The sequence below is a fragment of the Rickettsia typhi str. Wilmington genome (genome assembly GCF_000008045.1).
GTDB classification, from domain to species: Bacteria; Pseudomonadota; Alphaproteobacteria; order Rickettsiales; family Rickettsiaceae; genus Rickettsia; species Rickettsia typhi.
In genome coordinates this window covers 922,744-980,414 of sequence record NC_006142.1, presented here as the reverse complement: position 1 = coordinate 980,414, position 57,671 = coordinate 922,744, and the positions used below count along the sequence as shown (strand labels likewise).

Here is a 57,671-nt window from a genome sequence, read left to right as displayed (position 1 = left end):
GCAATGCCAAAAGCGATAATTAAATGAATAACTAAATGTAGATATTCACTAATTCTTGCTTCTAAAATTATCGGTACTATCATATCACGTTTTTCAAAACTAAGAAAAAAATTCCAAGCTTTCGGCATTACAAAATAAAAAACAAAAATACTACCGCACCAAAATAAAATAGGCGACATAAAAAGAATGCAAGCAACAATTTTTTTTTCATGACTGTATAACCCTGGACTGATAAATAAATAACACTCTAAAGCAATCATAGGTATAATAATAGTAAAAGCAGTAAAAGCTGCAAGTTTTATATAAGTAAAAAATGCTTCTGTAAGTCCTGTATAAATTATATTTCGCACCGTATCACCGCTTAGTTTAGTAAGTGGTTGTAATAAAAAGCTATAAATATAATCGCTAAAATAATAGCAAATAGCAAATATAATTATAAAAGCAGTCAATATTCTAAGAAGTCTTATTTTAAATTCTAATAAATGTTCTTGAAAACTATATAACTTCATAATAAGTAAATAATGAAAAGTAAATAGATGAAGTTTAATTTGGAAAATAGTGATCAGTCTATAAGATGAGGAGTAGAGTGTGTATTAATATGTTAGCAGTACTTATAGGACTTTATATCAATTTTGCAGATTAAACAAGTATATCTCAATATTATAAACCTTTTTTAATAATTGTCATATCTTTTTAGAATAATTTATAAAGTGTAGTTTTTTTCTATATATATAAAAGATAGGTATAAATAACATGCTAAATAGAGTATTACATAAAAAGAATACAGGCCAAGTAAGATGTTTTGCGCAAATACCGCCAAGGCTAGCTAAAATAATACGACTCAGAGAACTAAAAGAGGAACTAATAGAATATTGTGTAGCAACAAATTCACTATTACAAAGACTAGCAAAATAAATCGAGATAATAGTGCCTGCAAAGCCTGAACAAAAATTTTGTATTGTAATGGTTATTATAAATGTCTTGATATCATAACCGATGGTCGCAAGAATCATAAACATAATAGGTGACAATAATTGAATCACTCCTCCAATTAAGACACTATGAAATATCCCTATTTTTGCAGCTAAAATACCGCCTAAGGTCCCTCCGACTATCATGATTAGTAATCCATAAGCTTTGTAAATAACGGCAATTTCATGAGTAGTAAAACTTAAATCTAGAAATAACGGTATACTCATAGCCATTGGTATGGAATCTGCCGCTTTATATAAAAAGACAAACAATATAATTAGTAATAAATATTTTTGTTCATTTTTAAATGATATAATACTTTTTTTAATAACTTCAAAATATTGTTGTAAATCTATTAAATTATTAGTTGTATTACGTTTTGTTTTAAGTTCAGGTTCTTTGATACATAATATTACTATAGGTCCAACCATAGTAATGAATAAAGCAAATTTATATACTGTATTCCAGCCGAAAATAATTGATGAATATAAAGCACCAACGCTTCCAAGTAACATACCTAAACGAAACCCTATGCTACTAAAAGTAAAAGCTATTGAAAGTTCTTTTTTAGATGTTGTCCGCTCAATCCTATATGCATCCAGTACAATATCTTGTGTAGAACTGCAAAATGCAATAATAAATAAGATAATTGCAGTAATACATAAGTTATTACAAGGACTTCTTTTTAAGAACCACATCATCGTGAGTATTAAAAATATTTGTGATACCAAGGCCCAGCCACGCCTGTGACCGAATTTAACACCTAAAAAAGGTATAGAGTATTTATCTATAAAAGGCGACCATATAACTTTTAAGCAATATGGGAAAGCGGCTAGAGATATTGAGCCCACTATATCAGTTGTGTATTTCGCTTCGGATAATTGATATGGGACAGTAAAAAAAATTAAATTGAACGTAAGACCAGAAATTAAGCCTAAAAGTAAAATACCAATTAAATATAATTTTTTGTACACGTAATATAGCTATTTATAGTGCATTCTTAATGAGTAAAGTGCTACTTTAGAAAATATTTTACCGACTACTGGTATTTTAGTTACAATAGTGCTAATTAGGAAAAAGGAAGGAATAACATTGCCTGTAACCGTAATTAATTGCTGCTTGGTATCAATATTACCTTTCATAGTAAAATCAAAGAATGGTCCATGCGCTTCTGTATCGAAAATTGTAATTATATTCTCTCTATAATTAAATTTACCAGTCATGTCTTCAAATAAAATATTTTTATTATTAGTTATTGAACTAAGAAAACCAGGCAATGAAACAAAGGACACAAGACGTGTTAAAAAAGGAGTATCGACTACCTTAAAATGTTTTATAGAAAATTTACCGTATAATATCGGTACTATTTCACCTTTTTTTACTTCATATCTTTTTGTATTTAACTTGATGTTAATCTTGCCGTTTTGCATAGTGGTATACATTCCAAGTCCATTAAGCAATGCTCCTGCATTATCTGATTCAATTAGCCATTGTTCAAAAGTGTCCTTAGCAGTAAGAGACATATTAACTTTTTTATTCTCAAGATTAGCATTGAGAAAACCATAAAAACACCGTACTTTATCACATTTAATTTCTAAATCAAGATTAGTTAGCATTATATTATTTTTCAAAATTATTTTTGATATATTAGTTTTAAAATTAATATTATGTGTCGAATCTCCCTCTTTTTCTAGAAACTGCATCATATTAGCATTTGATAAATCTAATACGCTTCCATAAAGTTCTGTATTAAGATTATGGTTATCTATAATTATTTTTCCTTTTAAGTCTGTATAATTATGTTTCACAGCGGCTAGATTAATATTATAAATATTTTCTTTAATTAATGCATTACCGTGAATTTTTAAATTATCCTGTCCTGAAAGGTTAAATTCAATATCTCTATCAGCATTTTTATCATTTAATTTAGTATTTAAATATAAATTCGCTCTTTTATATAATTTTTTATGAATAGATACTTTATCTATATAAAATTCTAAATTATCAAGATTAGAATGCACTGTAATAAAACTCTCATTATTATGTTGTTTTTTATACTCAAAATTTAAAATGGTGGCGCCTGAAATTAATTTTAACACCCCAAATCTTTGATTCTTTGCTGTAATATTACTTTTTATTTTAAATAAGCACTCATTATGTTTATCTGATATATCATGATCATAAATAAAACTACTTTCATAATTATTAATGTTACCTTTGCCGCTAATATTTAGTTTATTATCTTTTAAACTACCTTTTGCTTCACCGTGTTGTAATAGGATATTATTGTCTAAGGTGTTAAAAGAGATATTTGTTAATGTTGATACAACATTATAGCTATTAGGGACATCTGAGCTAATAGGAATTATTAGCTCTATTATTGAATTTGCTGTTCCTTTGATTTTGCTAAGATCAATATTTTGAGCTTTAATCTTTTTATATGTATCACTTGGAATAAAAGCAATTAAGTCGTTAATTTCACCTTTAGCAGTAGCATTAAAAATAAATTGTGATTTATCCGGTCCTTCCCATTTGAAAGTCATAATACCATCTGCAATGAGACTTTTACCACTATATGCTTCATTAATTAGAAATTTTATTTCTGGCCCTGAAATTATTATATTAGTATCAATTTTAGTCAAAGGCGGTAAATCTTTATGATATTTATACTCAAAATTCGAGATATGTAAATTTGCTTTTAAATTATCTTCAACTAAAATATTTTTTTTAAATAATTTTTTATCTAATTTAATATTTAATTCTCCATTTTGTATAAAACCTTGTTTTATATGTTCTCGTAAATATGCGATTATAGGATTATCCGGAATAATTTTTTCAACGGTTTGATAAATTATTAAAGGCATATTTGCAGCCGCTGCACTTGTGTTGATAGTTTTATTAGTTATTATACCATTTAGTAATAAATAAGCTTTATCCCCAAAGGTGAGCTTGCAATTAACTGTTTTTGTATGTCCTTTAGAATAGGCTATTTTATATGAGCATAAAGCATTGCCTAGAGGTAAGTTTGCTCCTTGCTCATCAGTTAAAATATCACTTTTGATTGAAGTTACTTGTATGTCAGTTAGAGAAGCTTTTTTCATTATATTTAATGAATAATGACCAGTAGTTGAAGTATTGATAATCTCTTCATTGTTATTGGAGATTACAGAAATGTTATCAATATTAAAATTAGCCTCTATTAACGCATGAGAAAAGAAATTTTTGAAATTCAAAAAAAGATTAAAATCTTTAATTTCGCCTCTAGCGTTATCTATAAGACTTAAGGAAATGTACCCGATTGATAATCGGTTTTCTTTAAATTCTAAATTATGTAGTATAGCTTTTATATCATTTTTACTTAAATAAAATTCAATTATTTTTTTCAAAGGTGCATTTAAATGTCCTTTATTTACACTATACACAGTTAGAGTTATAGCAAAAGATAATGAAATCAGTATTATCAAAATACTAAAAAAGGTTTTTTTAATAAAATTCATTTGAGCTTGTAAATCTATTGAAATATGATAAAAGCTTTCTATACTCAGATAGAACTCCAAAAATTTGCTAAGTCATCCTAAAAGTACTGCAGTACTAAACCTGAATTAACAGCTTCAGCTCTTTGTAATATGGATTCTTGGTTCTTTCTGAAGTCGATTCTTATACTACTCTTCATTTATTTGAGGTATACACTTGGAATATAACGTATAATTTAAAAATTTAATATAAAAATCACAAAAAATTATGAATATTACATTTATCGGTAGTGGATATGTTGGATTAGTCTCAGGTATTATTATGGGTTATTTAGGTCATAATGTGACTTGTTTTGATAATGATGATGTTAAGATATCAAAATTAAATAAGAAAATATTACCGATTTATGAAGCTAAACTTGATGAATATCTTAAGCAAGCTTTGGAATCTGATAGGTTAAAATTTACAAATATTTATAGCAATGACTTTAGAAATGTTGATGCCGTATTTATTACGGTAGGTACACCTTCAAAAGAGTTGGGAGAAGCAGATTTAAAGTATGTTTATGATGCTGTTGATAAAGTATCAAAACATATAAATAAGGATTGTTTAATTGTCATAAAATCTACTGTCCCGCCAGGTAGTTGCAATAATATTATAGCTTATTTAAAAGCAAAAGGCTTTTCGTTTAATGTTGCTTCTAATCCTGAGTTTTTAAGAGAAGGGAGTGCGGTAGAAGATTTTTTATATCCTGATCGTATAGTTGTCGGTGTGAATAATCAAGAATCAGAGGCGCTATTGAGGACAATTTATGCTCCTTTAATAGAACAAGGTGTAAAGTTTTTAGTAACAAATTTAGTCACGAGTGAGCTTATTAAATATGCTTCAAATAGTTTTTTAGCAACCAAAATTGCTTTTATTAATGAAATGGCTGATTTATGTGAAAAAATAGGTGCTAATATTAAAGATTTGTCTCAAGGTGTAGGGCTTGATCAAAGAATCGGTCGAAATTTTTTAAATGCAGGACCTGGTTTTGGTGGCTCGTGTTTCCCAAAAGATATTCTAGCATTAAATAATCTTGTTGAAAATTATAAGATCGATTGTAAGATTCTTAAGTCAGTGATAAAGAGTAATAAGCTACGGCCAGGTAATATGGTAGCTAAAATAGCTACTTTGTTAGATGGAGATTTAAAAGGTAGAAATATAGCAATTTTAGGATTAACGTATAAAGCCGGAACAGATGATGTTAGAGCCAGTCCTGCAATCGAAATTATAACTATCTTATTAAATAAAGATGTGTATGTTAAAGCATTTGATCCTATTGGTCTTGAAAATGCTAAAAAGAATTTGGAACATAAAAATTTATTATATTTTGCTTCAGCCGTTGAAGCATGTGAATCAGTGGATATTATAGTTATTGCGACTGAGTGGTCAGAATTTAAAGAACTTAATTGGCAAGAAATTTATGATTTAGTAAAATCACCGATGATTATTGACCTTAGGAATATACTAGATAATGAAGTAATGAAAAAAATCGGTTTTAGATATTATGCAGTTGGAAGTAAAATTTAACTAAATAAGCAAAGTCATAATGAGATGTGTAGGATTGATTTAGTAATCTCAGGTTTTATACTGTTTAATTAGATTTTGAGGTGCTCTACGTTTTTACACTTTGCACAATAATACTTTATTATAATTAATTTAAAATGCAATCTGAATTTATACATTTAAGAACACAAAGCTCCTATTCTTTCTTAGAAAGTGCCTTAACGATAGAAAAAGTTGTAGAACTTGCTTTATTGCATAAAATGCCTGCTCTTTGTTTGTCAGACAGAGGTAACTTATTTGGCTCACTAGAGTTTGCATTATACGCTGTAAAAAAAAAGCTGCAGCCAATTCACGGTGTTATTCTTAATATACAATATGATATAAACGTTTTTGCACAAATTTTGTTGATCGCTAAAGATGAAACTGGTTATAAAAATTTACTCAAACTGTCAAGCCTGACTTTTACTAAGAATGATCGTAAGATATGTGATCACATTAATTTTGAAGATTTAATCAAATATCAGGAGGGATTAATAGCGTTATGTTGTTATACTGATGGTATTGTTGGCAAATGCTTGCTAGCCCGCAAGCAGGAACACGCGATTATGTTTGCTCGTAGATTACAGGCAATTTTAGGAGATCGTTTTTACTTTGAGATTATGAGACATGATTTACCAGAAGAACAGTTTATTGAGAATAGTTATATTCAGATAGCTTCTGAATTATCTATTCCGATTGTTGCTACTAATAAAGTGTTATTTAGTGAAAAAAGCATGCATTATGCACATGATGTATTGTTATGTATATCAGAAGGTGTTACTAAAGAATATCCTGATCGTAAAACAGTTAGTGAAAATTGTTATTTTAAATCTCCTGCTGAAATGAAAAAGTTGTTTTCTGATCTACCTAATGCAATCCAAAATACTGTTAATTTAAGAGAGCGTTGTTATTTCGCGGCACATCCAAATCCACCAATGCTGCCTAATTTTTCAACCCAAGACATTAGTGAAACATATTTAATTAGAAAATATGCAAAAGAGGGGTTGCTTGCACGGCTGGTTACAAAGTTTAAAGCTGAAAATATTTCTCGAGAGCATCAAGAAAAATTAAAAACTGAATATTTTACTCGTCTTAATTATGAGCTAGATATTATCTGTAATATGAATTTTGCTGGTTATTTTTTGATTGTATCAGATTTTATTAAATGGAGCAAAAAACATGGTATTTTAGTGGGACCTGGTAGAGGCTCTGGAGCTGGATCAGTTGTTGCTTGGAGCTTGCTTATTACTGACCTCGATCCGATTAAATTTGGTTTATTATTTGAAAGATTTTTAAATCCTGAACGTATTTCAATGCCTGATTTTGATATTGATTTTTGTCAAGAAAGGAGAGAGGAAGTAATTAATTATGTATGTTCTAAATATGGTAATAATAGAGTAGGACAAATTATAACTTTTGGTAAGATGCAGGCAAAAGCCGTAATTAAGGATGTCGCTCGTGTGCTTAGCCTACCTTATAAATGTGCTGATTATCTCACTGAGCTTGTTCCTTTTAGTGCAGTTAATCCAGTAAGCCTAGAACAGGCAATACGTGAAGTCCCAGAGCTTGCAAATGCTGCTAAAGGTAAGGGATTGTACAATTTAGAGGGTGACGCAGAGTTAATTAAGTTAGTGCTTGATACTTCGTTAATTCTTGAGGGATTACATAGACATTCATCAACCCATGCCGCAGGAATCGTAATAGCAGGGACTGATTTAGTTGATATAGTACCTGTATATAAAGATGCTAACTCCGATATGTTGATCGTCGGTTATTCTATGAAATATTCCGAGATTGCTGGTTTAATCAAATTTGATTTTTTAGGACTCCAAACTTTAACAGTTATTACTAATTGTAAAAAATTACTTAAAGAGCAAGGTATAGAAATAGATTTTGACGATATGACGTTTGATGATAATAAGACTTATCAAATGTTGTGTAAAGGTAAAGGAGTCGGGGTTTTCCAATTTGAAAGTATTGGTATGAAAGATGCGCTTAGACGTCTTAAACCTGATTCTATACATGATTTGATAGCCCTTGGTGCATTATATCGTCCAGGTCCTATGGAAAATATTCCTACATATATAGCTTGTAAACATAAATTACAGCAACCTGATTATTTACATAAATTATTAAAGCCGATATTGGAAGAAACATATGGAGTAGTAATATATCAAGAGCAAGTACAAAGAATAGCACAAGTGCTCGCAGGGTATACACTTGGTGCTGCTGATTTGCTTCGTAGGGCAATGGGTAAGAAGATCAAAAAAGAAATGGAAGAGCAGGAAGAGATTTTTGTAAAAGGAGCAATTGCTAATAATATTTCACAGTCGCAAGCTAAATCTATTTTTGCGACTGTTGCTAAATTTGCTGGATATGGTTTTAATAAGGCTCATGCTGCAGCTTATGGTGTTATTTCATACCAAACTGCTTATCTAAAAGCTAATTATCCTGCTGAATTTTTAGTAGCATGTTTAAACCTTGAATTAAATAATCATGATAAAATTAATTTATTCCTGCAAGAAGCAAAAGATAATGGTATCAAAATTATTGCACCTAATATTAATATTTCTGAAGGGTATTTTAGTGTAAAGTCTTCGGACACTGTTATTACGCATAACACAAAACCTTTAATACCTCGATTGAACAATGAGATTGATATAAAAGATACTGCGGTTAAGTCGTTGTATTATAAAGATGAAAGTACAATAATTTTTGCTTTAGGTGCTATTAAGGGCGTGACACCAAATTTTGGTAAGTTAGTAACAGATGAACGAAAAGCAAGGGGAGCATTTAAATCAATTACTGATTTTATTGAAAGATTACCCCCAAAATCTATTAACAGTAAATTGTTGGAAAATTTAATCAAGGCAGGTTGTTTTGATGAGTTGCATGATAATAGATTGCAGTTATTTTTAAGTGTTCCAAAATTAATTGCTTATTCAACTTCATATCATCAAGAGCAGGAATCTAATCAATTTAGCTTAATTAAAGTTTCTAGTTTAAGTCCAACTATTTTAGTATCAAGCAATTATGCAGATAAAAATACTTTAGCTTTTTATGAATTTGAGTCTATGGGTTTATTTATCTCTAATCATCCTCTTACGGAATATCAAGAAATATTTAGTCGTTTAAATATCCTAAATACTAGGGATTTATATAATAAATTACCTAACGGTACTAACCAAGTAACGCTTGCTGGTGTAATACAAAAAAAGGATTCTCGCATGTCGGCAAGAGGTAGATTCGTAACTCTTGTTCTTTCTGATCCTGAAAATATCTTTGAACTTACTATTTTTAGTGAGGAAGTGTTAAAAGATTATGTACATTTACTTGATGTTAAAAGTTTAGTAGTCGTTAATTGTGATATAGTTAAAGATGAAGGTGGAATAAAACTCACGGCCAAAAGCTTTTTATCCATTGAAGATGCAATTAATAATAGACAATTTGAACTACAACTTTATCCACAAAATTATGCAGAATTAGAGCAGATAATAACATTGCTTGTATCTCGTACTGGTCACGGATATCAAAGTAATGCTAAAGCTACAATCTATTTACAAAGCAAAGATGTAAAGCATTTTGTTGCAAAAATTACATTATCTGAAACGTTTTTTCTTCAAGTGCAAGATTTTGAGATATTAAGTCAATATATTCGATGAATTTTATATATTCCAATTTTATTTCCATTATTGATTAATATTTATTTTAAAACTATTTTTTTTCTAAACTCAATATATTAGTCGATGTTTCTTTTTATAAATTGATATTTTGCACAAGATTTGGATCTTGAATTAATGCTTTACAATCATTAATTATGGATTGTAATACAATTTGTTCTTTAATTACTTTTATACTTATAAAATGTATTTTTGATATTTTGTTTGTTAAGTTCTCAGTGGTTATTGAAAATATTATTGATGTTTTCCTATACTATAATATTTAGTAGATTTTTATTAATTTCAATTATTTAATAAATTTTATTTTGCTACTTTAATTAGTGTCCTGCGGAAAGTTGGATACAAGCGAATTTTGAGTATATTGTATCCAAGTTATTGTTGTAGTGTTTTTTGTTTTTCAATGTTTAGGAGTTTTATATTAATATGCTCGGTTTGCTCGGTGTGAAAGTTTGTATATTAATCTATTCTCTTGTTAATTTATTATTAACAACTTCATTGATTTCTTCTGATGCTTTTGTTTCATATCTTTTATACAAGCATTCAATTTCTTATTTACTTCGGAGATAGCTTGAGCTCTTTATTATTCAGTATTGTTTTGTGTTATTTTCTGATTTAATTAATACTAAAACTTTTTTTGTTTGAGTTTTTCTGTAATCTTTAAAATAAGTTGACGTTTATTATTATGTTTTAGATCGCTGATATATAGTTAAATCATTGCCATTATATGGAAACACGCATAGCAATTTTGTAATATATTTTAAATGAGATTTTTAGCAACGTTATTATATCTTGAGTCCATATCTGATCAATCTGAATTTTGCTTTACTGTGTGTGTCCTATTGTTGCATTTATTTTTTAGATAATTCATCTTTTTGTTGATTTTCTTTTTGCATACCAATAGCATTTTATAAAATATTTTTACTTTTTCTTGAGCAATTTATAACATAGTAGTAGTATGAGTGGAATATGATAAAGTATCATTATCAAGTTTTTTGAAGTTCATTATATTCCTGCCTGTAGTTTTACAATTTTTAAAACTATTCTCTTGTGCTAATACAGTTAAGCAAGTTAAATTAAAAAACGATTGCTTATAAAGCTAATTTTAAGCAATTAACCAATCCCGATTCAAAGCGTTATAAGTTTCAAGTAATGCTTTATAACAGCTAGCCCTATAGATAGTATGCGTCTAAAATTGTGTAACCTGTTGTAGAGGTGTCATAGTCACTATGTATTGTCAAGTATTGTGTATACTGAGTTGCTTTCATTGCATACTAACATTTACGTATGCTTCTAAGGCTTAACTTTGTGTGCTTAGTTTTTCAATAATATAATGTATTACAAAAAAATAATGCATAAATTATGAACTGAGAAATTGACTTTATAGTATTTGTAAGAGCTATGATCAACATCTACTTTTATACACTCTACTCCTTAGCTTATGAGCTTATAAACTCCTTGTTTTTTTAAAAGTTGATCTGTGTATACTACTCTGTATTGCACTCCGAGTTATATTGACTTAAATATATCGACTTTATCTAATTGTTCCCATGTGAAATTTTCGTCTTCGCGACCAAAATGACCGTAAGAAGCTGTTTTTTGATAACATTGAGTATGAAGCTTAAGATTTTTAATGATTTTGCCGGGACGCATATCAAAATGCTCTGTTATGAGCTTAGTAGTTTGTTCATTACTTAATTTGCTAGTACCGAAAGTTTCAGCATAAACAGATACAGGAGAAGCCACACCTATCGCATATGATATTTGTATTTCACAGCGATCTGCTAGTCCTGAGCCTACTATATTTTTAGCGATATAACGTGCCATGTAAGCAGCAGACCTATCTATTTTTGTTGGATCTTTTCCAGAAAAGCAACCACCACCGTGTTTTGCCATTCCTCCATAGCTGTCCACAATAATTTTTCTACCAGTTAAACCACAATCGGCAACAGGACCTCCTATAACAAACCTACCTGTTGGGTTAATTAGGTATTTAGTGTCTTTATGAAGTAAATGCGTTGGTAAGGTAGGCTTAATGATTTCTTCTATTACTGCTTCAATTAGATCTTTTTGCTGTATTTCTGGATGATGCTGAGTTGATAAAACTACTGAATCAATAACAATAGGTTTGTTATTTTCGTATCGTAGCGTGACTTGTGACTTTGCATCAGGTCTGAGCCAAGAAAGTATATTTTGTTTACGTAAATATGCTTGTCTTTTCATTAATAGATGAGCATAGTAAATAGGTGCAGGCATTAAACTTTTCGTTTCATTGCATGCATAACCGAAAACCATTTCTTGATCACCTGCTCCTATTTCCTCTTCATTTGCATTATCAATACCCATAGCAATATCAGGTGATTGTTTGACGATAGACGAAATTACAGCACAACAACTACCATCAAATCCATAACTTGGATTATTATAGCCTATTTCGTGTATTTTATTTCGTACTACTTGTTCAATATCGACATAGGTATTAGTCGTAATTTCGCCGCCTACTAAAACTAAACCGGTTGTAACAAAGGTTTCACAAGCAACACGTCCATTAGGATCATGCTTTAAAATTTCGTCCAGTACTGCATCTGAAATTTGATCAGCAATTTTGTCTGGATGTCCTTCGGAAACCGATTCAGAAGTGAATACAAAATTTTCCATATATTATGCTCCTTTTTAAAATTCTTCAAATAGTAAAATAGTATATAATAATTTTTATTTGATGCTTTATTGTGTGTTGCACACGTTGATACTAAAACTGCTATTTTGAGGAGTTTAACTACAACGCAATCATTTAAAAATCTATAAATTAAATTGTGCACTTAATAGAATTCATGTGTAATGCTCAATGTAATGAGTGAACAACTAAACTACATATTGTAATGTATTACGTAAATGAAATAGTATACAACCTAGCAACTATGTTTTTATAGAGATTATTATACATTTAGTGTATTTCTTTCCAGTTATTACCTGCTCTAATTTCGGTTATAATCGGTACATCAATATTAGTAGAATATTCCATGATTTTTTTAATAATAGGAATTACGAGTTCTAATTCAATCTCAGGAACTTCAAATAATAATTCATCATGAATTTGTAGTATTAGTCTTGTTTTGAGTTTACGTTTTTCTATCTCTTGGGCTAGCTTGATCATAGCAATTTTAATTATATCGGCACTAGTTCCTTGAATTGGAGCATTAATAGCTGCACGCTCTGCAAATTGTTTTAGCTTTTTATCATGAATTAGAGGTATAAAACATTTCCTGCCAAAGAAATTCGTGACATAGCCATTTCTATTTGCGTAAGCTTTCGTTTGTACCATATATTCTTGCATTCCTTTATATTCAGCAAAATATTGTTTGATATATTCGGCAGCTGTTCCGTTACTAACGTTTAATTGCTTAGCAAGGCCAAAAGCACTGATACCATAAATAATACCAAAATTTATCGCCTTTGCTTTACGTCTATGTTCGCTAGTCAATTCATGTTTTTGTAAATTAAAAATCTGACAAGCAGTTTGAGTATGAATATCCTCTTTATTAATAAATGCTTGTTTTAGTACATCTACATTTGCGATATGGCTTAATATTCTAAGCTCAATTTGAGAATAATCGGCAGATATTAATTTATAACCATCTTCTGCAATAAATGCTTGTCTGATTTTATTGCCATCACTAGACCGAGTAGGTATGTTTTGCAGATTAGGTTCTTGTGAGCTAAGTCTTCCTGTCGTGGTAGAAGTTTGTAAAAATGTTGTATGTATTCTCTTAGTTATATTATTTATTTGTTTCGGTAAACTATCAGTATAAGTATTTTTTAATTTTGTAAGTTGCCTCCATCTTAGTAATAAAGTTGCAATATGATATCCGTCTTCACTAAGTTTTTTGAGTATTCCAGCTTTTGTTGAGTAAGAGCTTGTTTTAGCTAAAGTATTACCGGAAGGTAATTGCATTTTTTTAAATAAAATCTCACTTAGTTGTTTTTGTGAAGCGATATTAAATTTAGTGCCGCTAAGAGCAAAAATTTCTTCTTCAATTTTTAGAATTTCTGTTCCAAATTCATCAGATAACTGATGTAAGTAATTAGCATCTACTTTAATCCCTATTTTCTCCATTTTGTCTAAAATAAAACATGTTGGTAAGTCAATTTCACGATATAGTCTAAAAGCTTTGTTCTTTTGCAGTGCCAATAAAGTTTGTTTATAAAGTGAGATAAAGTTTATTACTATTTTTGCTGATTCATTGATTATATTGTCCTTTGTTAAAGTTTCTGCAAATAGATTTTTCTGTACTAAACCTGCTGATAAAGTATATTGCATTAGTTCTAAATCTTCTATAGCTGTAATTTTATGAGATTGGTTTGCATAAAACTTCAGTAAATGTTTCAGAGAGTAAGTAATTTTTTTAATGGATTTATTGGTGAGTAAATTTAAAATTATATACGAAAACCAGTCGTTATTATTTTTGATATTATCATTATATGGAAAAAGATTGTTGTTTGTAATTTTAATAATATAGCTTTGGTTTTGCAGTGATAGAATCAATGCACAATTATTTCCTTTCTGTTGTAGTAAATATATTCCAAATATCCCTATTTTCTCAGCTTCTTTAGCGAAATTTTCTAATTCACTAGCATTACTAATTTCTTTTGCTTCAGTGACTTTATTATCTACTATCTCTTCATGATCATTAATTTTAATATAGAATAAATTTTCTACTCTTTTGTATAAAGATTTAAAACCATATTTTTGTAAAAATCCTATTAATTTTTCACTATTTGGATGTGACCATTCTAAATTATTTAAATTGAAATCTAGATCAACGTTAGAATCAAGACCAATTAACCTCCATGAAATTAATGCAGCTTCTCTTGAATTTTGTAAAGTTTTACGTTGTTTTATGCTTGAGATTTGGTCTAAAGAGTTGAATATATTTTCTACAGAACCGAATTGTGTTATAAGGCTACTTGCCGTTTTTGGTCCAATAGATGGGACACCTGGAATGTTATCTGATCTGTCACCGATTAAAGCCATGACTTCACGTAATTTATCAGGAGTAGTACCAAATTTTATAATAACGTCATCCTCTGTAATATATTTACATTTTATCGGATCATATATTTTGATGTTTTTACTCATTAACTGTAATAAATCTTTATCTGACGAGATAATTATTACTTCTTTGCCAAGTGTAATTGTTTTAGTAGCAAAGGTTGCAATAATATCATCGGCTTCATAACCGTTTTTTTCTAGAATAGCAAAGTTTAAGTGACTTGCAACATCACGAATTAAAGGTAATTGTCCAATTAAATCCTCAGGAGGTGTGGGGCGGTTAGCTTTATAATTTTGATAAATCTTATGGCGAAAATTTTTTCCACCACTGTCAAACACTATCGCACCATATTGAGGTTTAAAGTCGCTCAGTAATTTCAGTAGCATTGAGGTAAAACCATAAAGAGCTCCAACAGGCTCACCTTTTGCTGAACTTAAAGACTGTTGTGCATAATATGCTCTAAAAACGAATCCGTATCCGTCTATGAGCAATAAGGTATTTTTTTTAGTCATTTTAGATTTTATTTATATAGGTCATACAATTAGGTCATATAATTTGAATTGCAGATTTCGGCTATTATCTTGTATCTTGATAATGTACACCAATGTTATTGGTTGAATCACGTGTTCAAGATGCTAGATGACATCTAGTATGTTTCCTGTCCCACACAGTAAAAGCTCACAATCCTACTAGACTTCTAGAAAAATCATGTCTGTTAAATATTTTTAAGTCTTCTATCTGCTCGCCTATACCAATAAAATATATTGGTAAATTGAATTTTTGTACTGCTCCAACAAGTACTCCAGCTTTAGCACTACCATCTAGTTTCGTTATGATAAGTCCAGTCAAATTAGTAACATCATTAAAATATTCTATTTGGTTATACGTATTTTGTCCTGTAACAGCATCAATTATTAAAATACTATGAGTTGGTGCATTTTCGTCTAGCTTTTTTATAACTTTTACAATTTTCGAAAGTTCATCCATCAAATTTTTATTATTATGAAGTCTGCCTGCGGTATCAATAAACAGTATATCGATATTTTGTTTTATCGATTCTTGAATAGCACGGTAAGCAACACTCGCAGGGTCAGCTGATACTTCGCCGGTGATAAGTAGTGCATTTGCTCTATCTACCCAACTGCTTAGTTGATTGATAGCAGCTGCTCTAAAGGTATCACATGCTGCGACTGCTACTTTTTTACCTTGTGCTGAATAGAGTGCAGAAAGCTTACCTATAGTTGTAGTTTTTCCTACTCCATTAACACCACAAATTAAAATTATATTTAACTTATTTTCACTTAAAGTAAAAGGAATTTCTGATTTTGATAGTTGCTGTTCTATTAATTTAGCAATTGCTTCTTTTACTGTATCACTATCTATTGTTTTATCAAATTTTACATTTTTAAATTTTTCAATGATATGTGTTACTACTGTAATACTAATATCACTTGAGATAAGCAGTTCTTCAAGTTCGTTGAGAGTTGTTTGATCTAATTTTTTCTTGTAAAATATTTTGTCGATACCTGTAGAGATTGTATTAGAAGTTTTAGACAAACTTTGTTTTAATTTATTAAATATTGTAATCATATTAGCTAGTTTTTTATTTTATGTATGTTGGTGTTACTTTTTACTTCGTTGTCATTCCATCATACAGTTATTGTTGTGTAGAACAAAAAAATTTACTGTAACACTACGTAGGTTGCTGATTAAACTATAACATTAGTATTTTTTGATCCCGATACAATATTGTGAGATGCAAATAATTAAGGTCTTTGTCTCTGCTTCTTATTCTTATTTTTATGAGTGGTATTATTGAATCTACCTAAATTTTGCACAAATTTTTGTAGTCCGTTCAGTTCTGTTCCGTGTGTCTTAGTATATTCACGCACTATTTCTATATCTTCTCTATGAGAATCATCTATTACTATTAATTCCTTCATCAAATTATTAGAATCAAACGTAATTTTTATTATCTTTTGTTTTTGAATTTTTGGATTAAGCCAAGCTCTTTGAGACATTACTCTCTCAACATAATACCAAGTATTTTGGGAATATTCCGGTACCATAGTAGGTGTACCTATTAACTCTATGATTTCCATTTTATTTAGTTTTTTAGATTCTAATTTTACAAGTTCCGTATCATCTATTGAGGCCCCTCTATTTTCTATAGTTTTGCAGCTATTTAAGGCAAAAAATGCTAATATACTAAAAATACACGTTATAAAAGTTTTCATATTCATAAGTTTAATTTTATCTAGATTTTATTCAAAGATTATAATATACTTCTTCACTAATTTGACAAATACTTTTTAATTTATTTAGCGAGGCTAATAATGGCAGTTCCAAAGAAAAAAACATCGAAGTCAAAACGTAATATGAGACGTTCTCATTTAGCACTTGGTAAAGTTAATGTAGTAGTTGACGCACAAACTGGTGAATATAAGCTTCCACACCACATTTCTTTAGTAGATGGCACTTATAATAATCGTCAAGTAGTAATGAAAAAAATTGACACTGAAGAAGTAGCTTAAGTACTTAAAATTTATGACCTGTAAAATTATCGGCTCTGGAGGCTATCTTCCTCAAAAAATAATTAGTAATGATGAGCTAACAAAATTTGTTGATACTAATGATAAATGGATTAGGACAAGAACAGGGATCTTTCAACGTCATATAGCGGGTGATACAGAGTATACGTCTCATCTAGCTTTAAAATCAGCACAGAAAGCTATAGAAGATGCTATGATATCAGTGGATGATATCGATTTAATTATTACATGTACTACCACACCAGATAATAGTTTTCCTTCTGTTGCTACTAAACTGCATGGATATCTTGGTTTAACTAATATACCATCTTTTGATTTACAAGCAGTATGTGCTGGCTTTATTTATGGTTTGCAATTGACAAATTCTCTGATTGTATCTGGTAAATATAAAACTATTTTGCTTATAGGAGCTGAGAAAATGACATCACTTTTAGATTGGAATGACAGGTCTACTTGTGTGTTATTTGGTGATGGAGCAGGTAGTGTAATATTACAGCGTAGTAATGATGAATCTGGTTTGATAGATAGTAATATCTTCTCAAGCGGCACTGATTATGAAATATTATATACAAGTGGTGGTACAAGTATGAATGGTACTAGCGGTAAAATAGTGATGCAGGGTCAAAAATTATTTCGTCATGCAATAGCAAAAATGCTTCAATCTATAGAAGATTTACTCCATGCCAATCAATTCAGTGTAAGTGATATTGATTATTTTATACCGCATCAAGCCAATATCCGCATTATCAATAAACTTGCTGAACTATTAAATATAGAAGAGCACAAAGTAGTAAAAACAGTAGAAAAACATGCTAATTGCTCTGCAGCTTCTATACCACTTGCTTTGAGTACTCTTAAAGAATCAGGTAAAATAAAAAAAGGTGATATTTTACTATTTTCGGCTATTGGTGCAGGTTTAACTTGGGGTAGTGCATTAATAAGATGGTGAATATGTTACTTGTATTTTAAAATTTTTATGTTATTGCATACTTTTTAAGTGCTAAAAAGTACTCAATATGTATGCTGCTGTTATAAACTGTAAATTGATCTATTTTCCTATATTAATATAGTCTTCATATATCTTTAATCCAAAGTATCTGAATTGTAAAAATGATATTTTTACCACATTTATACATGAGTAATTGCATTTTATAATATTTTAGCCTTTAAACTCATAAAATAATGATATATACTAACTCACATAGCTTTAGTTAGTTATAACTAGCTAAAATGATGCATATATTATAAATTATAATCTCAAGGAGTTTAATTATGAAAACAAAAATTACATTAGCTTTTCTTGCATTATTTATGCTTGTAGGGTGTAATACAACAAAAAAAACCACACAAATGGCCGGTATGGTGAATCAATGTGAAGAAACATCATTAATGAAAGATTTCGAGAAATATGCAGGTAATGCTGTATGGTTTGCTTTTGATAGTGCTTCGTTATCTCCAAAAGCTAAAGAAGACCTAGAAAGACAAGCTTGCTGGTTATCAAAACACCCTGAAGTTAAAGTTACTGTTGAAGGACATTGTGATGAAAGAGGTACTAGAGACTATAATATAGCTTTAGGCGAAAGAAGGGCAGCAGCTGCGAAACAATTCTTAGCAAATAAAGGAATAGCTCATAATAGATTAAATACCATCTCTTATGGTAAAGATAAACCTGCTATGATGGGCAATACTGAGGAAGCTTTTTCTTATAATCGTAGAGCTGTAACAGTTGTGCATCAATAAAATTATTTACTAATTTAATTATTATTTTAAAAGGTCGAGTTTTATTACTCGACTTTTTATTTATTATTTCATTATCTAAATTATGTAAGCATTGATTTCTGAATACAGAGTACTTATGTTCTTAAGAAGTATTTTGCTCCTATTGGTAAATACACGGTATAATTTAAATATTTTAGACTGTGCCACATGGTCAAGAAGTTACTGCATTGCGCTGAATCATTCATCTGAGTGCGCAATCTAGAAAATTTTTAAGATGTCTTTGTTAACTACTTTATTGTGGCTGTATTTTATAGATCAAAAACTTATACATCATTTTTATGTGATAAATCAAAAATATAAAAATTTTACTAGACTTGACTTGATAATAATTATATAAATTTCACATAAAAAGGGGCTGTAGCTCAGTTGGTTAGAGCACGCCGCTCATAACGGTGTGGTCGTAGGTTCAAGTCCTACCAGCCCCACCACACACATTCTTATTTAAATTCGTATTAGAACTGAATTTATAATGATTAATCTAAAAACACTATCTTTGTACCTTACTAAATTATATTCTAAGTGTTTCTTTATTATATTGTTCCTTTTAATTGTGCTATTAATTATCTCTAATATTTTTGATCTTTTACAAAAGTTCAAAAATATTTATGTTCCTTTTAGTTTTTTTTGGAGATTTATCTTATATAAGATTCCTTATTTACTCACTCAAGTGTCTTCGTTAATAAGTTTTACTTCTATGTTATTTTTTCTTAGAAATCTAACAAAAAGTAATGAATTAATTGCGATATTATCTAGTGGTATTCATATTTGGCAAGTACTTATTATACCATGTATTGTAACTTTAATTTTAGGTATCATTTGTACGACTTTGTTGAATCCTATAAGTACTATAGGATTACAAAAATATGCGATATTGGAAGCAAAATTAACTAAAAAAGCCTTGAGTGGGGGTCTAATATCTGAATCAGGTTTATTGTTTTTTGAATCTTTAAATGAGCATAATCAAATTATTCAAACACAATTTATTGATGTTGCTGAACAAAAATTAAATAATATTACAATTTTATTTATTGATAATAATAATTCTTTTTTAAAGAGAATTGACGCATTATATGGTATTATTAAAAATAAAAAGTTATATCTAAATAGAGTCAAGGTTTCCATGAAAGATGAAACTAAGTCTTACAACAATTTAACTATACAGACAAATTTATCAATTAATAGTTTAGTAAATAAATTTATGCGTCCTGAGATGGTGTCTATTTGGGCTTTACCTAAATTAATTAATGAATTATTAAATTCAGGTTTATCTGCTATCAATTATCAAATTTATTATTATAAGCAATTATTTAAACCTATAATGATGATGGCAACCGTAATTTTAGCTAGCTGTTTTATTAGTCTTAAACAGCGTTGTAATGCACAAGAAAAAATACTTATATTAGGTTTATTCTCAGGTTTTATAGCATATTCGTTATCAGAAATTTTATTAAAAATACTTACTTATAATAATTTATCTTTAATCGCTGCTATTTTATTACCTAGTTTACTAATATTTTTTATTAGTAACTTTATTATTTTACATTATAAGGAAATTTAATATATATTTTCATTTAATTTTTAAAAAATAAAAAATGTGTTGTGTAGTGTATAATTTTTGCTCCTCACAAAGTATCCTACACTGTTTTTTATTCACAGTTTTATAGAAGTGTTTTGAGAATTTAGAGAGAAAAATACAATGATAATGAAATTTTTGGAAGGTTTTTCTTCAGGTATGGCAATAGATCTTGGTACTGCTAATACTATTGTCTATCAAAAAAGTCGTGGAATTGTTCTAAGAGAACCTTCTGTTATTGCATTAATAAAAAAAGATGGTGCTTTTGTCCCATATGCTTATGGTCATGAGGCAAAAATGATGCTTGGGCGTACTCCTACAGATATTGAAGCAAAAAGACCTTTAAAAGATGGTGTTATTGCTGATTTTAAGGGTGCAGAGGAAATGATAAAGTATTTTATTAGAATGGTGCATAATCGTCGCTCTTTTTTTGGTCCAACAATTGTTATTTGTGTGCCTTCAGGTTCTACGCCTGTTGAGCGTCGTGCTATCCAAGAAGCAGCAGAAAGTGCAGGTGGTAGAGATGTTTATTTAATTGAAGAGCCTATGGCAGCGGCGATTGGAGCAGGGTTGCCTGTAACGGAAGCAACTGGTTCAATGATTGTTGATATTGGAGGCGGCACTACAGAAGTTGCAGTTTTGTCACTAGGTGGGATAGTATATGCGAGGTCTGTAAGAGTTGGTGGTGATAAGATGGATGAAGCTATTATCTCATATATCAGAAGGCACTATAACTTACTTATAGGTGAGGCTACTGCCGAAAAGATCAAACAAGAAATAGGTACAGCTTATGTAAATGAAAATACTGAGCCGAGAAAGATGGAAATTAAAGGACGTGATTTAATTTACGGTATTCCTAAAGAAATGATGTTGAATGAAAGACAAATTGCTGATAGTCTCATTGAACCAGTCAGTCAAATTGTTGAAGCAGTAAAAGTAGCATTAGAAGCAACGCCTCCTGAATTATCTTCAGATATAGTTGATAAGGGAATTGTTTTAACAGGCGGTGGCTCGTTATTACGAAATCTTGATTTTGTTCTTAGTGAAGCAACTAAATTGCCTGTTATAGTTGCTGATGATGCTCTTTCTTGTGTTGCACTTGGAACAGGCAAAGTACTTGAAGATTTTACAAAGCTAAAACATGTACTATTTAAACAGGATTAAAAATGGCAATACTTGCAAATAGAGTAAAAAATTCTCCAAGTTCATTAGAATTAATACGCATAATATTAAATACTCTGAAGCGTGTTTGTGTTATATTTGGATTTGGATTGTCTATATATTTATTTTTGATTACACCTAAAAAAATATCTAGTATATCACTTGAAGTAACTGGTAGTATAGTATCTATAGGTTTGGCTGTGTATAAAGATATATTTGAATATATAAATTTAGTAACACATAAATTTATTTATTTTCAAGATCTAGAGCGCAAAAATATAGAACTTCAGCTTGAGATAGCAAGATTACAACATTTGCAAAGCGAAGTAGAATCTGTCAAAGCCGAAAATATTGCATTAAAAGATTTATTAATGATTGCTGAGGAAGAAGAATTTGAATATTTGACTACTAAATTACTTAGTGTTTCTTTTAATCCATTTTCTAGAACTGCTTTGATTTCCGCAGGTAAAAAGCAAGGTATTGAACCTGATCAAATCGTTGTTAATTCAGGTAAATTAGTAGGCAAAATAATAGAAGTTAGTAATAATTACTCTAAAGTAATGTTGATTAGTGATGTTAATTCTAGAATACCTATTAAAGCTAATTCTTCAAGAGAACAAGGTATTTTAGCAGGTAATAATAATAATAGTAAAATTTTATACTTGCCTAACAATCACTTAGTACAAAAAGATGAGGAAATAGTTACCTCTGGACATGGTAATATTTATCCTGCAGGTATTTTAGTGGGCTATGTGTCTAGAGTTACAGAAAATGATGTAATAGTAAACTTAGCAGCTGATTTATCTAAAATGGAATTTGTACAAATATTATTGCCGAAGCAGTAATGTTTTTTAAATGTTGTATTCTACATAATTACTTTAAAAGTATGTCTTTGTTTCATGAAACATTTTTATAATTCCCACACAGACAAAAACCTAAATTATTTTATAAATATTTTTGTAAATAATATTTATCACTGTGACATTAAGTTATTTATGCTACATTACTGCTGTAACGGATGAAATTATAAGAGTATGAACAAAATGGTTACGGCATTATAACCGCATATAGTATAATAATCGATAAATTAAAATTTTATCAAAACTGCATCATAGCAAACATCACTACAATTATTTAATAAAGTAATTATTTTATTAAAATCAAAATAAGAAACTTTAAAGTTAGATTGGTATCTTTTAATCACAATAAGAAGAATGACTATGGTAACTGTATCTTGAATATTTTTAAATAGCAATTCTATATCATATATTGTCAAGTTGGATTTGGTACTATAATTTATTATAAATTATCTATAATGATAAAAATTTTGTATTATCCATGTTGTTTCATCGCTTGATTTTTGCTACTGTTATCTTGTAAGATCAATATATTTTTAGTTATTATATACTGTTGATAAGTTGTGGTATGATACCAAGTACATTTTTTAACTCATGTCACAAGATTGGTAGTACTCAACAAACTTTATATATCATTTATTTATTCAGAGGTTATTAATATGGCACTTGCTACTAAGGTAAAAGAATTTTTAGAAGAAAAATTAAAACAAGAAAAGATAGATCGTAAATATCTTTCTAAGGTGACTAATATCCCTTATACGACTGTTAGTAGAATTATGAGAGCGGAAGCTAATCGTGAATTTAATCCTGAAATAGATACTATTTTAAAAATAGCAAAATATTTTAATTGTACTATGGATGAGGTAATAAAAAGAAAAGTACATAATAATTCATAAAGCTTTATACAAATGAATTTTGTATGAATTGTTAATGTATTTTACCTACTACTTTTAGAGCTTTGCATTGAAATTCATCTTATCTTAATCTGCTGTATCTATGAAATAAAACATAAAATATGCAATTTAAACATAAAGGACTGATTATAATTTTATCTTCTCCTTCAGGTACTGGTAAGTCAAGTTTAGCTAAAGAATTATTGAAGATAGATAATAATTTACGTTTATCTATTTCGGTCACTACAAGGAAACCACGTTTAGGAGAAGTAGATGGTATAAACTATTACTTTAAGACTGATCTAGAGTTTAAAACATTAGTTAAACAGAATAAATTCCTTGAATATGCTAAAATATACAATGATTATTATGGTACGCCTAAAGAATATGTTAAAATGTTATTAAAGCAAGGATTAGATGTTTTATTTGATATTGATTGGCAAGGAGTAAGGAGTATTAAGAAAAATACTAATAATGTTGTTACTATATTTGTATTGCCGCCTAGTCTTGAAATACTGGAACAACGCTTAAGAAATAGAGCTACAGATAATGAAGAAACAATCAAATTACGTATGCAGTCGGCACAACATGAAATATCATACGCTAATGAGTATGATTATGTAGTTATCAACGATGATTTCGGCCAAACGCTTAAAAAAATACATGAGATTATAGTTGCAGAAAGAGCAAAGAATTTTTCTTACCATGCACATTAGCGTGACTATACTCATTTTTTTAATATAAATACCTTAAATTATTTCACATAATCTTTTTTACATCTTTGTTTGCCAATTTTATTTTTTTGTTGAGCATGAATGATCCGATCAACTATTATATGTGTAGATTTTATATTATTTGATAAAGTTGTTGTTTTATCATTCTCATTACTTTGTTTGTGCATATTATATTTTATACATTATGATGTTACTGTTTGTTGCACTTGATTACTTCGTCAAACTTCATTACTCTTATTTGTAGCTCTAGGATTATTTAAAGAATATTTGATAATACTGAATCTACATTGATTATTAATTGCGTTACATTTTATACATATCTTAATATTTGTTATCAACAATACTAATGTTTAAATTCTTAATATTTATGAATTTAGAGTATTGTTTGATTTTTCTATAATATTTTTTATTGTCCTCAAAACTTAATTGTTCTAATATTATGTATGGTTATTCTGTTGTGTATCAAGGCGTAGATATTTCCGATTTTAATATTGAACCTTTAGCAAGGTTTGTGCTTTGAATCTTCAGATTGCTTAATTGCTTAGTTTAATAGTTTGTATTGTAATTTTAGAATTTATTTCTTTTATACTCTTGTTGTAAGTCAAAATAATAGACGGTCAAATTAGTTTTCCTATACTTTTATAGCTGGTTGTTATTCAAGGATCTTGCAATAATTTACAGTCATCTAGCTTATAATCATCTAATATTCTATTAAACTTGATTTTCCTCAGCAGCTACAACATATCAGACAAATTTTTATAGTTCTGATACAGATAAAGCGCTAAATCAAATAACATGACTTTATCATTAACGCTTAATGAAACCCTGTATTTAATGAATTACGCTCATAATGGTATTATACTGTGATAATGATAATAATTTATATTAAATCCTCTTAATGACTAAGCTAGCATTGGTACCACCGAAGCCAAAAGAATTAGATAATACGTAATCTACCACAGTTTCTCTAGCTTTTAATTTTACTAAATCTATTTTAACATCATCCATAGGGTTTTCTAAGTTTAAGGTTGGTGGTGCAATCTGATCTCGAATTGTAAGAACTGAAAATATAAATTCAACACTTCCTGCTGCACCAAGCAAATGTCCTATTGATGATTTAGTAGAAGACATTAGAATTTTGGGATTCGATTCTAAAAATAATTTTTGTGTAGCTTCTAATTCGATCATGTCTCCAAGAGTAGTAGAAGTACCGTGTGCATTAATATAATCAATCATACTAGGATTGATACCAGCATCTTGTAACGCTTCACTCATTGCTCTATAAGCTCCTCTACCTTGAGGATGTGGAGCGGTCATATGGTATGCATCACCTGTAGAGCCGTACCCTATAACTTCACAATAAATTTTAGCTCCACGATTTACTGCATGTTCATATTCTTCTAAGACTACAATGCCTGCTCCTTCACCCATCACAAAACCACTTCGACCTTTATCCCAAGGTCTTGAGGCTTTTTCAGGATTATCGTTATATTTAGTACATAATGCTCTAGCAGCAACGAAACCTGCAACTCCGACAGGTGTAACTGGAGCTTCTGCACCACCTGCGATCATAACATCGGCATAACCATGCTTTATCATACGCATCGCATCACCTATAGCATGTGCACCTGTAGAGCACGCTGTTACTGCTGCTTGATTCGGGCCACTAAAACCGTATTTTATAGAAACAAGACCTGATAAAAGGTTAATTAATGATGCTGGAATAAAGAAAGGACTAACTTTGCCGTTATTTTCTTTATAAAGTTTAATAGAGGTATCTTCAATCATTTTAAGCCCACCGATTCCTGAACCTAATATCAGGCCTGTTCTATCACGAGATTTTTCATCTTCAGGTAACCATCCGCTATCTTCAACTGCTTCGGTTGCAGCTGCTATCCCATAATGGATAAATTTATCCATTTTACTTAGTCTATTAATATCATCTGCTTGTGTAAAATTTTCTAGTTTAAATCCATCGTGCTCAGAAATATCTATAACTCCAGCAATTTTACACGCAAGTTTAGAAGTGTCAAATTCTGTAATAGTTTTTATACCACTTACTCCATCTACAATATTTTTCCAAGATGAGTTAACATTAAGCCCAACAGGAGTAACAAGTCCAAGCCCAGTAATAACTACTCTTTTATTTATGTTTTGATTTGACATTTTTAATTATCTTAGGGATTTAATTTATGCAGATTAAGATTGGCGTTCTTTGATATATTTTATGACATCGGATACGGTTTTAATTTTAGTGGCTTCATCATCAGGGATATCAATACCGTATTCAACTTCTATTGCCATCATTAATTCTACGGTATCAAGGCTATCAGCTTTCAAATCTTCTATAAATCTTGAATCTGTAGTTATTATCGCTTTATCTTTATTTAGCTTCTCAGCAACCATTTCAATAACTTTCTGTTCGATCTTGTCCGTTGTACTCATAATTTTGAACTCCATAAATCATTTATTTATATATTATATAATAGCAATTATTCATCTATTAGATTGTATTTTAATTGCTATGAATCTTTTAAATATTCATAAGCATTTTACCTTTAAAAGAACTTCTAGCACAAAAAATTATTTTTTGCTAGCACAAAATTTTATACCATTAACATACCGCCGTTTACATGTAGAGTTTGACCGGTAATATATGATGCATGATTGCTTGCTAAAAATGCGACTGCATATGCAACGTCTTCCGGTATACCATAAGTGCCTAGTGGAATTTTTTGTACTATTGCTTCTCTTTGTTTTTCGTTGAGTTTATCTGTCATATCTGATTTTATAAATCCTGGCGCTACTGCATTAACCGTAATACCTCTAGTCGCAACTTCGTAAGAGAGCGATTTTGTCATACCTATTAAACCTGCTTTAGAAGCACAATAATTAGCCTGTCCTGGATTACCTGCAATTCCTACTATTGAAGATATGTTAATAATGCGTCCATACCTTTTTTGTATCATTTTTTTTATTGCTTCACGATTTAAAATAAAATTTGCTTTCAAATTGATATCAATAACTTTGTCAAAATCTTGATCTTTCATTCTAATTGCGAGTGTATCACTAGTAATACCGGCATTACATACTAAAATATCTAAATTTGATATTTTAGATATTAAATTATTACATTCTTCCTTATTTGCAAGATTGCATACTTCTATGATATAATTATCTTTTAAAGTATTTCCAAGTAATTTTAATTTTTTCTCATTACTCCCACTAATAATTACCTTGCTTCCGAGTTTATGTAGCAACCGCGCTATTGCACTTCCTATGCCGCCTGAAGCACCTGTAATTAAGGAAGTTTTACCTGTAAAATCAATCATTTTATTCCTCCGTTTGATCAAGATTTATATTAGTAATTGCTGACGATTTTTCTCGTATTATTTTCTCAATTTCGTTGGCAATTTGTGGATGTTCTTTTAAATATTGTTTGACGTTTTCACGTCCTTGACCTATGCGTACTTTATTGTAAGCAAACCACGAGCCTGATTTCTCAATAATCTCAAGCTTAACACCAAGATCAATTATCTCACCTTCTTTGGAAATACCTGAACCATACATTATATCAAAATCTGCAGTTTTAAATGGTGGAGATACTTTGTTTTTGACTACTTTTACTTTAGTTTGGCTACCTATTACTTCTTCTTTATCTTTAATGGAGCCAATTCTTCTTATATCAATTCTAACAGAAGCATAGAATTTTAAAGCATTACCGCCTGTTGTAGTTTCAGGACTACCGAACATAACACCTATTTTCATTCTGATTTGGTTGATAAAAACAGTAATACAATTTGTACGATTAATTGATGCAGTAAGTTTACGGAGTGCCTGGCTCATTAATCTTGCTTGAGAAGCCATTTGGGCATCACCCATTTCACCTTCAATTTCTGATTTTGGTACTAAAGCAGCAACACTATCTATTATTATCATATCAATACCACCTGAGCGAATTAACGTATCAGCAATTTCTAGCGCTTGTTCACCTGTATCTGGTTGTGAAATGATAAGCTCATCAATATTTACGCCTAATTTCTTTGCATAAGCTGGGTCTAAGGCATGCTCTGCATCAATAAACGCACATGTACCACCATTTTTTTGAGATTCCGCAATTAAATGTAGTGTCAAAGTAGTTTTACCTGAGCTTTCAGGTCCAAAAATCTCAATTATTCTGCCTTTAGGGACACCTCCTATTCCAAGTGCTATATCTAGTCCAAGTGAGCCTGTTGATATTGCTTCTATATCAATATTTGGACGTTGCCCTAGTTTCATTACGGAACCTTTACCGTAGCTTTTTTCTATTTGTGCGAGTGCTGCAGCAATGGCTCGTTCCTTGTCTGTATTTGACATAAATTTCTATATTATAAACTTATCAATTAAGATATAAGTTTGAGAAAGAAAAATCAAATTTTATTTATTGTGCTTGTAAGATTAAATCTTCACTTCTTTACTAGGAGAAAATTAGTTATGTTATTTATTATTGATTTTACTCATCGCTTTTCTATTAATTATATTTACGAAAGTATAGTTTTATTTTAATAATATGGTATCGCAATTTCTACACACTGAATATCTTACTAAAGGTAATCAATTATCTTAATTTACATCCTATATTTTTAAGCATTTGCTTACTTTGAATATCGGTTTATGCATACATAAGTCGTACATGCTGTCATATACGCTTTGATTTAATAACCATATAATTTACAACAGTTATCGATAATTAATGCATATGCAAATATTATTGTATTTTCTAATTACTACAGGTACATTATGAGATAGAGTTACTTGTTGAGGTTTTTAGTATAGATTATAATGATAATCATAGTAACGATAGTACATTTAATTAGGAAAAGTATTTGTTAAGCTTTTAAGCTAGTAATTTGCATTTTTTATAAACGTGCATATTACGTTACTAATTATTGCTTTTTTATAGTTTAAATTCCTGCATGATCTAATTCTAGTAATGAATCATGTGATTAAAATCATTTTTTAGTCCCATGAATAAAAAATGTTATCTCAATACAGTATTACGAATATAGTATGCGCGTAATTCTCTTAATTAGTATTGTATTGACATTATTTTAACTTAAAAGTGACGATCTATTAGTGGATATATTAGATTTTAGTATGGTTAGTAATATTTTTGCTAATTACTTATATCTTAGGGTTTATAATATCTCTTATATTTTAATATTACAGTTTATCAAAGTGTGAAGTCTTAATATTCATATATGAAGACTTAATATGTTTGTTGCTTGTAGCAGTTTTTACTTTAATGGAATCTTTAGTTAAGTGATATTTTTACACTATTTATCACACTGTTAGTAATATTTAGGTAGCTTATTTTAGTACTATGATTTTACCTAGTATAGTTAGACTATAGAGATTCTAAGTATTTTGGACTGATTAGTATAAGCAATAATTTATGTATCTCTTACCGTAACAGTTATAATGAATGTAATGTTGTAAGAAAGATCTGTAAATATGCAGTGGCACTGAAACACTTGGTAAGCTACTATTGTATTGTGAATATTATTAGTAACATATCATAGTGTGTCTATATCAATGGGAAGAAATAGAAATTGATGATACCTATCCTAGACTGCACTTAGTGTATTCTAAATTAGCATAATTTTAGTAGTGAGCGTATGTCCAAAACTGTCAAAAAGACAGCAACACTAGATTTAAAGCTGACAGTGACTTAAATTTTGAACATACTGAATGTTTACAAGATTTAGAAATTGAGGATTGCATAAGTTTTATAAGCAATACTCTAATTTTTGGTAAAGGATTTAACACAATAAAATAACATATCGCATTTTAACTCCACGTGATATTTAATTTTTAAAAAATTGTTATGTAATAATCCTATCATACTATTTCTGAGGAGCTATATGCTGAAACAGCTAATAATGGTGTGTCGTAATTTAGATCTTCAATCTCTTCGTAATGAGAGATAAATATATCAAATATTTCTTTGATGCTTGCTTTATATTCTTCAGAGTCTGAATTTGCTATTCGTATAATTGTTATTAACCTTGCAAAGCTGTTAATTGTAGTAAAGCTATCATTACCTTTAAGATTATCACATATTTCATGCAATATTTTGCTTGCAGAAGGTAAGTTTATTGCTATAGCGGATGGTGAACTTAATTTTATAATTTCATTATTTAAATTAGTTAGTGATAATATTGAGTACTCAAATTCCGGTATAGATTTTGCTAGTCTTATAAGATCATCTAAATTATTTATTTTTATAAGTTCATCGAATATACATGCATTGTTCTTAAAATTTTCGTATAGTAGTGTTGAAAATTTTAATTGTTTATTATCATATTTTAATTGTTTATTTTCTCTTACTAATTCTATATTTTTGTTTTTTATATCTCCATTATAATGATCCCATACATATTTAGCTGTATATCCTAAGATACTGCCTATAGCTAATGTTCCTAATGCTACTACATAATAATAATAGTTGCCATATTCATCATAATTTGTATCCTTGCTAGGTTTTTCTGTAGTAGGTTCATCATACGTTTTGCCGAATTGATCTAAAATATATTTACCCATTTCCATAGGAGAGATATTATCTAAATATAGTCCTAAGTGATTTAGAGTCTTTTCAAGAGTATCGAGAAACGATTCACGAGGTATTAAAGTTGCTTTATAAGAATGATAATTTTGTAAAACACTAATAGCTTCTTCTTCAGTACATTTATTTAAACCTAAGAAATTAGCTCCATTAGTTGATGTAATATCACCTTGTGAAAACATATAATTATTTGTTACTTTATAAATCGCGCCAAGAATATTAGCTGTACCGTTTTGATTATGTATTACAGTTTGATCTAAAAGTATATGCTTATTATTTTCTGCATCGGTAAAAATATTATTTATTGGAATATTTAAACCACTGTTACACTCTTGGTGTAATATTGAAAAATCATTTGGTGACTCAGCGAAAGATTGTGCAATATTTTTCCAATTACAATCTGCATTATTCACTATATAACCTTTTCTAAAAGCTCCTTCAACAGTACTATATACTGATGAAAATATAGTACTGCTTAATTTATGTATGATGTGTCTTATATTATAAGGTAAATCACTTATAATTTCATTTTCAAATATTAGGTATAACGCATTTTAAGTTTACATTTATCGGTGCCATAATATTTAGCCATAATTTATTTAATAAAATTAAGATGCTGTGTCTAGAGTAGATTAATGATTTTGTCAAGATAAAAATAGTATTTAGAATAATTTTTTATTATGAGCCACAACATAACTTGCTAATGTGTCTAGTTTATTATTTTAATGTGAAATTTTTAGCTTGATTTTGTAGCAAAGACTGCAGTATGAACTAAGTTAGTTTTTCGCCATGCAATAACACAAATGCCTGTTCAGAATCACATTCATTTACCTATGCAGAAATTTTTAAAGATTTCATTTAGTATTTCTTCTACGTTAATAACGCCTGTAATAAGACCAATGCATCGTGCTGTCATTCTCATATCTTCAGTTGCGAGTACTAAATCATTGTCTAAGTTAAAAGCCATTAAATGCGAAAGAGCTTGTTTTAAATAATGACGATGACGCTGATTTGTTATATAAGGAGTTTCGGTAAAACCTGCAATATTTTCAGCAATATTTTCAATATTTTTTAAAATACTTGAAAGAGCAATATTATTTTTTACTGAAACTCTTAAGCATTTATATTTCTTTTCAATAGGAAAGATTTGACTTGGTTCAATTAAATCAATTTTATTAATGATTACGATAGTATTCTCATCAATTAAATCTATAATATCATTATTTATAGATAAATCTAATTTTTCGGCATCAAACATAATAATTTTAATATTTGCTGTTTTAGCAGAATTAATAGCTCTTTTTATACCTTCTCGCTCTATAATGTCTGTACTTTCTGCTCTTATACCTGCTGTATCTTGCAAAATAATAGGGTAGCCTCCAATGTCTAAATGTCCCTCTATTATATCTCTAGTAGTTCCTGCAATATTTGAGACAATTGCTATATTTCGTTGCATCAAGAAGTTTAATAAACTAGACTTACCTGTATTTGGTGGACCAATGATTGCAAGTTTAAGACCATTATTTAGTAATTCTCCTCGTCTGTTATCATTAAGATAATTAGATATTTCATTTACAATGTTTTTATGAGTGTTGTTAACGTCATTAAGTATGCTATCTGGTATATCTTCATCAGGGAAATCAAGATAAGCTTCAAGTAGAGCGATAATCTTTAAAAGCTGATTACGCCAATTATTATATAATTCTTCAAGACCGCCGTTTGCTTGTCTTACGGCTTGCCTATGCTGCATAATAGTTTCGGCATTAATTAAATCTGCTATTCCCTCTGCTGCCGTTAAATCAAATTTATTGTTTAAAAAAGCTCTTTTTGTAAACTCGCCTGCTTCTGCTAAACGAATATCATCTATGTTTAACAATGTATTAATCAGCATTATAGAAATAGCTTTACTGCCGTGCGTATGAATCTCGACTACATCTTCACCAGTAAAACTATTAGGGAGCTTAAAATAAACAACCATAGCATTGTCAATTAGCTCATTGGTTTCAGGGGAAATAATTTGTTGATAATACATTAATCTTGGCTTAAAGTCTTTCCGACCTGTAAGTAATTGCAAAACCTCTAGGCTTTTAGGGCCTGAAATCCTAAAAACAGCTACTCCTGCTTTACCGAATGCAGAGCTTTGCGCAAATATCGTTTCCACTTATTTTCTATGCCTCTTGCTTAAGTTATATATTATAATATAATAAAATATAATAACTTTATTATTATTCTAGAGAAAATCATGGTATCAAAAACATTAAACTTTAGACGTTTAAATTGTCAAATTCCGAATTATCAAACTAAAATTCTAGAACTAAGCAAGGAACGTGAGTCAAGTCCAATATATATAGATTTTATTCAAAAGTTTTTAAATTATATTCCTATAGATTATGATTTTGAGAATAGGGAAAAGTTATTCCAAAATTTTGCAGATGAAGCATTTAAATTTTTTCAGCAAAGGGTAGACAGAGCAAGAAAAATATCAATAACAAAGTCAGTGATCGAAAATGATCCAGCAATAAATGTCTTGATATTACTTGATAATAAGCCACATATTGTTGATGTGATTATATGTTTGCTTCAAAATATGAATTTACAAGCTAAGTTTTTACTACATCCGGTAATAAACTGTATGCGCAATAGTCAAGGAGTATTAGAAAAAATATTTAAAAACTCTGTGTTAGATGAACAATCAGAATTGATATTACATTTAACAATTTTAGGAAATTTCGACGATAAAACTACTAAATTTTTAACTGAGGCTATCAATGAAAGATTAGAAGAGTTACAACAGAGCTATACACATTTACCACAATTGCTTACAAAATTACAAGATTTATCTAACAATATAATTGATAATGACAAATTCAATTTTGAAGAGGCAAAAGAATTCTTAAATTGGTTACAAAATGATAATTTGGTTTTATTAGGGACTTTTGATTTTGATGTAAAATCTTTAAAATTAAGCAATGAAATAGGAGTCGCAAAAATATGGCAAGAAGTAAGAGATGAAATTGATGACATTATAAAATGTTCTGCTAATACTTTATATCAAAATCAATTAATAATACTCGGTAAAGTAAATAGTATATCACTTATCCATTCAGATAATTTGATTGACTATATTCTAGTGAAAAAATTTGACTCTTCAGGTAAATATATTTCAGGAAGTATAATTTTTGGTATATATAATGTAAATATGTATTACTATTCAATAAGTAATATTCCAATCTTACGACAAAAATTCAATTTTGTAATTGAGAAAGCTGGTTTTTCATTATCTGGTTATAATGCCGATAAATTAAGAATTTTAATTGAATCGTTACCAAGAGCAGCTTTAATACAGATTGATCAAAGTGATTTATATTGTATGTGCTTACATATGCTCTCAAGCATGATGAGTAAGAAACTTAAACTATTTATTCAATATGATTGGTCTAATTCTTTTCTTAACATTATCATTTTTCTACCACGAGAACGTTTAACTGCCGAAATACACAATATGATAGATTGTTATTTATCAGAAAAATTTGGTAGTAAAATTTTATCCAATTATATCACAGAAGTAGCTGGTAATTTTTCTTATCTTTTTGTAACACTTGAAGCGCAGGGGGTACATAAAATAAATTTTGAAGCAGAGATAATACAGCAAGATTTAGATCGTATCTCTACACGTTGGAGTGAAGATTTTTATTTTAAGTTTTCTAAAAAATTTGGCGAATATCAAGCAGGTATTAATTTAAAGATTTTTGATAATGTTTTTCCAGCAGATTATAGACAAAAATTTTCTCCAGAAATAGCTTTAATAGATATTGAATATTTAAAGAAAGCAAGCGAGTTACAAAAATGTATGTTTAATTTAGTTTCTGTCAATGAAACAGAATTTTATTTAAAAATATATAGTCCAAAAGTAAAACTTGCACTTTCTAATATATTGCCGTCAATAGAGAATTTAGGTTTTAAGGCAATTGATGAACAAACTTTTGCAATTAAAGATGCAATGGAAATCAAAGAAAGTTGGATATATAATTTTATTTTAACTTCTATTGTACCTGTCAAAAATAATATTCCCGCATTAAAAATAAATGTTGAAGAAGCTTTAGACCAAATGGCACTTGGTATGCTTGCTAATGATTCTTTAAGTAAATTAATAGTGCTTGCAGGTTTTAATTGGAAGCAAGTTAAACTTATTAAAGCTTTAACAAGATATTTACATCAAACAGGATTTAGTTACGGTAAAGGTTATGTACAGTTAACATTACTTAAACATCCAGAATATACAAAAATGTTGGTAAATCTATTTGATATAAAATTTAATCCTCAACATCCAGATAACAATTATGATGTAGTTCAAGATAACCTAAATACTTACTTAGTAACCGTTGAGATGAGTAGTGAAGATAAAGTACTACGTAGTATGCTCGGTATAGTGAATGCTATTACTCGCACAAATTATTATCAAGCGCATAAACATATTTTTTCATTTAAATTTGATTCTTCAAAAGTACCGAATTTACCTAAGCCAATTCCATTTGCTGAAGTATTTGTTTATTCTAGAAATTTTGAAGCTGTTCATTTAAGAGGTGGTCCAGTATCGCGTGGAGGACTGCGATGGTCAGATAGAGCTGAAGATTATAGATTTGAGATTCTTGGGCTGATGAAAGCACAAATGACTAAGAATTCAGTTATTGTACCTGTTGGGTCTAAAGGCGGTTTTTATGTTAATTTTACTGAGGAAGGACTGACTCGTGATGAATATATGGAAAAAGTTATAGAATGTTATAAGAATTTTCTTAGAGGTTTATTAGATATAACTGATAATATCATTGACGGTAAAGTAGTGCATCCTAAAGATATGATTATTTATGATACAAAAGATCCTTATTTAGTCGTTGCTGCTGATAAAGGTACAGCATCATTTTCGGATTATGCTAATAGTGTCGCAAAAGAATATAATTATTGGCTTGATGATGCTTTTGCTTCTGGTGGTTCTGCAGGTTACGATCATAAAAAAATGGCTATTACTTCTAAAGGAGCTTGGATTTCTGTAACTAATCACTTTAAAACCTTAGGTTTAGATGTCCAAAAAGACAATATTACTGTCGTAGGTATAGGAGATATGTCAGGCGATGTATTTGGTAATGGTATGCTAAGATCAAAGGCTATTAAGTTAGTTGCGGCCTTTAATCATAAACATATATTTATTGATCCTAATCCTAATCCTTTATTAAGTTTTAAAGAGCGTTTACGTTTATTTAATTTAAAGGGTTCTAATTGGTCTGATTATGATTCTACGCTTATTTCTAAAGGTGGAAATATATTTGAACGCAGTAGTAAATCGCTAAAGTTATCACCAGAAATTAAAAAGTTACTTGATATAAATGCTAATGAGATGTCACCAGAGGAATTAATTAGAGCTATTTTAAAAGCCGATGTTGATTTACTGTGGAATGGAGGTATAGGTACTTATATTAAGGCTAAAACGGAAAATAATTTGGAAATTGGTGATAAAGCAAATGATAATCTTAGATGTAATGGTGAGGAAATTAGAGCAAAGGTTATAGCAGAAGGTGGTAATGTTGGTGTATCACAGAGAGGTAGAGTTGAATATGCTAAAAAAGGTGGACGCATAAATGCTGATTTTATTGATAATTCAGCAGGCGTTGATTGTTCAGATCATGAGGTAAATATCAAAATTGCTTTAAGTAGCGCTGTCACATCAGGAAAAATTACCTTAGAAGAACGTAATAAACTTTTAATTGATATGACAAAGCAAGTTGAAGAGTTAGTATTACTTGATAATTATAAGCAAACTGAAGCAATAACTATTATGCAACTATCGCCTACTTTAACTGTTAATATACTTAGTCAATTTATAGATATTTTAGAAGAAGAAAAAGTATTAGAGCGCGACAATGAATTCTTGCCTAGTGTAGAAGAATTGAATAGAAGAGCTATTAATGATGAAGTATTGACTCGTCCTGAGCTTTGTGTATTGCTCTCGTACAGTAAGAGAGCTGCTTATCATGAGTTAATTAATTCTACTTTTTTTCATGATAAATATTTTGATACATATCTTATAGATTATTTCCCAAAAATGATGCAAGAAAAGTTTCGTAATGAAATTTTATCTCATCCTCTTAAATATGAGATTATTAAAACCGTTACTATAAATAAAATAATTAATCAGCTTGGAGGTCCGCTTATTAGTATTATAAAACTTGAGATTGGTGCTCCTCTTTGTGATATAATAAGATCATATACAATTATTTGTGAAATTTTTGCGCTCGATGATATATGGGAAACTATCAGTAATCTATCTACTCATATAGATTACAATGTAAAAATTGATATGTTTACTGAAGTAACAAAATTAATGCGTAGGGGTATTTCATGGTTTATTAAAAATTCGAAACATCCTATTAATATTAGTGAAACTATAGAAGAGTTTAGAGGACATGCACAAAACTTAAGAAAAATGATCAGTACTTTATTAGTCGGAGAAAATAAAGTAAGATTTGCAGAAAAATTAAATTATTATACAACTAGCGGGGTAGAGGCATCGTTTGCTGCTACTATTGCTACATTTGACAATTTAATTTCAGTGTTTGACATTATATATGTAGCAAAAGAGACTGAAGGCAATAATAATGAGATAGCAAAAGCGTATTTTGATATAAGCGATATGTTTAGTCTTGATTGGTTACGTAAAGTTTGTGATAAGCAATTAAACGATTCATTTTGGCGACGCCTCGGTCTTCAATCGCTAAAAGATGATTTATATGACAAACAACGTAGATTATTAATAAAAATAATTAATAAATCTAAAACAACTATTGATTTAGATTTATGGATTGTTAATAATAATAACTTAGTTAGAAATTTTCTTGATTTTATTAAAGAAATTAAAGCTCAAGAAACTATAGACTTAAATATAATTATTTTAGCAAATAAGAAATTTGAAATATTCTTACAAAAACTTGAGTGAATTATGTCATCAATGCTTAAGCAAATTAGATTAGATTCAGGTAAAACTTTAAATCAGGTCTCTAGTGATTTAAAGATTAGAAAAAAATATTTAGTAGCTTTAGAAGAGGGGAATTTTGATGTTTTACCTGGCGAAGTATATGTAAGAGGTTACTTAAAATTATATTTAGATTATCTTAATGTGAAAGATCGAAATGCAGCGCAGATAGAGGCGACAAAACAGAATGAAACTGAAAAATTATTAATTAATAAAAGAGCTACAGCATTGATCAATTATAAACGTAAAAAACAATTAGTACTTATATCGATTATGATGTTATCAATTATTATTGTAAGTCATCAATTCATAATTAACGTAACTAATTAATGCTTAATCAAAAATGGATAATAAAATATTAAAGAGATTAATGGAAGAAGTTGAGTATAAACTTGATGAGTTATTGCAGGCGCAAACGCATAATCATAATGAAGTGAAAAAACTACAAAACGAAAATAAAAAATTAAAAGATAATTATATCAAAATCTTAGATCAAATTAAAATTTATATTAATGAACTTGAAGAAATAAAAAAACAGCAAAAATAATTATGCCAATTGTTACGGTAACATTAAATAATAAGAGTTTTCAATTATATTGTAATAATGGTGATGAAGAAGAATTACTATCTTTAGCAGATCAATTGAATGATAAAATAGCAGAAATTAAACTTAATAGTCCAACAGCCTCTTTTGATCTATTATTAGTTATGGCCTCTCTTAATGCTCAAGCTGAAATAGCTATCCTCACAGAAAAGCTTTATAAAAATGGTTTTCAAAAAAATCATTACGAAGAAGAAAAATTTACAGAAACCCTAACAACTATAGCAAGTTATCTAGAAAATCTTGCACGTAAAATGGAAAAGTGATATATTAGCTCTTGGCTGCTTGGTGCGTGAGCTTAATATTAACCTAGGACTACCACTAACTTTTAGGACATCATCTCTGTCTAACACTAATTCAGTTTAGATATATGAAGTCCACCTTTACATCAAGGTCTTTGAAGGATTTTAAGTAACGGCCAAAGCGGTCATGTATACTCGTTGCATTTGGAAAAGAGTAAGGCGTCTTGCAGCTTATAATAGAAGCGTAAATACTAGTGCGTTGGGATTATAAGCTTCAAGACGCCTTACTCTTTTCCAAATGCAACTATTGTCTATCTACTTTTCGTTTTTACTCACAATATATTTAAAATGAAACAAACAAAATCAAGAAATAAAGTTCTCGGTGCGTTTTTAGGCACTATCATTGAATATTATGACTATAGTTTATATGGCTTTTCAGCAGCAATTATCGCCAATAAATTCTTTTCAGCTTGTACTGATCCGTTAACAAAACTTGTAAATGTTTTTGCTGTTTATGCAGCAGCATATTTATCCAAGCCTATGGGTTCTTATGTTTTTGGACATATAGGTGATATATACGGTCGTAAAAAAGCCTTAAGTTGTACTGTGGTCGGTATTGTGATTCCTACTTTAATAATTGGTTTATTGCCTGATTATTCTTCGATAGGAGTTTGGAGTACAATAATTTTAGTTTTATGTCGCTTCATGCAAGGTATTTTTATTGGAGGGGAATATGATGGTGCAGCGATTTATGTTATTGAACATTTGGGAGCAAAATATAGATTTACTGCCTCAGCAATAACTAGATGTACTGGAGTAATGGGATTATTATGTGGCATCGCTGCAACTAATTTCTTTAATTCCCATATTTTTCCGGAGTGGAGTTGGCGTATTCCATTTTTGCTAAGTGTACCACTTGCATTAATCACTCTTTATTATCGTAGGAAATTTGATGAAACACCAGAGTTTAAACAAGCAAATTATAGTCATGATTCTATTGAAAAAATGAGCGCTATAATTAAAAAGCAATGGACAAATATTGTACGGTTAATATTTTTAGCAGGAGGTTTTGGAGCAACATATCAAATTGCGATCATTTTTATGAAGCAATATTTACCGATCGTATTACCTTCAGTTTCTATTATTATGAGTTCTTTTTCAGTGTTAATAGTAATATGTTTTGCTGTTTGCATGCCGATTTCTGGCCTTATTGCTGACAGATTAGGAGTGCATTTAGTATTAAAAATTGCATTTATATGTACTATTACAGCAAGTGTATTTTTTGTGATAGCAGTCAAATATCAAATGACTAATTTAGGTCTTGCAGTTAGTTTAATGTTAGCTGGATCAGTCGCGCCTTTTAATGCTCTTGCACATAGTATCGTTATTAAGTCTTTTGTAGTTAAAGAACGCTATCGTGTTATAAGTTTAGGACATAATATCGGTTCAATGTTAATGTCTGGTACTGCTAATTATATTTGTGCAAAGGTAATAAAATCGTTTGATTTTAATCTATTCCCAATTTTATATCTTTGTATGTTTACGGTACTTGCTTATGCTATAAATATATTATTTAGTAAGAATGATTGAGAAAAACGTTTTGTTTTTAACAAGTTATTTGAATTGTTTAGAGCACGTTATGCAATCAAAAAAATAATAAAAAATCTGCAAATTAGAATTTTTAACTAGATTGTTTTGTTAAATTTGCATTATCATTTTCAATGATGTGTTGATATTAGATAACAATGTTGCTTCAAAATGATATTCACTTCTTAAAAATATTTCAGTATTTTGATTTAAATTATAAAAAATTTAAATCAAATAAGATAAAATTCATTATTCCATGGATATATTATTGTTTTTTATAGTTTGTCATAGTGCTAAACTACATTAGCTAATTGCAATACATATCACAATTAGTTATAGAATATTTGAGAATAAACCTAAATGAGTCAATACATCTTCTTTATGATGCATTTGTAAAGTATCTATCAGATAAATAATGTTTTTGCTGTTCAAAAGAGTATAGTGGTAATTCGAATAACTATAAACAAAATCTCTATAATATTCACAAATATTCTTCTAGATAATGAATGTTTGTTGGGCTCTAAATAAAATTGTATAGCATCATTTGATACAAGAATATTGTGCGTGCTAAGCCTTTTTTCGCGTATTGCTGTACTATTACTCATGATTGTATTCATTTTGTTATGAAGTGTTCGTAGATATATTTCTTTATATGCTTATCTCATACCAATAAATCTTTAATTGTATCTAAGTGGTATTAATATCTATTTTAGATAAAACGATAAAATTAATATCAGGCTTTATGAGTTTTTTGGTTTTGCCATCACAATCTAACATGCTCTAACATACTGGATCGTTTAATTTAAACTATTTGTTCGCATTAAGAATGTTACATGTAGTCGTATATAACTCTAAGCTTAGAGCAAGACATTATGCGCTGTGATCTTGTGTAATTAAATATCATTTGAAGTAATCAATAGTAAGTGTGACGGCTATTTTAGTCATTTTGCAATTATTTTCTATTTTATTAAGTCAGGTTTTAATTTTTATGTTATTCTATATGTTATTTAGATAGACCTCCCCTCTGATTTATTAGATCGTTTAATCTGTTCATTATAAGATTTTGTTTCTTTAGTTTCTGGTTTATTTATAAAGTGTTTAGTTTTTTCTCCTATTAACATCGCTTCTTGAAGAATATCTTTTGGTATCTTAGATGCAGATATTTTTGAAGTTTGTTTTATTGCTAAAGTCATCTTGTGTTCTTTATTTATCTCCCTGCCTATTAATTCATCCAGTGGCACATTTTTATAATCGGCAAGCGCGACAATCGCTCCCATATCAGGCATTTTTGTACGCCCATCTAGAAAATTTTTCCATGCTGTTTCATGTGTGCCTGTTTTTTCACTTAACTGATACGGGGTTATATTATCTGTTTCTAATATATTAAGTACAAATTTTTTAAAATTATTTCTCATTTCTTCTGGATTATCTTTATTTGTTTCTGTTGACCTCATCTCTTCACGCATTATTTCCCCCTGTAAAATTTACTCCTAAAATTGATAGTAAAAAGAATTTTTTAATGATGAAATTTACTCTTTTTAAGAAATTATTTTTTATAATTAAAGAGTTTGTATAGCAAAAATGAATAAGATTATACACTTCTATTGCAAGAATGTCTTGCCATTATCGTATAATAATCAAAAGAATTTAATTAGCTTTAAAAAACTTTATAGATACCCTATCAGATTTATTAATATATAACGAATCAATATTAAATAGAAGATAAAATATATAATAAAATTAAGTATTTAGGTTTATATATTGCATTTATTATAAGTTATAAAATTTTCTGAAGTAGATTATATGTCTTTTCAAAATCTTTATAATTCTAACATTAAATAATCATTCATTAAAAATGTACAAAACCTAAGATATTTTAAAAAGATTATATAAATTAGAAATTGTTTTTTCTACATCTTTATCATTTATTAATAATGTAATTTTAACTTCTGATAACTGCATCATGTTAACATTGATATTATCTTGTGTTAACTGTGATAATATCATTTCAAGTAATTTGCAATCATTTTTAATGCCATAACCAATAAGAGAGATTGTGGCAATTTCGGTATCAAAAGTAAAATTTTGTATCTGCTTATTATTTTTGCAATTAGTAAGTAAAGTTTGTAAATTATTTTTATCAGTTAAATTTGTAATAAAATTATATTCGATATTATTTTTTATCTCTTGCATAAACTCAATACAATTATTATTGTATGTAATCATATTGGCAACTTGCAAAAAACTTAAAGTAATAGTATTTACAGATACTTTTAATAAATTTTTATTAGAAGTAATGCCGCGAATAATACAATTTTCCATATTATACCTATTTTGTAATGCTAATTCTATTGGTAATTTATATGTTAATCCACTAGTATCATCAGGTATATTTATTTTGGTGCTACGTTTTATATTTTTTGCAGATTCTTCCATATCCATATACGTGGATTTTACAAGAGGCGTTGTATCCTTTGAAGTAATTAAAGTACCTTCTGTATTTGGTAAAAATGTTGAAAGAACACGCATATCTATTTTATACCGCATTACTAACTCTACCGCTCTAGGGTGTAATACTTTTGCTCCACTCGATGCTAGTTCTAACATTTCTAAAAAATCTATTTCTTTTATTCTCTTTGCATTTGGGATAATTCTTGGGTCTGCAGTAAATATTCCATCTACATCGGTATAAATATCGCATCTATCAGCTTTCATAGCTGCAGCGATTAAGGCAGCAGTAGTATCGGATCCCCCCCTACCAAAAGTGGTTATCCTATTTGATTTGTTAATTCCTTGAAAACCGGCTATTATAGGTATGATCTTTAGTTGTAAACATTTTTCTAGTAAATCTGTAGTAATGAATTCCACTAAAGCTTTACTATGATTATTATTGGTAAGAATTGGTAATTGCCAGGCAAGTAATGATTGAGCCTGTATTTCTTCTTCTTGAAGAGCGAGTGCTAGTAATGCAGCAGTGACTATTTCTCCGCTAGAAAGTGCTACATCATATTCTGCAAATTGAGATATTTTGTTCAGGCTTGATACTTCACTACATAATGTAACAAGTTGATTAGTAACTCCAGCCATAGCGGAAACTACTACAATTACTTGGTTATTTTTAGTTATTTCAGCTTTTATAATAGGAACGAGTTTTTTTATTCGCTCAATATTTGCAACGGATGTACCACCGAACTTTTGAATTATTAAGGCCATATCTTATAATAGTAAGCCTAATAGAACATTATATCATTAATTGCTTTTTGTTCTCATCTAGCTTACTTAACAGACATTATTGTGTGGAATTGCGTTCAACTGCCATTCAATGACTTAGATGTTGGATTAGCTTTTCAAACAAATATCTTTATCGACCGTATAGCAGTATGCATAATAATATGAAAATCCACAATATAATACCATAAAAAGCATTTTGTTTTATGTAATATTAGTATATGATTAAATCGCAATACTTAAACATTTGCAATTTCTTTAACATTGACTATTTTATGATTCTGCTTAGTTAAAAACTCTACTCTACCTTCTATTAAAGAAAATATTGTATGATCCTTACCAAGTCCTACATTTATGCCTGGGTGAACTTTTGTACCACGTTGTCGAACGATAATATTACCAGGTATTACATATTGTCCATCAGATTTCTTAATCCCCAGCCTTCGACCAGCTGAATCTCTCCCATTCCTAGAACTACCACCAGCTTTTTTGGTTGCCATCTTATAATTCCTTTTAAGTGATCATTATTGTTTAGTAATATCTAATATTTTTAATTCTGTCAATTCTTGACGGTGCCCAGCCTTACGACGATAATTTTTTCTACGCTTTTTCTTAAAGGCTATAATTTTATTATCTTTCAGTTGGTTAGTAATTTCAGCCGTAACGATAGCACCTTTAACTATTGGAGTACCAATAAAAGAAGGCTTTGAGTATTCTCCAATCATTAAAATTTGATCAAATTGCACTTTAGAACCAAGCTCTCCATCAATTTTTTCGATTTTAATAACACTATTTCTATCTACTTTATATTGCTTTCCACCTGCTTTTATAACTGCGAACATGAAAATTATCTCTTTAAAAATTTATAAACATTTATCGTATCATATTATTATACTAGAAATTAGTCAATGATCTTTTTAATAGACTTCTTGAATAATTTATAAGGATGATATTTGATGAAGAGTTCATGTTTTGTAGTACTGAAATCTCTTCTATTAATTGCATTATTCACAAAATCTCAAGTCTATTATCGATATCTATTAACACAAATATGATTGCGTATTGAGTTATCGCAGCAAATATTGCAGCAAGTAAATCATCAAGCATAACACCAATACTACCCTTAATATTTTTATCAAACCAATTAATAGGCCATGGTTTTACTATATCAAAAAATCGGAATAGACAAAAAGGTAATATGAAAAGTAATATAATATTTCTTGTTAATTGGCTATAATATTTAATTAAATGTGATTCATTAGCAAATAAAGCGGAAAAGAATACTAAAACAATAGTTAGCATTTGTCCTACTACTTCATCAATTACCACTTCTTTAGGATCTTCTAAATTTGTATAATTTAAATATATTTTAGTAAAATAAATACCAAGCATTAACAATATCAAACATATAATAAAGTTTATAATAAATATACTAACAAGTTGAGCTTCAGCAAGAGTAAGGCTTGCGAAAGGAATAATTATTTTATGATGAACAATAAAATACATTAAACAATAAGTTACAGGAAAGGAAGCAATCGAAGCAAAAGTGCCTGGACAATATTTTATTTTGCCTATGTAAAAGAAAGTAGTAAAAAATTCTGAAAATTGTTTTTTAGTAAACATTTCTTTAATTATTTTATTCTAGATTAGAGCTATAATATCTTATATAATATAATTTTAACTTATACAGCAAAAATATATATCATGGGAATGAGCTTTAGTCATTTATTAATAGTTTTATTAATTATTTTTGTATTATTCGGTGCCGGCAAATTACCACAAGTTATGTCTGATCTTGCAAAAGGTCTTAAAGCCTTCAAAGAAGGTATGAAAGATGATGGCAATGATAACGATAAAAACGAATAATTAATTTTTTAATGTATCTCTTAATAACGCACTAATTATACTGAATGTATTGTCTAGTCGATTCTGGAATAACATATCAGGTAACACACTAATGCTCTGAAACAGTAGAATATACACCATTCTCTTTTCTGATAATATCATATTGTCTCTGCGCAACTCCATCAATGAAATGAATATTACCGGATAACCCTAGATAAGGTTGTCTACTGTGCATTCTATTTAAAAATATTTCAGATACAAATTCATTGCCTATATAGTTTGCAGTCATATGCCCTAAATCATAAGCAATAAGATGCATAAAACCAATATGGTTAATACCTAAGTCTTTTGCTCTATCTTGGATATTGCTATTGAATAAATTTAAAGTACCGGTAAAGCTAATATCGATATTTTCAGAGTAATCAACATCAATACGATTATCACCTATTAAAATAGCTTTTTTATCTAAATTATATTTATGAATACTCTCAGCTAGTAGGTTTAAATTTTTTGGATCATCGGATAAATAAATAACTGGTTTTATTGTATCACTCCGTTCATTTATAATATCCGTATTGTCTGAAATATTTCTTACAGCTTTTGCTATAGATTCAGGATTATCTTCATAAAATTCAGTGTGTGATAATGATGAATTTTTTTGAATTAATATATTTTGCATTACTTGACTAATGGTTTGTGAATACTTGCCTTGAGGTAATAATGCCATAAAATCTTTATGGTTTTCACTATAATAATTGATTATACGTATAAGTTGTTTCAAAGGCGCATGACCGAATACAAATAGTTTATCTTCCGCAAGAGCAGGATTATTTGACATAGTTATTATAATAATATCATTAGCTTTTGCTTTTTCAGTGATTAAAGACGTAAAGTTAGAGTATAGAGGACCTAGGATAATCTTGGTTTTGCGTGTTACTATTTTATCCATAGCAGCTAAAACATTTTGTTCATCCGAGCCGTCATAAGACGTAACATGTATATAAGATTTCACTGCATCGTTAAGTCCCATTTTAATAAGATCCTTATATTGTTTACCTATAACACCATCAGGACCTTGATTTGGCATTAAAATTGCTATCTCAATTTCTTTTTGTCCTTTTTTAGGAATAATGATCTCGCCTTCTTTAGGTATTTGACAGGACGCTAAATATAAAAAACAAAAAAATGATAGAAATATTAATAGTTTATGTTTTATATTAGCCATAAAATTACTTTTTTAAAAAAATTATGATTTTAAAATCAGGATTATATATTGTTTCAACACCAATAGGTAACTTTGAAGATATAACACTTCGTGCTATCTCAACTTTAAAAAATTCAGATATTATCTTATGCGAGGATACTAGAATATCACAAAAATTGCTAGTAAAACATGATATTATTACTAAATTACAAATTTATAATGATCATAGTGATTATAAAGATAGGGAATATATTATAAGTCTTATAAAAGCAGGTCATGTAGTAAGTTTAATTTCTGATGCAGGAACTCCTTTAATTTCCGATCCTGGTTATAAATTAGTTAGAGATTTGCGTAATCTTAACTATTATATAGAAGTAGTACCTGGAGTATCAGCACCGATTACTGCCTTAACTTTATCTTCACTTCCTACAGATCGATTTTTATTTTGTGGGTTTTTACCTAAAACTATAGAAAGTAAGAAAAAGATTTTTTCTGAACTAGTAAATCTCAAGGCTACTTTAATTTTCTTTGATACAGCCTCTCGTTTGATAAACACGTTATCATTAGCTAAAGAAATATTTGGAAAGCGAGAAATATGTGTAGCTCGTGAGTTAACTAAAATATATCAAGAAATAAAAACAGGTGATATAGATGCAATAATAGAGTTTTATAAAAAAAATATTTTAAAAGGTGAGATAGTATTATTGATTTCAGGAAATGTACAAGAACAATATAAACACATAAATTTAGAAAAATTTATAGAATTTTGCTTAAGTAAAAACTTAAGTAGCAAAACCACTATCGAACTTGCTTATGATAAATTCAAAGATGTGTATAGTAAAAAAGAGATATATAGAGTAGTAGTACACAAAAATTTACAGCTTTAAATATTAAAAATTTTGTCACTACATAACTCTATTCAACTTACTTTGCAATTTAATATCAGTATTTTTTTTGTTATAAATTTAAAAATTAATCCGAGAGTTTAAAGCAATTTTTAGAATGTTTAGAATGTAAGAGAATAAAGATTTATTACTCTCAATTGTAAATATTCAGTTATAATGATCAACTTGTAGAAGTAATTTTATTCTATAAAAAGAATTTTAAAGGTGATATACTATCTGTATTTGATATAAAAATCAAAAGTGCAAATGGTGAAAGGCATAAAAGGCATAATATATATTTTTGAAACCCTGGTAACTGATACAGCGGGTTACGATAAAAGATTTGTCTATTCAATAATGTATTATTGAGTAATTTAAAAAATACACATATTTGATTTTATAGTATTACAGATACAGATTATATCATCATTATTTTGTTAATAAAGAAAAGAAAACGCCTAAGTAAAGTTATAGAGTTATATACATTTAGAGTTGCTAAGAACTTAGGATAAGTGATTTTGTTGCATAGTCAAGAAAGATAACAGTACTTGAGAGATATATGCTAGCCTTTTTAACATGTAATGATTTATAATAATACAAGATAATTTAGAGCAAAACATCAAAAGTGTTTGAGGTGATAAATTAAAGTGATGTGGAAAGCAAGAAATATATAAAAAGCGTTTAGAGTATCTTAATTCACAATATTGAAGAAGGTACAAGCAAAAGGAAAATAGAAAGTGATAAGGTATAAAAATAAAAGGTTGTCCATGATATAGTGTATCTGGACAGCTGTAACCTTTTTAGGTTTATTTTTTTGATGAATATTCAAGTTTTTACATTCTGCTTGTATATCTATAAGTACCTTGCATTATTATAAGCTCTTCTTAAGGATGATATTACCAACTTTAAGTTATTACAGTAAGCAAAAAGTTGTTAACTTGCAAATGTATTTATATAATACTCACAGTATTCTTTAATATGGCAGATGCGACAACTTGGTTTTCTCGCTTTACAAATATATCTTCCATGTAGAACTAGCCAGTGATGGGCATGTGTTAGCCATTTCTCATCGATAATTTGTAATAGCTCTTTTTCTACTATTACAGTAGTATTGCCTTTCGCAAGTCCAATCCTTTTTGATACTCTAAAAACATGTGTATCAACTGCCATTGTAGGCATAGCAAAAAGACAATTTAGTACAACGTTTGCAGTTTTTCTGCCAACTCCTGGTAGTTTAACTAATTCCTTAAAATCATTTGGTATTGAAGCTTGATAATTTTTTATCAATATTTGACATGATGCGATAATATTTTTTGCTTTGCTATTAAATAACCCTATAGATTTTATATATTTTTTCAGTCCTTCTTCACCTAGTGCTAAAATTTTTTCTGGTGTATTATAAGTTTCAAATAAGTGTTTCGTCACTAAATTTACTGATATATCAGTAGCTCGAGCCGATAATATTACTGCCACCAATAAGGTAAAGTCATTCTTATATATTAATGCAGTTTGTGGCTTTGGATTATTTTTGCTAAAAATCTCAAAAATTTTATTCACTATTTGTGCTTGCATATATTGCTATAGAAAGTGTATTTTAGAGAATAATATTTATATCAGGTTTTGAATGATGGAAAATAAAAATTTAAAATTTATACAAAATGCAATAAAAAAGAACAAAGTAGTATTGTTCATGAAAGGTACTAAGGAAATGCCTGCATGCGGGTTTTCAGGTACTGTAGTAGCTATTTTGAATAAATTAGGTGTAGAATTTAGTGATATTAATGTACTTTTTGATACTTCATTACGTGAAGATTTAAAAAAATTTAGCGATTGGCCGACATTTCCACAGTTATATATCAATGGTGAATTAGTAGGTGGGTGTGATATTGTTAAAGAGTTATACCAAAATGGTGAACTTGAGAAGATGCTTAAAGATGAGACTAAGTTGATTAAAAATTGACATAGTAATTTAGTAAGTGCTACAATACTTATGTCCTGACATCTTATAGACTCTTTTCTTTGTTTCTGATTGCTATTCATTTAATATACCTAACCTTAATATTAAAGTATATAAACATATGAAATAAAGTAAACAATGAACAAATATTTAGAATATCCGGAAGTAGAAAGTAAAGAGACACCACCGCAGAAACTAGTAGTATTACTGCACGGTATCGGCTCAGATGGACATGATTTAATAGGACTTGTGCCTTATATCAAAAATGATTTACAAAATTGTCATTTTATCTCTCCGCATGGTATTGAGGATTACGATATGATGCCTTATGGTAGACAATGGTTTAGTTTGCGAGATCGTAGTCCGCATATTATAGCAACGCTCATCGCAAATAATATTTCTAAACTTGAGGATATAATAAGAGAAAAACAGACAGAGTTAAATCTTACTAATAAAGATACTGTAATTATTGGTTTTTCTCAAGGTACTATGATTGGTTTATATTTAACTCTGGTTCAACAAGCGCCGTTTTTTTGTACTATAGGTTTTGCTGGTGCGTTAATTCCACCTATGAAAATTAATAATAAGCTTACTCCTATATGTTTGATTCATGGAGCATTAGACCAGGTTATCGATGTTAGTGAGATGTATAATGCGTCAAACTATTTATCTAAGTTAAATATAGAGCATAGTGTGCATAAATTGACTTCTCTTGCTCACTCAATAGATGGACGAGGGCTTGAAATTGCGATTAATTTTATCAATACATGTCATAACATGGTTTGATTACGATATCTAGTCGTGTATTTTTCTTTGCACTGTAGTAACACATATACAGATAAATAATAAAAACATATGAGGGTACATGAATATTTTAAATAATAATTTGTATGGAATGGATAAAGAAATTTATGAAATAATCAAGAATGAGAAGCTTCGTCAAAATAACGTAATTGAGCTTATTGCATCAGAGAATTTTGTAAGTTCTGCTGTGCTTGAAGCTCAAGGCTCGATTCTGACTAATAAATATGCGGAAGGGTACCCAAGCAAGCGTTTTTATAATGGTTGTGATGAAGTTGATAAAGCTGAAGTTTTAGCTATAGAACGTGCAAAGAAATTATTTAACTGTAAATATGCAAATGTGCAACCTCATTCAGGCTCGCAAGCAAACCAAGCTGTGTATCTTGCTTTATTACAACCGTGTGATACAATTCTTGGTATGTCCTTAGATAGTGGTGGACATCTAACGCATGGTGCAGCCCCTAATATATCTGGTAAATGGTTTAACACTGTTGCATATAATGTAGATAAAGAAACTTATTTAATTGATTATGATGAGATTAAACGCTTAGCTGTGTTACATAATCCAAAATTGCTTATAGCAGGTTTTTCTGCCTATCCTCGTAAAATTGATTTTGCAAGATTTAGAGAAATAGCGGATAAAGTTGGAGCATATCTTATGGCAGATATTGCACATATTGCAGGGCTTGTTGCTACAGGAGAGCATCAAAGCCCTATTCCATATGCTCACGTAGTTACCTCTACAACTCATAAAACCCTTAGAGGGCCAAGGGGAGGTTTAATCTTATCTGATTATGAAGAGATAGGTAAAAAAATAAATTCTGCATTATTCCCAGGGTTACAAGGTGGTCCACTAATGCATGTAATTGCTGCAAAAGCAGTAGCATTTTTAGAAAATTTGCAGCCTGAATATAAATGTTATATCAAGCAGGTAATAAGTAACGCTAAAGCTTTAGCAATTAGCCTGCAAGAAAGAGGATATGATATATTAACAGGTGGTACTGACAATCATATTGTTTTAGTAGATTTGCGTAAAGACGGGATCACCGGTAAGTGTGCTGCAAATTCTTTAGATAGAGCAGGAATTACTTGTAATAAGAATGCTATTCCGTTTGATACAACTTCACCTTTTGTCACTTCTGGTATTCGTTTTGGCACTTCTGCATGTACTACTAAAGGCTTTAAAGAAAAGGATTTTGTATTAATTGGTCATATGGTAGCAGAGATTTTAGACGGCTTAAAGAATAATGAAGATAATAGTAAAACTGAACAGAAAGTATTGAGTGAAGTAAAAAAGCTAATTAAGTTATTTCCATTTTATGACTAATGTAAACAGAAGACCAGATTGGATAAAAGTAAAAGCTCCTAATTCTGCAGAGTATTATAATACAAAAGATTTAATAAAGAATTTGAGATTAAATACTGTGTGTGAAGAAGCTGCTTGTCCTAATATTGGTGAGTGTTGGTCGAGGAAACATGCCACCGTGATGATTTTAGGTTCAGTTTGTACTAGAGCTTGTAGATTTTGTAATGTCAAAACGGGTAGACCGGATTTACTTGATCCACACGAACCGCGAAGGTTAGCAGAAGCAGTACAAAAGTTAAATTTGAATCATGTAGTAATTACTTCTGTTGATCGTGATGATCTTGAAGACGGTGGAGCTTCACATTTTGCTGAGTGTATTAATGAAATTAGAAGGTCATCACCAAATACTACTATAGAGATTCTTACACCTGATTTTTTAAGAAAAGCAGGAGCAGTCGAAGTAATAGCAAATTCAAAGCCTGATGTTTTTAATCATAATGTCGAAACAGTACCATCTTTATATAAAACGATTAGACCTGGAGCTAGGTATTATAATTCTTTAAGCTTACTTCACAATATTAAAAAATTATCTCCTGAAATTTTTACAAAATCTGGTATGATGGTAGGGCTTGGTGAAGAAATAAATGAAGTAGTGCAGGTTATGGATGATTTAAGAGAAGCAAATGTTGATTTTTTAACTATTGGGCAGTATCTTCAACCTACTAAAAGTCATGCTGAGGTCATAAAATACGTTACTCCTGAAGAATTTAAATATTTAGAGCGAATAGCAAAAACAAAAGGATTCTTAATGGTGTCTGCAACTCCGTTAACACGTTCTTCATACCATGCAGATAAGGATTTTCAAAAATTAAAAGAGAATTATAATATAAGGCTTGCATCAATGTAATATGATTGATGTGTTAATTGACATACCGCGACTCGATCTCGGTATCATTTGAATTATTTTTTGAATACCGCGATCGAGTCGCGGTATGAAAAACTATATCATGATAAACGTAGAAATTGTAAGAAACTACAATAAATGGCGTGAGCATCGCAAAATAAATAAGGGTTTAATCAAAAAAATAACTCAAAATGTTTTAGTACGATTTGATCATTTTGATAAAATAAAACAATTTGAATTATCAATTTTACTCACAAATACTGCAGAAATATTGACCTTAAATCAGCAATTTCGTAGTATAGAAAAAGCTACTAACGTTCTTTCTTTCCCAAATAACGAATTAAATTGGCATAATTTATATTCTAAACTTGAATTTTTATATTACTCTGATTATATGCATTTAGGTGATATAGCATTTTGTTATGAGGTAATATATAATGAATCGTGCGAGCAACAGAAAACTTTTGAAAATCATTTTATTCATATGTTAATACATAGTATTTTACACTTAATTGGATTTGATCATCAAAATGATACAGACGCAAATATTATGGAAAGTCTAGAAATTGAAATATTATCATATTTCGGTATTCCTTCTCCTTATTAACTAAATAAAAAAATTTATGTTAAAATCTTCAAAAAAAGAAGATTCTAGTAGTAAAAAAAATCAAGATAATAAATTAATTTTTATTGTACGACAATTATTCTATCTGATAAAACATCTTTTTAGCAAAACAAAAACGCCTGATAATTTTTTTGGTATTATAAAGCGTCTTAAAATTAATAGCAAAAAAATGTCTTTAGATGAGTGTAATATTTTAGCTAATTTATTGCAGTTGGAAAATAAAACTGTTGAAGATATAATGGTACCGCGTTCTGATATTGTCGCAATAAAATTAACTACGAATCTAGCAGAATTAAGTGAGTCTATTAAGATAGAAGTCCCACATACACGAACACTTATATATGACGGCACTTTGGACAATGTAGTAGGGTTCATTCATATAAAGGATTTATTTAAAGCATTAGCTACAAAGCAAAATAGTACTTTAAAAAGACTTATACGTAAACATATAATTGCAGCTCCTTCTATGAAATTATTGGATTTGTTAGCAAAAATGCGTCGTGAGAGAACACATATTGCAATAGTTGTAGATGAGTATGGTGGTACTGATGGTTTAGTTACTATTGAAGATCTAATAGAAGAAATAGTAGGGCGAATAGATGATGAACATGATCAGCAGTTAGATAGCACTAATTTCAAAGTTATTAATAATTCAACAATTATTGCGAATGCGCGTATTGAAGTAGAATTGCTTGAAGAAATAATAAAAGAAAAGATAAAAAATGATGATGATGAGTTTGATACAATAGGTGGACTTGTGTTGACTAGGGTTAGTAGTGTTCCAGCTATTGGTACTAGAATAGATATTTCAGAAAATATTGAAATTGAAGTGATAGATGCAACTCCTCGTTCCTTAAAACAAGTCAAAATTAGATTAAAAAACGGTTTGAATCGTGATAGTTTTAATTTAACATAAAATTTATTTAGATTGATTTGAAAATTTAATTTTGTAATTATGAATGAATTAAATTTTAATAAAATTATAGTAACATATTTAAATAAATTGTTAAAAAAAAATAAAAATGCTTGAATTTTTAAATGAGTAAAATGATTATGAAAATACTTTTAGTAAAGGTTCACAAATAGACACTTACTCTGTTTTGGATTTTTTATTTTAAAAATAAAACTCAATTTTTATTGATGTAAAAGCTTAATCAATATCTTTAATTAGATTGTTATTCTTACGAAGATAGTAATATAGCTTATAAGGAAGCTATAGAAGAATCTAGCATTAATGATACTTAAATAGTTGTTAATGATAATTTTATAAAAAATAATGTACCGCTGGAACTGCAATAGTCTAGGTTTTCTTATTATTCAAAATTGAGTTAAAACGTTTTATTACTAGAATGATAGAATAGTTTATGCAAGTTTACTATTGACTATTATGCCTATCATGCTTGTTAAATATATTCATTGTGATAAATGTAAATCCAATGCCATTATTTAGGTTTTGTATGCCATAGTAAGAATAAGGCAGAAAGTTATGTATCTATACCAAATCGATGAGTATAGATATATACACTTCTCATAGGTATAGTTGTTTCTATTACACTTCAGGATCAGTTGCATAGTTTTATCAAGAGTAAAAATTACATTAAATTCATTTGCATTACTTTTTTCTCACAGTAAAGACTAATTTGATCCTGTCTTAAAAGATGTTGAAAATAATCTGCAATGATCTTAAGATTTTTTAGATAATTTAGATACTAAAATTTTAGAAGAGATTTAACATCGATAGTTTTATGTTATATTATTTTTAGATAACAAGTGTTTTACCGGTATGTGTTAAAAATACGTTTAATGTCATCCATCTTATTTATAGACTCTAAAATTATTTTATCTAGTTAATGAGGATGTTATTTTAGGTTATTTTTTGATATTCAAAATATATTTTTCTTACTGCATAAATCCAAGCAAAGCATACGAATGTAAATACTACCATTAAGATCGGTGAGATTGAAGTAAATGTGGCGTTTGGAACTAAAGTAAAAATAATGGATTGCACAAGACCACTAGAGGATTTGCCAATTTTTGCACTTATAACATCAACTGCTGCTTTACCCTTTGTTTTTAATTCATCATCAAGTGGTATATATAACATTTCTCTTGAAGTATCCCATATAGAATATTTAGTGCCTTTGGCTAAAATATTCTGAATACCGCCAATAGAAACAGCAAGTGCAAGAGGGGACATTAAAATCGCACCATCAAATAATGATAAAATTTGTTGATCAAAGACGATTAGTACAAAGAACAAAATTCCTGTTACCATTATTATAACTGGGGAAATAACTGCGGCTACAAACCAATTATGCATACGCATGACGTTATTACCGATGATTGTCATAACAATTATTGCAACACCTGTCCAAAGTATATACAGACTATTAAATTCAGCGTATGTATTTACAGTCGGGTATAATTCCTTAATTTTTGCTTTCCATACTGCTTCGACTAAGTTTATAGCAAAGCCGAAAGCTGCAGAACAAATTAAAAGTAACCATAAATATTTTGATTTCGCAATATATTTAAAGCTTTTAATTAATCCCATTCGTTGTGTAGTTGATCTACTTTTTTTTATTTTAGCATAAAATAACGGATTAGTAAAAATATACTTGCTAATAAACCTAACTAACAAACAACAAATGATTGCAACAATTGCTACAATAGTCGTTGATACTTGAACTAAAGTGATTTTACTATCTGAGATACTTACAAATTTCTTAATAATAGTATCTTCCGATGATAAATTCATCATTAAAAAGCCGACTAATATTAAAGAAGAGTTGCCGAATAGTGAAAAGAGAGTATAAAATCTTTTTGCTTCTTCGGTAGTAGTAAGTTCATTAGTAAACTGCCAAAATAATAATACGTAAAAAATATTAGGCCAAAGTTCAGCAAGGCTATAATATACTATATAACCCCAATTCCCTACTAATGAGATATACCACTTAAAATGAGGATATTTGTTCATCCAGTCTGATAGTGTATCAGGATGTACATGAAAAATATGAATATTAGGATAAATAACAAAGGCAAATAAAATAAAACAGCTTATAAAAAATGCACTTAAATAGTAAAAGATTTTTTCAAATGTTAAATGATTGATCATTTTAGCATAAATAATAACAAACAAAGCAGCTACAGGTGTAACACAGTAAACTTTAGCAAACCCTGCTATTTCTGCACTAATCTCAGAGATTAGAATACTATCTTTTAAGATTCGCAAAATATTTTGATTAAATAAAATACAAAACATTAATGCGCTGATCGGAATAAATTTCCCAAGTTCGTAATTATGCACAGGCCAAAATGCCGCTCTAAATTTGTTTTTAAATGATCGTGACTGTGAGGTACTTAGCATTATAAATCCCTAAGGACAAAAAAAAAAGTTAAGCACTTCAAGATTTTATGAAAAGATATTTTCTCTAAAACTTTAGAGCATATATACTGTTATTACATTCTGAAGGTGCTGAATTTAATATAATATATTCAGCTTTTTGTCAAGAATTTAGTATACTCAGATAGGGTTTTAAAAAGTTGTTTATTAGTCAAGTACTGCGGTGCTCAAATTTATGTATATGCTCTGTACCTTATCTTATGAACTCTTAGCTCTTTTTAAAGTTTATTTTCATATGCTATTCTTTATTTAATTAGGATATACTCGAGATGTTAGATCATAATAAACTACAGGAATATTTTGACCTTTATAGTAATTATACAAAGACAAATAATCTAGGTAATAAATATTTAAAATCAGGTGAAATAGTGATTCAAGCAGAGCATTATAGAGTGTTGTATTACTCTATGTCCTCATATGGCTTGTTGACAAGATCCAATAATGAACAATACAAAAAACTAGATTTACAATGTCACACGAATACTTTTCTAATCATCCCATCTATTTTTAACTCACCGGAAATATTTTTTTTAGCTCGTGACAAAAGTTTTATTGATAATTTGAGAAGATACGGTGCAGTTTATTTAATAGATTGGCTAGAGATTGAAGAATCTAAATATTGCCTGGACGACTATGTGAATGAAATAATTGAAGTGATAGATTTTTTGAAAATTAAAGATATTAATTTAATAGGTCATTGTATCGGTGGTAATCTTGCAATAGCTACAAATGTACTTATGCCTCAATTTATAAAAACTCTGACTTTACTTACCTGTCCATGGGATTTTTCTCATTTTTTTTATATAAGAATGTTATATCGTTATTTAAAGCTAGATAGTTGTATAGAAAATTTATCAATAGTACCTAAAATTCATATTCAAATTTTATTTTTTCTTTTATCTCCTGGTTGCTTCAATGCTAAATTAAAAAAATTTTTCTCTATAACTTCTGATACAGAACAAGAATTAGCATTTAGAATAGAGCATTGGCTGATGTCAGGGCATAATATGTCTAAAGGAGTTTATAATCAAATTATACAAAATATTTTGTATGAAAATATGTTTATAAATCTAAAATGGAAAATCAATAATTTTATTATTGATCCAAGTTTAATTGATTCTTTTGTATATCTAGTATCAGCAGAAA

General features: G+C 29.1%; 44 protein-coding genes, 1 tRNA gene, 1 other RNA gene and 1 pseudogene (2 of these 47 only partly in view). 26 read left to right on the top strand and 21 right to left on the bottom strand.

What is annotated here, in order from left to right:
* From tatC to RT_RS03780, 3 genes are all read right to left on the bottom strand, one after another.
* A protein-coding gene (gene tatC / locus RT_RS03790) for a twin-arginine translocase subunit TatC (protein ID WP_011191200.1) crosses the window boundary here: on the bottom strand, positions 1 to 509 show its 5' portion. Its footprint begins 247 nt before the window's first position; 509 of the gene's 756 nt are visible here — the first part of the coding sequence; the start codon lies at positions 507 to 509; the stop codon falls past the left edge of the window.
* Positions 510 to 683: 174 nt separating this feature from the next.
* On the bottom strand, positions 684 to 1,946 hold the full coding sequence (locus RT_RS03785) for an MFS transporter (RefSeq protein ID WP_011191199.1): 1,263 nt from the start codon (positions 1,944 to 1,946) through the stop codon (positions 684 to 686).
* 9 nt (positions 1,947 to 1,955) lie between these two features.
* Positions 1,956 to 4,469 (bottom strand): DUF3971 domain-containing protein, encoded by a 2,514-nt coding sequence (locus tag RT_RS03780; RefSeq protein WP_011191198.1) that lies wholly within the window; start codon positions 4,467 to 4,469, stop codon positions 1,956 to 1,958.
* 244 nt (positions 4,470 to 4,713) lie between these two features.
* Here RT_RS03780 and RT_RS03775 point away from each other — a divergent pair, with 244 nt between their 5' ends.
* A complete protein-coding gene (locus tag RT_RS03775; protein WP_011191197.1) occupies positions 4,714 to 6,018 on the top strand; it encodes a UDP-glucose dehydrogenase family protein in 1,305 nt (434 codons plus the stop codon).
* Between the two features lie 134 nt (positions 6,019 to 6,152).
* Positions 6,153 to 9,695: a DNA polymerase III subunit alpha gene (gene dnaE, locus RT_RS03770; RefSeq protein ID WP_011191196.1), complete on the top strand. Its 3,543-nt coding sequence runs from the start codon at positions 6,153 to 6,155 to the stop codon at positions 9,693 to 9,695.
* Positions 9,696 to 11,219: 1,524 nt separating this feature from the next.
* On the opposite strand, the gene metK is transcribed toward dnaE, so the two are convergent.
* The 4 genes from metK to bamE form a co-directional block, all read right to left on the bottom strand.
* Entirely contained in the window at positions 11,220 to 12,368 is a 1,149-nt protein-coding gene (gene metK / locus RT_RS03765; RefSeq protein ID WP_011191195.1) for a methionine adenosyltransferase, read from the bottom strand.
* A gap of 286 nt (positions 12,369 to 12,654) precedes the next feature.
* Positions 12,655 to 15,273 (bottom strand): DNA polymerase I, encoded by a 2,619-nt coding sequence (gene polA, locus RT_RS03760; RefSeq protein WP_011191194.1) that lies wholly within the window; start codon positions 15,271 to 15,273, stop codon positions 12,655 to 12,657.
* 166 nt (positions 15,274 to 15,439) lie between these two features.
* Positions 15,440 to 16,351: a signal recognition particle-docking protein FtsY gene (gene ftsY, locus RT_RS03755; protein ID WP_011191193.1), complete on the bottom strand. Its 912-nt coding sequence runs from the start codon at positions 16,349 to 16,351 to the stop codon at positions 15,440 to 15,442.
* 176 nt (positions 16,352 to 16,527) lie between these two features.
* Positions 16,528 to 16,998, bottom strand: coding sequence for an outer membrane protein assembly factor BamE (gene bamE / locus RT_RS03750; RefSeq protein WP_014419467.1), 471 nt, complete (start codon positions 16,996 to 16,998; stop codon positions 16,528 to 16,530).
* Between the two features lie 99 nt (positions 16,999 to 17,097).
* On the opposite strand from bamE, the gene rpmF reads away from it, so the two are divergent.
* The 9 genes from rpmF (at position 17,098) to gmk (ending at position 24,292) form a co-directional block, all read left to right on the top strand.
* Positions 17,098 to 17,295, top strand: a complete 198-nt coding sequence (gene rpmF / locus RT_RS03745) for a 50S ribosomal protein L32 (protein ID WP_011191191.1) — start codon at positions 17,098 to 17,100, stop codon at positions 17,293 to 17,295.
* Positions 17,296 to 17,308: 13 nt separating this feature from the next.
* The gene (locus tag RT_RS03740) at positions 17,309 to 18,262 is read left to right on the top strand and encodes a ketoacyl-ACP synthase III (RefSeq protein WP_011191190.1); all 954 of its coding nucleotides are present in this window, start codon (positions 17,309 to 17,311) and stop codon (positions 18,260 to 18,262) included.
* 323 nt (positions 18,263 to 18,585) lie between these two features.
* On the top strand, positions 18,586 to 19,053 hold the full coding sequence (gene pal / locus RT_RS03735; RefSeq protein ID WP_011191189.1) for a peptidoglycan-associated lipoprotein Pal: 468 nt from the start codon (positions 18,586 to 18,588) through the stop codon (positions 19,051 to 19,053).
* A 390-nt stretch (positions 19,054 to 19,443) separates the two neighbouring features.
* Positions 19,444 to 19,520 (top strand) — tRNA-Ile (locus tag RT_RS03730).
* A 41-nt stretch (positions 19,521 to 19,561) separates the two neighbouring features.
* Entirely contained in the window at positions 19,562 to 20,650 is a 1,089-nt protein-coding gene (locus RT_RS03725) for an LptF/LptG family permease (protein ID WP_011191188.1), read from the top strand.
* A 138-nt stretch (positions 20,651 to 20,788) separates the two neighbouring features.
* Positions 20,789 to 21,829 (top strand): rod shape-determining protein, encoded by a 1,041-nt coding sequence (locus tag RT_RS03720; RefSeq protein WP_011191187.1) that lies wholly within the window; start codon positions 20,789 to 20,791, stop codon positions 21,827 to 21,829.
* 2 nt (positions 21,830 to 21,831) lie between these two features.
* Positions 21,832 to 22,671, top strand: coding sequence for a rod shape-determining protein MreC (mreC, locus tag RT_RS03715; protein ID WP_011191186.1), 840 nt, complete (start codon positions 21,832 to 21,834; stop codon positions 22,669 to 22,671).
* Positions 22,672 to 23,342: 671 nt separating this feature from the next.
* Positions 23,343 to 23,579 (top strand): helix-turn-helix transcriptional regulator, encoded by a 237-nt coding sequence (locus tag RT_RS03710; protein WP_011191185.1) that lies wholly within the window; start codon positions 23,343 to 23,345, stop codon positions 23,577 to 23,579.
* A gap of 119 nt (positions 23,580 to 23,698) precedes the next feature.
* Entirely contained in the window at positions 23,699 to 24,292 is a 594-nt protein-coding gene (gmk, locus tag RT_RS03705) for a guanylate kinase (RefSeq protein WP_011191184.1), read from the top strand.
* A 903-nt stretch (positions 24,293 to 25,195) separates the two neighbouring features.
* Here gmk and fabF read toward each other — a convergent pair.
* From fabF to mnmE, 6 genes and pseudogenes are all read right to left on the bottom strand, one after another.
* Positions 25,196 to 26,476 carry a beta-ketoacyl-ACP synthase II gene (gene fabF / locus RT_RS03700; RefSeq protein WP_011191182.1) on the bottom strand — a complete coding sequence of 427 codons (1,281 nt, stop codon included), beginning with the start codon at positions 26,474 to 26,476 and terminating at the stop codon, positions 25,196 to 25,198.
* Between the two features lie 33 nt (positions 26,477 to 26,509).
* Complete coding sequence (gene acpP / locus RT_RS03695; protein WP_014607275.1) at positions 26,510 to 26,770, bottom strand: acyl carrier protein; 261 nt, start codon at positions 26,768 to 26,770, stop codon at positions 26,510 to 26,512.
* 146 nt (positions 26,771 to 26,916) lie between these two features.
* Positions 26,917 to 27,642, bottom strand: coding sequence for a 3-oxoacyl-ACP reductase FabG (fabG, locus tag RT_RS03690; RefSeq protein WP_011191181.1), 726 nt, complete (start codon positions 27,640 to 27,642; stop codon positions 26,917 to 26,919).
* Position 27,643: 1 nt separating this feature from the next.
* Positions 27,644 to 28,666: a recombinase RecA gene (gene recA, locus RT_RS03685; RefSeq protein WP_011191180.1), complete on the bottom strand. Its 1,023-nt coding sequence runs from the start codon at positions 28,664 to 28,666 to the stop codon at positions 27,644 to 27,646.
* Between the two features lie 1,524 nt (positions 28,667 to 30,190).
* Positions 30,191 to 31,496, bottom strand: a pseudogene (locus RT_RS03680) (DUF5460 family protein).
* A gap of 241 nt (positions 31,497 to 31,737) precedes the next feature.
* On the bottom strand, positions 31,738 to 33,075 hold the full coding sequence (gene mnmE, locus RT_RS03675) for a tRNA uridine-5-carboxymethylaminomethyl(34) synthesis GTPase MnmE (protein ID WP_011191178.1): 1,338 nt from the start codon (positions 33,073 to 33,075) through the stop codon (positions 31,738 to 31,740).
* 81 nt (positions 33,076 to 33,156) lie between these two features.
* On the opposite strand from mnmE, the gene RT_RS03670 reads away from it, so the two are divergent.
* The 6 genes from RT_RS03670 to RT_RS03650 all read left to right on the top strand — a co-directional run bounded on the left by RT_RS03670 (position 33,157) and on the right by RT_RS03650 (position 40,371).
* Complete coding sequence (locus tag RT_RS03670) at positions 33,157 to 37,902, top strand: NAD-glutamate dehydrogenase (RefSeq protein ID WP_011191177.1); 4,746 nt, start codon at positions 33,157 to 33,159, stop codon at positions 37,900 to 37,902.
* A gap of 3 nt (positions 37,903 to 37,905) precedes the next feature.
* The gene (locus tag RT_RS03665; RefSeq protein ID WP_011191176.1) at positions 37,906 to 38,268 is read left to right on the top strand and encodes a helix-turn-helix domain-containing protein; all 363 of its coding nucleotides are present in this window, start codon (positions 37,906 to 37,908) and stop codon (positions 38,266 to 38,268) included.
* A 13-nt stretch (positions 38,269 to 38,281) separates the two neighbouring features.
* Positions 38,282 to 38,485, top strand: a complete 204-nt coding sequence (locus RT_RS03660) for an RP576a family tick cell line-upregulated protein (RefSeq protein WP_011191175.1) — start codon at positions 38,282 to 38,284, stop codon at positions 38,483 to 38,485.
* Positions 38,486 to 38,487: 2 nt separating this feature from the next.
* Positions 38,488 to 38,805 (top strand): cell division protein ZapA, encoded by a 318-nt coding sequence (locus tag RT_RS03655; protein ID WP_011191174.1) that lies wholly within the window; start codon positions 38,488 to 38,490, stop codon positions 38,803 to 38,805.
* 9 nt (positions 38,806 to 38,814) lie between these two features.
* Positions 38,815 to 38,973: non-coding RNA, 6S RNA (gene ssrS, locus RT_RS04445), on the top strand.
* A 156-nt stretch (positions 38,974 to 39,129) separates the two neighbouring features.
* Complete coding sequence (locus RT_RS03650) at positions 39,130 to 40,371, top strand: MFS transporter (protein ID WP_011191173.1); 1,242 nt, start codon at positions 39,130 to 39,132, stop codon at positions 40,369 to 40,371.
* A 1,004-nt stretch (positions 40,372 to 41,375) separates the two neighbouring features.
* Here RT_RS03650 and RT_RS03645 read toward each other — a convergent pair.
* The 5 genes from RT_RS03645 to RT_RS03625 form a co-directional block, all read right to left on the bottom strand.
* Positions 41,376 to 41,834 carry a helix-turn-helix domain-containing protein gene (locus RT_RS03645; RefSeq protein ID WP_011191172.1) on the bottom strand — a complete coding sequence of 153 codons (459 nt, stop codon included), beginning with the start codon at positions 41,832 to 41,834 and terminating at the stop codon, positions 41,376 to 41,378.
* Positions 41,835 to 42,234: 400 nt separating this feature from the next.
* Positions 42,235 to 43,581: an aspartate kinase gene (locus RT_RS03640; protein WP_011191171.1), complete on the bottom strand. Its 1,347-nt coding sequence runs from the start codon at positions 43,579 to 43,581 to the stop codon at positions 42,235 to 42,237.
* 254 nt (positions 43,582 to 43,835) lie between these two features.
* On the bottom strand, positions 43,836 to 44,096 hold the full coding sequence (rpmA, locus tag RT_RS03635; protein ID WP_011191170.1) for a 50S ribosomal protein L27: 261 nt from the start codon (positions 44,094 to 44,096) through the stop codon (positions 43,836 to 43,838).
* Between the two features lie 24 nt (positions 44,097 to 44,120).
* Positions 44,121 to 44,438: a 50S ribosomal protein L21 gene (gene rplU, locus RT_RS03630; RefSeq protein ID WP_011191169.1), complete on the bottom strand. Its 318-nt coding sequence runs from the start codon at positions 44,436 to 44,438 to the stop codon at positions 44,121 to 44,123.
* Positions 44,439 to 44,604: 166 nt separating this feature from the next.
* Entirely contained in the window at positions 44,605 to 45,219 is a 615-nt protein-coding gene (locus RT_RS03625; RefSeq protein ID WP_011191168.1) for a phosphatidylglycerophosphatase A family protein, read from the bottom strand.
* An 81-nt stretch (positions 45,220 to 45,300) separates the two neighbouring features.
* On the opposite strand from RT_RS03625, the gene RT_RS03620 reads away from it, so the two are divergent.
* Complete coding sequence (locus RT_RS03620; RefSeq protein WP_011191167.1) at positions 45,301 to 45,462, top strand: twin-arginine translocase TatA; 162 nt, start codon at positions 45,301 to 45,303, stop codon at positions 45,460 to 45,462.
* A gap of 88 nt (positions 45,463 to 45,550) precedes the next feature.
* Here the strand turns inward: RT_RS03620 and RT_RS03615 are convergent, their stop codons facing one another.
* Positions 45,551 to 46,666 carry a penicillin-binding protein activator gene (locus RT_RS03615; RefSeq protein ID WP_011191166.1) on the bottom strand — a complete coding sequence of 372 codons (1,116 nt, stop codon included), beginning with the start codon at positions 46,664 to 46,666 and terminating at the stop codon, positions 45,551 to 45,553.
* 23 nt (positions 46,667 to 46,689) lie between these two features.
* On the opposite strand from RT_RS03615, the gene rsmI reads away from it, so the two are divergent.
* Positions 46,690 to 47,532, top strand: coding sequence for a 16S rRNA (cytidine(1402)-2'-O)-methyltransferase (gene rsmI, locus RT_RS03610; protein WP_011191165.1), 843 nt, complete (start codon positions 46,690 to 46,692; stop codon positions 47,530 to 47,532).
* Positions 47,533 to 48,462: 930 nt separating this feature from the next.
* Here rsmI and nth read toward each other — a convergent pair.
* Positions 48,463 to 49,101 carry an endonuclease III gene (nth, locus tag RT_RS03605; protein WP_011191164.1) on the bottom strand — a complete coding sequence of 213 codons (639 nt, stop codon included), beginning with the start codon at positions 49,099 to 49,101 and terminating at the stop codon, positions 48,463 to 48,465.
* 52 nt (positions 49,102 to 49,153) lie between these two features.
* Between nth and grxD the strand changes: the two genes are divergently transcribed.
* From grxD to tlyC, 6 genes are all read left to right on the top strand, one after another.
* Complete coding sequence (grxD, locus tag RT_RS03600) at positions 49,154 to 49,489, top strand: Grx4 family monothiol glutaredoxin (RefSeq protein ID WP_011191163.1); 336 nt, start codon at positions 49,154 to 49,156, stop codon at positions 49,487 to 49,489.
* 135 nt (positions 49,490 to 49,624) lie between these two features.
* Complete coding sequence (locus RT_RS03595) at positions 49,625 to 50,272, top strand: dienelactone hydrolase family protein (protein ID WP_011191162.1); 648 nt, start codon at positions 49,625 to 49,627, stop codon at positions 50,270 to 50,272.
* A gap of 79 nt (positions 50,273 to 50,351) precedes the next feature.
* Positions 50,352 to 51,614: a serine hydroxymethyltransferase gene (gene glyA, locus RT_RS03590; RefSeq protein ID WP_011191161.1), complete on the top strand. Its 1,263-nt coding sequence runs from the start codon at positions 50,352 to 50,354 to the stop codon at positions 51,612 to 51,614.
* Positions 51,607 to 52,500, top strand: coding sequence for a lipoyl synthase (lipA, locus tag RT_RS03585; RefSeq protein ID WP_011191160.1), 894 nt, complete (start codon positions 51,607 to 51,609; stop codon positions 52,498 to 52,500). The genes glyA and lipA overlap by 8 nt, the downstream gene beginning before the upstream one ends.
* Positions 52,501 to 52,600: 100 nt before the next feature.
* Positions 52,601 to 53,104, top strand: a complete 504-nt coding sequence (ybeY, locus tag RT_RS03580) for an rRNA maturation RNase YbeY (protein ID WP_011191159.1) — start codon at positions 52,601 to 52,603, stop codon at positions 53,102 to 53,104.
* A gap of 16 nt (positions 53,105 to 53,120) precedes the next feature.
* Positions 53,121 to 54,038, top strand: a complete 918-nt coding sequence (tlyC, locus tag RT_RS03575; protein WP_011191158.1) for a hemolysin C — start codon at positions 53,121 to 53,123, stop codon at positions 54,036 to 54,038.
* A 948-nt stretch (positions 54,039 to 54,986) separates the two neighbouring features.
* Here the strand turns inward: tlyC and tlc5 are convergent.
* The gene (tlc5, locus tag RT_RS03570) at positions 54,987 to 56,489 is read right to left on the bottom strand and encodes a GTP/GDP exchange transporter Tlc5 (RefSeq protein ID WP_011191157.1); all 1,503 of its coding nucleotides are present in this window, start codon (positions 56,487 to 56,489) and stop codon (positions 54,987 to 54,989) included.
* Positions 56,490 to 56,794: 305 nt separating this feature from the next.
* On the opposite strand from tlc5, the gene RT_RS03565 reads away from it, so the two are divergent.
* Positions 56,795 to 57,671 carry the 5' portion of an alpha/beta hydrolase family protein gene (locus RT_RS03565; protein WP_011191156.1) on the top strand. Its footprint extends 143 nt past the window's final position, so the window shows 877 of its 1,020 coding nt (coding positions 1-877); it begins with the start codon at positions 56,795 to 56,797; the stop codon falls past the right edge of the window.

Coding starts and splice junctions, on each gene's coding strand:
- RT_RS03780 (WP_011191198.1), bottom strand. CDS start 4,469: ATGAATTTTATTAAAAAAACCTTTTTTAGTATTTTGATAATACTGATT.
- RT_RS03775 (WP_011191197.1), top strand. CDS start 4,714: ATGAATATTACATTTATCGGTAGTGGATATGTTGGATTAGTCTCAGGT.
- dnaE (WP_011191196.1), top strand. CDS start 6,153: ATGCAATCTGAATTTATACATTTAAGAACACAAAGCTCCTATTCTTTC.
- metK (WP_011191195.1), bottom strand. CDS start 12,368: ATGGAAAATTTTGTATTCACTTCTGAATCGGTTTCCGAAGGACATCCA.
- polA (WP_011191194.1), bottom strand. CDS start 15,273: ATGACTAAAAAAAATACCTTATTGCTCATAGACGGATACGGATTCGTT.
- ftsY (WP_011191193.1), bottom strand. CDS start 16,351: ATGATTACAATATTTAATAAATTAAAACAAAGTTTGTCTAAAACTTCT.
- bamE (WP_014419467.1), bottom strand. CDS start 16,998: ATGAAAACTTTTATAACGTGTATTTTTAGTATATTAGCATTTTTTGCC.
- rpmF (WP_011191191.1), top strand. CDS start 17,098: ATGGCAGTTCCAAAGAAAAAAACATCGAAGTCAAAACGTAATATGAGA.
- RT_RS03740 (WP_011191190.1), top strand. CDS start 17,309: ATGACCTGTAAAATTATCGGCTCTGGAGGCTATCTTCCTCAAAAAATA.
- pal (WP_011191189.1), top strand. CDS start 18,586: ATGAAAACAAAAATTACATTAGCTTTTCTTGCATTATTTATGCTTGTA.
- RT_RS03725 (WP_011191188.1), top strand. CDS start 19,562: ATGATTAATCTAAAAACACTATCTTTGTACCTTACTAAATTATATTCT.
- RT_RS03720 (WP_011191187.1), top strand. CDS start 20,789: ATGATAATGAAATTTTTGGAAGGTTTTTCTTCAGGTATGGCAATAGAT.
- mreC (WP_011191186.1), top strand. CDS start 21,832: ATGGCAATACTTGCAAATAGAGTAAAAAATTCTCCAAGTTCATTAGAA.
- RT_RS03710 (WP_011191185.1), top strand. CDS start 23,343: ATGGCACTTGCTACTAAGGTAAAAGAATTTTTAGAAGAAAAATTAAAA.
- gmk (WP_011191184.1), top strand. CDS start 23,699: ATGCAATTTAAACATAAAGGACTGATTATAATTTTATCTTCTCCTTCA.
- fabF (WP_011191182.1), bottom strand. CDS start 26,476: ATGTCAAATCAAAACATAAATAAAAGAGTAGTTATTACTGGGCTTGGA.
- acpP (WP_014607275.1), bottom strand. CDS start 26,770: ATGGAGTTCAAAATTATGAGTACAACGGACAAGATCGAACAGAAAGTT.
- fabG (WP_011191181.1), bottom strand. CDS start 27,642: ATGATTGATTTTACAGGTAAAACTTCCTTAATTACAGGTGCTTCAGGC.
- recA (WP_011191180.1), bottom strand. CDS start 28,666: ATGTCAAATACAGACAAGGAACGAGCCATTGCTGCAGCACTCGCACAA.
- RT_RS03670 (WP_011191177.1), top strand. CDS start 33,157: ATGGTATCAAAAACATTAAACTTTAGACGTTTAAATTGTCAAATTCCG.
- RT_RS03665 (WP_011191176.1), top strand. CDS start 37,906: ATGTCATCAATGCTTAAGCAAATTAGATTAGATTCAGGTAAAACTTTA.
- RT_RS03660 (WP_011191175.1), top strand. CDS start 38,282: ATGGATAATAAAATATTAAAGAGATTAATGGAAGAAGTTGAGTATAAA.
- RT_RS03655 (WP_011191174.1), top strand. CDS start 38,488: ATGCCAATTGTTACGGTAACATTAAATAATAAGAGTTTTCAATTATAT.
- RT_RS03650 (WP_011191173.1), top strand. CDS start 39,130: ATGAAACAAACAAAATCAAGAAATAAAGTTCTCGGTGCGTTTTTAGGC.
- RT_RS03645 (WP_011191172.1), bottom strand. CDS start 41,834: ATGCGTGAAGAGATGAGGTCAACAGAAACAAATAAAGATAATCCAGAA.
- RT_RS03640 (WP_011191171.1), bottom strand. CDS start 43,581: ATGGCCTTAATAATTCAAAAGTTCGGTGGTACATCCGTTGCAAATATT.
- rpmA (WP_011191170.1), bottom strand. CDS start 44,096: ATGGCAACCAAAAAAGCTGGTGGTAGTTCTAGGAATGGGAGAGATTCA.
- rplU (WP_011191169.1), bottom strand. CDS start 44,438: ATGTTCGCAGTTATAAAAGCAGGTGGAAAGCAATATAAAGTAGATAGA.
- RT_RS03625 (WP_011191168.1), bottom strand. CDS start 45,219: ATGTTTACTAAAAAACAATTTTCAGAATTTTTTACTACTTTCTTTTAC.
- RT_RS03620 (WP_011191167.1), top strand. CDS start 45,301: ATGGGAATGAGCTTTAGTCATTTATTAATAGTTTTATTAATTATTTTT.
- RT_RS03615 (WP_011191166.1), bottom strand. CDS start 46,666: ATGGCTAATATAAAACATAAACTATTAATATTTCTATCATTTTTTTGT.
- rsmI (WP_011191165.1), top strand. CDS start 46,690: ATGATTTTAAAATCAGGATTATATATTGTTTCAACACCAATAGGTAAC.
- nth (WP_011191164.1), bottom strand. CDS start 49,101: ATGCAAGCACAAATAGTGAATAAAATTTTTGAGATTTTTAGCAAAAAT.
- grxD (WP_011191163.1), top strand. CDS start 49,154: ATGATGGAAAATAAAAATTTAAAATTTATACAAAATGCAATAAAAAAG.
- RT_RS03595 (WP_011191162.1), top strand. CDS start 49,625: ATGAACAAATATTTAGAATATCCGGAAGTAGAAAGTAAAGAGACACCA.
- glyA (WP_011191161.1), top strand. CDS start 50,352: ATGAATATTTTAAATAATAATTTGTATGGAATGGATAAAGAAATTTAT.
- lipA (WP_011191160.1), top strand. CDS start 51,607: ATGACTAATGTAAACAGAAGACCAGATTGGATAAAAGTAAAAGCTCCT.
- ybeY (WP_011191159.1), top strand. CDS start 52,601: ATGATAAACGTAGAAATTGTAAGAAACTACAATAAATGGCGTGAGCAT.
- tlyC (WP_011191158.1), top strand. CDS start 53,121: ATGTTAAAATCTTCAAAAAAAGAAGATTCTAGTAGTAAAAAAAATCAA.
- tlc5 (WP_011191157.1), bottom strand. CDS start 56,489: ATGCTAAGTACCTCACAGTCACGATCATTTAAAAACAAATTTAGAGCG.